31 protein-coding genes, 1 pseudogene and 1 riboswitch are annotated in these 42645 nt (G+C 59.7%); of the genes and pseudogenes, 22 read left to right on the forward strand and 10 right to left on the reverse strand.

The genetic code is table 11. The annotated features are described in order from the left end of the window. The coding region (locus HYZ49_16870; GenBank protein MBI3243957.1) for an Ig-like domain repeat protein at nucleotides 1-1389 on the reverse strand (1389 nt) is incomplete at its 3' end. A 73-nt stretch (nucleotides 1390-1462) separates the two neighbouring features. Then, nucleotides 1463-1571, reverse strand: a riboswitch (cyclic di-GMP riboswitch). A 402-nt stretch (nucleotides 1572-1973) separates the two neighbouring features. Here HYZ49_16870 and sppA point away from each other — a divergent pair. From sppA to HYZ49_16890, 4 genes are all read left to right on the forward strand, one after another. Further along, on the forward strand, nucleotides 1974-3767 hold the full coding sequence (sppA, locus tag HYZ49_16875; protein MBI3243958.1) for a signal peptide peptidase SppA: 1794 nt from the start codon (nucleotides 1974-1976) through the stop codon (nucleotides 3765-3767). 70 nt (nucleotides 3768-3837) lie between these two features. Next, nucleotides 3838-4326 (forward strand): low molecular weight phosphotyrosine protein phosphatase, encoded by a 489-nt coding sequence (locus HYZ49_16880; protein MBI3243959.1) that lies wholly within the window; start codon nucleotides 3838-3840, stop codon nucleotides 4324-4326. Nucleotides 4327-4389: 63 nt separating this feature from the next. Next, nucleotides 4390-5628, forward strand: coding sequence for an MFS transporter (locus tag HYZ49_16885; GenBank protein MBI3243960.1), 1239 nt, complete (start codon nucleotides 4390-4392; stop codon nucleotides 5626-5628). A gap of 140 nt (nucleotides 5629-5768) precedes the next feature. After that, nucleotides 5769-7427 carry a SulP family inorganic anion transporter gene (locus HYZ49_16890; GenBank protein MBI3243961.1) on the forward strand — a complete coding sequence of 553 codons (1659 nt, stop codon included), beginning with the start codon at nucleotides 5769-5771 and terminating at the stop codon, nucleotides 7425-7427. Between the two features lie 8 nt (nucleotides 7428-7435). On the opposite strand, the gene HYZ49_16895 is transcribed toward HYZ49_16890, so the two are convergent. Further along, nucleotides 7436-8572 carry a BtaA family protein gene (locus tag HYZ49_16895; GenBank protein MBI3243962.1) on the reverse strand — a complete coding sequence of 379 codons (1137 nt, stop codon included), beginning with the start codon at nucleotides 8570-8572 and terminating at the stop codon, nucleotides 7436-7438. A 6-nt stretch (nucleotides 8573-8578) separates the two neighbouring features. On the opposite strand from HYZ49_16895, the gene HYZ49_16900 reads away from it, so the two are divergent. Then, nucleotides 8579-9169, forward strand: a complete 591-nt coding sequence (locus tag HYZ49_16900) for a hypothetical protein (protein ID MBI3243963.1) — start codon at nucleotides 8579-8581, stop codon at nucleotides 9167-9169. On the opposite strand, the gene HYZ49_16905 is transcribed toward HYZ49_16900, so the two are convergent. From HYZ49_16905 to HYZ49_16930, 6 genes and pseudogenes are all read right to left on the reverse strand, one after another. Beyond that, a complete protein-coding gene (locus HYZ49_16905) occupies nucleotides 9151-10479 on the reverse strand; it encodes a phenylacetate--CoA ligase family protein (GenBank protein MBI3243964.1) in 1329 nt (442 codons plus the stop codon). The genes HYZ49_16900 and HYZ49_16905 overlap by 19 nt on opposite strands. Before the next feature lie 2 nt (nucleotides 10480-10481). Further along, complete coding sequence (locus tag HYZ49_16910; protein MBI3243965.1) at nucleotides 10482-11405, reverse strand: phosphatidate cytidylyltransferase; 924 nt, start codon at nucleotides 11403-11405, stop codon at nucleotides 10482-10484. After that, a complete protein-coding gene (locus HYZ49_16915; GenBank protein MBI3243966.1) occupies nucleotides 11383-11988 on the reverse strand; it encodes a CDP-alcohol phosphatidyltransferase family protein in 606 nt (201 codons plus the stop codon). Before HYZ49_16915 ends, HYZ49_16910 begins: the two co-directional genes overlap by 23 nt. Nucleotides 11989-12366: 378 nt before the next feature. Next, nucleotides 12367-12947 (reverse strand): annotated as a pseudogene (locus tag HYZ49_16920) (cyclase family protein). A 103-nt stretch (nucleotides 12948-13050) separates the two neighbouring features. Then, a complete protein-coding gene (locus HYZ49_16925) occupies nucleotides 13051-13851 on the reverse strand; it encodes a GxxExxY protein (GenBank protein ID MBI3243967.1) in 801 nt (266 codons plus the stop codon). A gap of 213 nt (nucleotides 13852-14064) precedes the next feature. Then, the gene (locus tag HYZ49_16930) at nucleotides 14065-16914 is read right to left on the reverse strand and encodes a hypothetical protein (protein ID MBI3243968.1); all 2850 of its coding nucleotides are present in this window, start codon (nucleotides 16912-16914) and stop codon (nucleotides 14065-14067) included. A gap of 240 nt (nucleotides 16915-17154) precedes the next feature. Here HYZ49_16930 and HYZ49_16935 point away from each other — a divergent pair, with 240 nt between their 5' ends. The 8 genes from HYZ49_16935 to HYZ49_16970 all read left to right on the forward strand — a co-directional run bounded on the left by HYZ49_16935 (nucleotide 17155) and on the right by HYZ49_16970 (nucleotide 26984). Beyond that, nucleotides 17155-18006 (forward strand): fructosamine kinase family protein, encoded by an 852-nt coding sequence (locus tag HYZ49_16935; GenBank protein MBI3243969.1) that lies wholly within the window; start codon nucleotides 17155-17157, stop codon nucleotides 18004-18006. Nucleotides 18007-18100: 94 nt separating this feature from the next. After that, entirely contained in the window at nucleotides 18101-18415 is a 315-nt protein-coding gene (locus HYZ49_16940) for a translation initiation factor (protein ID MBI3243970.1), read from the forward strand. 213 nt (nucleotides 18416-18628) lie between these two features. Then, nucleotides 18629-21538, forward strand: coding sequence for a cation-translocating P-type ATPase (locus HYZ49_16945; protein ID MBI3243971.1), 2910 nt, complete (start codon nucleotides 18629-18631; stop codon nucleotides 21536-21538). 157 nt (nucleotides 21539-21695) lie between these two features. Further along, the gene (locus tag HYZ49_16950) at nucleotides 21696-22247 is read left to right on the forward strand and encodes a sigma-70 family RNA polymerase sigma factor (protein ID MBI3243972.1); all 552 of its coding nucleotides are present in this window, start codon (nucleotides 21696-21698) and stop codon (nucleotides 22245-22247) included. Further along, complete coding sequence (locus HYZ49_16955; protein ID MBI3243973.1) at nucleotides 22247-24514, forward strand: FecR domain-containing protein; 2268 nt, start codon at nucleotides 22247-22249, stop codon at nucleotides 24512-24514. The genes HYZ49_16950 and HYZ49_16955 overlap by 1 nt, the downstream gene beginning before the upstream one ends. 87 nt (nucleotides 24515-24601) lie before the next feature. Beyond that, nucleotides 24602-26227: an AarF/ABC1/UbiB kinase family protein gene (locus HYZ49_16960; GenBank protein MBI3243974.1), complete on the forward strand. Its 1626-nt coding sequence runs from the start codon at nucleotides 24602-24604 to the stop codon at nucleotides 26225-26227. Between the two features lie 174 nt (nucleotides 26228-26401). Continuing rightward, complete coding sequence (locus HYZ49_16965) at nucleotides 26402-26701, forward strand: helix-turn-helix domain-containing protein (protein MBI3243975.1); 300 nt, start codon at nucleotides 26402-26404, stop codon at nucleotides 26699-26701. Nucleotides 26702-26801: 100 nt separating this feature from the next. Next, a complete protein-coding gene (locus HYZ49_16970) occupies nucleotides 26802-26984 on the forward strand; it encodes a hypothetical protein (GenBank protein ID MBI3243976.1) in 183 nt (60 codons plus the stop codon). Here HYZ49_16970 and HYZ49_16975 read toward each other — a convergent pair. Then, a complete protein-coding gene (locus HYZ49_16975) occupies nucleotides 26981-28180 on the reverse strand; it encodes an SH3 domain-containing protein (protein ID MBI3243977.1) in 1200 nt (399 codons plus the stop codon). The genes HYZ49_16970 and HYZ49_16975 overlap by 4 nt on opposite strands. A gap of 210 nt (nucleotides 28181-28390) precedes the next feature. Between HYZ49_16975 and rplS the strand changes: the two genes are divergently transcribed. The 6 genes from rplS (at nucleotide 28391) to HYZ49_17005 (ending at nucleotide 36124) form a co-directional block, all read left to right on the forward strand. After that, complete coding sequence (gene rplS / locus HYZ49_16980; GenBank protein MBI3243978.1) at nucleotides 28391-28747, forward strand: 50S ribosomal protein L19; 357 nt, start codon at nucleotides 28391-28393, stop codon at nucleotides 28745-28747. 84 nt (nucleotides 28748-28831) lie between these two features. Further along, nucleotides 28832-29551 (forward strand): gamma-glutamyl-gamma-aminobutyrate hydrolase family protein, encoded by a 720-nt coding sequence (locus HYZ49_16985; protein MBI3243979.1) that lies wholly within the window; start codon nucleotides 28832-28834, stop codon nucleotides 29549-29551. 4 nt (nucleotides 29552-29555) lie between these two features. Next, nucleotides 29556-30371 (forward strand): glutamate racemase, encoded by an 816-nt coding sequence (gene murI, locus HYZ49_16990; protein ID MBI3243980.1) that lies wholly within the window; start codon nucleotides 29556-29558, stop codon nucleotides 30369-30371. A gap of 205 nt (nucleotides 30372-30576) precedes the next feature. Beyond that, nucleotides 30577-31023 (forward strand): polymer-forming cytoskeletal protein, encoded by a 447-nt coding sequence (locus HYZ49_16995; GenBank protein MBI3243981.1) that lies wholly within the window; start codon nucleotides 30577-30579, stop codon nucleotides 31021-31023. Between the two features lie 259 nt (nucleotides 31024-31282). Next, a complete protein-coding gene (locus HYZ49_17000; protein MBI3243982.1) occupies nucleotides 31283-34096 on the forward strand; it encodes a FecR domain-containing protein in 2814 nt (937 codons plus the stop codon). 171 nt (nucleotides 34097-34267) lie between these two features. Then, entirely contained in the window at nucleotides 34268-36124 is a 1857-nt protein-coding gene (locus HYZ49_17005) for a FecR domain-containing protein (protein ID MBI3243983.1), read from the forward strand. Between the two features lie 155 nt (nucleotides 36125-36279). Here HYZ49_17005 and HYZ49_17010 read toward each other — a convergent pair whose 3' ends face one another. Continuing rightward, nucleotides 36280-37632: a hypothetical protein gene (locus HYZ49_17010; protein MBI3243984.1), complete on the reverse strand. Its 1353-nt coding sequence runs from the start codon at nucleotides 37630-37632 to the stop codon at nucleotides 36280-36282. 152 nt (nucleotides 37633-37784) lie between these two features. Here HYZ49_17010 and HYZ49_17015 point away from each other — a divergent pair, with 152 nt between their 5' ends. The 3 genes from HYZ49_17015 (at nucleotide 37785) to HYZ49_17025 (ending at nucleotide 42257) form a co-directional block, all read left to right on the forward strand. Beyond that, the gene (locus HYZ49_17015) at nucleotides 37785-39326 is read left to right on the forward strand and encodes an AAA family ATPase (protein MBI3243985.1); all 1542 of its coding nucleotides are present in this window, start codon (nucleotides 37785-37787) and stop codon (nucleotides 39324-39326) included. 95 nt (nucleotides 39327-39421) lie between these two features. Beyond that, nucleotides 39422-40474 (forward strand): hypothetical protein, encoded by a 1053-nt coding sequence (locus tag HYZ49_17020; protein ID MBI3243986.1) that lies wholly within the window; start codon nucleotides 39422-39424, stop codon nucleotides 40472-40474. A gap of 28 nt (nucleotides 40475-40502) precedes the next feature. Further along, nucleotides 40503-42257 carry a hypothetical protein gene (locus tag HYZ49_17025; protein ID MBI3243987.1) on the forward strand — a complete coding sequence of 585 codons (1755 nt, stop codon included), beginning with the start codon at nucleotides 40503-40505 and terminating at the stop codon, nucleotides 42255-42257. Nucleotides 42258-42645: the final 388 nt, after the last annotated feature.

Genomic DNA, 42645 nt, shown 5'->3' on the forward strand with positions numbered 1-42645 from the left:
ACCGCCCAGAACCACGTTCGAGAATTGCGTCGCCGTTGTCGCCAAAGTGTAATTGATGGCGTCACCACCAACCACTTGGCCTACCACCGTTGCGGTCAGCGTCGGGTTCAGGTCGCCGTAGGTCTTGCTCTTGTTGTTGGCGGTGACAGTGGCGTTTGCTTTGTTCACCGTCTGTGTCACACTACCGTTACTCGAATTGAAACCGGCGGCTCCACCATAACAAGCAGTAATGGTATGGGATGGAACAGTTAGTGTTGACGTCGAGAACGCCGCTTGTCCGCTGCCATTAAGCGCGGTTGGCCCGGCGAGTGTGGTCGTGGGTGCTGCACACGTGCCACCTTCGATGAAAGTTACACTGCCGCTTGTCACAGCAGTAGTACCAACTTTCACTGAGGCTGTAAACGTCACGTTATTTCCGTAAGTTGACGGATTTGACGAAGAAGCAACCGTTGTAGTCGTGTTTGCGTTGCTGTTGAATGTGACGGTCAGACTTCCATTCGCGCCAAATATGCCACTGCATGGATTTGTCGTACCCGTGCAAGTCGAAGAACCGAGATTGCTAGGAGCGCTCCAGCCCCCGAATGTCGATCCGCCGCTGGCGCTTGCATTGAATGTCACAGTCGCACCGTTATCCGAGGTTGTAATATTATTGGACCCCCCGCACGAGCTCGTAACAGTCACCGGACCTGGAACGGCTGTGCCGGTGCCGCCGCATGCAACCGGTACATTAATGGTCCCCGAGCTTACGGAGAGCGTCACTGAACCTGTGCCGGTGCCCGCGAAGGGTAGCTTCCAGCTACGGGCATCCGTAAAGTCCGTCGTTGCAGCACCCGAAACCACACCGTAAGCGTATACATGATATTGAGCCACAAACCAATCTGGCAATTGGAATTGATAAGTGAATCCACCGTTATCATCTGCCAGCACATCTACAGAGAGTCTCCAGCTATCACCGAGAACATCGTTGACGATGAGATGCACTGACTCGCCGGGCTGCCAGTTGCCGCTGGTAAGAATGACGGTTTCGCCTGCAAAGTAATCATCTTTATCGCTTTGAATGAAAGGGGGAGGAGGAGGGGTGATTTCGACGGTCGGCGTAGGCTCAAGGGTCGGCGCGTCGGTAGCCGCCGCCGTCTCCGTCACGACGGGCGCATCGGTCGGCGCCTCCGTCGCAGGGGGTGCGTCGGTCGGCGCCGCCTCGGTTGGCGCATCAGTCGAAACCGGCGCATCCACCGGCGTGGTCACCTCAGGTGGCGTGTCGGTATCGGGCGTCTGGGCAAACGTTGGGCCCCCGGCCAGGCCGGCCAACAGCAGGGCCGCGGCCACCAGGGCCGTCAGGCCGACTGAGTATATTCGCGTCCAGACATTGAGTCGTCGGGTCTTTTTCATGGTGATTTATCTCCCTCTTTAACAGATGATTACAGCGCAGGAGCGTTGTATGTAACAAAAAAACCGGCGCGCATTATTACGGCCGGTTTCGCTATTAGCTCCCTGAAGGCTTAGCCAATCCTATTTTAGCGGACTGGTCAGCGACCAAATTAGGCCCTCAGATCAATGCCTCCATGCGACGAGATGCATCGATCAATTAAGGAAGGCCGTGCCAGCTACCTCAAAGAGGCGCCTGAAGGCTAGGTCTTGGTCGTCCTCTCGATGATCGAGTGAATGTCTATTTATTTGATGAGCGCTTTAGAGTCTCCCCGCGAGTCTCTGGAAGAATTAGGCGTTTTCAACCTATGTTCAATTCGTGAACCGTCAAAATAAGAACGAGCCCGATTGTGCAAATTCGCAACTGCAGGATGTAATAGTACTTTTTCGAGAATGTATCAGTACATTTTTGAAAGGGGTTGACTTTGATTAAGTGGAGAACGCCCCACCTAATAAACCGTTAGCGTTTCTGAATGGGTACGGCTATGTCAAAGGCGCGTCATAGGAAATAACTCCTATAACAGGTGCTCTCTGGTAAACTTACCCACATGAATTTCGACGCCTTCAAAACCTCCACTGTTGATTTGTGGGATAACACCCGCGTTACCCTCCACAACCTGCGCGTCCGCCTGCGCCCGGCCTCGGTGGACTACGTGATCCTCGGCCTCGGCGGCTCACTGCCCGAATACATTCCGTCGCCGCCCAAGTGGCACAAGTGGATTCCGGTTGATCTCGGCTTGACGCCAGGCGGCCCGTCGCTCACCGGCCTGCGCTACATCTTCGATCAGATCGTCGAAGACCCGCGCCCGCTCGGCGTGCTCGTCCAGAATTACGGGCTGGACGTTGGCTGGGCCACGGCCCAAAGTGTGCGCGACCTCTTCAGCCGCTTCCGCGCGCGGGGCAAGAAGGTCGTGTTCTACTCGCCCTCCTTCGACATCCTCGACTACTACGTTGCCACCGCCGCCGACGCCATCATCATTCCCCCGCCCGGGCTGTGGGCCGTGATCGGCTTGCGGAGCGAACTGACCTTCATCAAAGACACGCTCAACACTTACGGCATTCGGGCCGAAGTGGTCAACGTCTCGCCCTACAAAACCGCCTGGGACACTTACGCCCGATCCGACATCTCGCCCGAACACCGCGACATGCTCACCTGGCTCATGGATGGCCGGTACGAAGCTGTGGTCGAAGCCATTGCCTCCGCCCGCAAGCTCGACCCGGCCCGCGTGCGAGAGCTGATCGACTCCGGGCCGCTCAACGCGCAGGCCGCCCGCGAGGCCGGGCTGGTGGATGCGGTTTTATACGAAGATGGCTTGGCCGAATATCTGGCGACGCCGGCGCAAAAAGTTGCTAAAGCAAAACCAAAGTGGCAACCGCCGTTTGCCAAAAAAACAGAGTCCGGCCCCCCACCCAAGCCGACGGCTAAACTCCAGCGCTGGGGCGCAGTGCGAGCCTCCCTTCGCCGTCCCATCCGTTGGCGCTCGGGCAAATACGTCGGCATCATCCCGCTCGAGGGCACGATTGTTTTGGGGCGCAGTCAATCCCTTCCGATCCAATTGCCCTTCCCCATCCCTTTCTTTAGCAATCAACTGGCCGGGTCGGAAACCATCGTCCAGCACTTTCGCGACGCCGAGAAGGACAATGAGATTGCGGCCATTGTGCTCTACGTGAACTCACGCGGCGGCTCGGCTCTGGCCTCTGATTTGATCTGGCACGAAGTGGAGCGGGTGCGGCGCAAGAAGCCGGTGGTGGTGTACATGGGCGACTACGCCGCCTCGGGCGGCTACTTCGTGTCGGCGGGCGCACAGTGGATCATGGCTCAGCCACTGACCACCACCGGCTCCATCGGCGTGATTTCATTAAAGGTGGTGACTGCCGGCCTGTACGAAATGTTCAAAGCCAATCGCGTGATTCTGCAACGCGGCGCGCGAGCCAGCATGTTCGCCGACGACGCGCCCTTCTCGCCGGAAGATCGGGCGTCAGCTCAGGCGCAAATTGATCACTACTACGCCGACTTCAAAAATGTGGTGATGAACGGGCGCAAGATGGATGAGCCGACTCTGGAAGAAGTGGCCGGTGGCCGGGTGTGGCTGGGGCGGCAGGCGCTGGGCCACAAATTGGTGGATGCATTGGGCGATTTGAATGATGCGGTTGAAAAGGCAAAGGAGTTGGCGAAACTGCCGGCCAACCGCTTTACGCCCAACGCCTGGTACAGCGGCAGTGGCGGCAACCTGCTCCCGCCGCCTTTTCCCTCGCAGGTTGCCAGCTTCATAGCCGCCATCCAAACTGCCTTGCGCGAAACAGCGTGGATGATTGACCCGGTTGAGATCAAGATAAGATGACGACAGACGATGGACGAAAGCAGTCGTTGCCCGTCGTCTGTCGTCGTTCGTCCATCGTCGTCACTCAAGCATGACTACTAAAATCCTCTTCGTTTGCATGGGCAACATCTGCCGCAGTCCGGTGGCCGAAGGCGTGTTCAATCATCTTGTGGCGCAGGCAGGCCGCGCTGGCGAGTTCCAAGTGGACTCTGCCGGAACCGGCGACTGGCACGCCGGCCAACTGCCCGACCCGCGTTCGCGAGCCGTCGCTCACAAACACGGCCTGGCCCTGAGCCACCGCGCCCGCCAGATCGAACACGCCGACTTCAGCCGCTTCGATCTCATCATCGTCATGGATCGAGACAATCTCTCTGACCTGCGCTCGTTCTCGTCGCTCACGCCTGAGCAACGCGCCAAAGTCAAACTCCTGCGCGAGTTCGACCCGCAAGCCAACGGGAATCTTGAAGTGCCCGACCCGTACTACGGCGGCCCCGAAGGCTTCGAGCGCATGTATGAGATGATCGAGCGCTCGGCGCGTGAGTTGTTAAAATCCGTCCCGCCTGAAAACAGTAATCAGTGAACAGCGGCCAGTGATCAGTGCCACTATCCACTGTTCACTGCCCACTGTTCACTACTCACTGCCTTGCCCCGCTTCCCCGCCCTGGCCTCGCGTGACTTTCGCATCTTCTGGGTCGGCCAGTTCATCTCGCTCATCGGCACCTGGATGCAGAGCACGGTTCAACCGTATCTGGCTTACCGCCTCACCGGCCAGCCCATTTATCTGGGGCTGGTAGGGTTTGCCGCCACCCTGCCCACGCTCCTCTTCACTTTGCCCGGCGGCGTCTTTGTCGAGCGGATGGACAAACGCAAAGTCGTCATCATCATGCAAGCGGTGATGATGGTGCAGGCCTTCGTGATGGCCTACCTGGCTCTGAGCGGCGTGATCAACATCTGGCACATCATCGCCCTGGCCTTTGTCCTGGGTTCGGCCAACTCTATCGAAATCACCGCCCGCCAAGCCATGCTAATCGAGTTGGTAGGCAAGGAGGCGCTTCCTAACGCCATCGCCTTGCAGTCCACCATCTTCAACACGGCCCGCGTGCTGGGGCCGGCCTTTGCCGCGCCCTTCCTTCTGATTCTTGGCAATCAAGGCGAAGGCTGGGCGTTCTTCGCCAACGGCGTGAGTTACCTGTTCGTCATCGTCGGCCTGCTCATCGTGCGCACTCGCCCACAAGCCAAACCCGCCTCCGGTCGAAGCGCCCTGGGCGAATTCATGGATGGCCAGCGCTTCATCAGGGAAGCGCCAGTTGTGTTAGCGTTGATTCTCATGGCAACCGTGCTCGGCTTCTTCGCTTTTCCGTTCAGTCAGCAAATTCCGGTCATCGCCCGGGTGACGCTCGCCCAAGCTGCCGACACTCAAGCGGCAGTCGCGGCGCGGAATAGCGCCCTGGTCACCGCCCAGGGAGTCGGCGCGTTGATCGCCGCTGTTGCCCTCACTGCCTTCAGCGCCATGCACCATCGCGGGCGTTTGCTCACCATTGCCCAAACAGTTTTCGGCGTCGCCTTCCTCAGCCTGGCCCTGACGAAAACTCTGCCGCTCGCTTTGTTCTTCATGGTATTCGTCGGCTGGGGAACCGTCACCCAACTGGCGACGACCAACACCTTGATCCAACTCAGCGTGCCGGATCATTTGCGCGGGCGCGTCATCAGCACCTATCTCTGGTCACTGCAAGGCGTCGCCCCGTTCGGCAGTTTGTTCATCGGCTGGATGGTGCAGGCCTGGGGCGTGCAGGCGGCGCTGTTGGTGAGCGGCTCGGTGAGCTTGCTCTCTGTTGTCGCCTTGAATCTTTACACGCCAACGCTGAGGCGGGTTGAGACTTAGCTTGATAAAAATCACCAGCCGCATATAATTCGCTTCCAGCCAACTCAAACTTTAATTGAAATGCAACAAGCCCGCCTGGCCTCGTTGACCGACGACGGACTCAGGCATGTTTGCGTTAAACCACAGGAGAAAAAAGCCCCATGCCTCGCCGTAGTTTGCCCCGCCTCTTGAAAGACGAATTCACCGGTTACACCGCCGACAAGTTTCGACAGGACACCCTCGCCGGTCTCACCGTCGCCGCCGTGGCCCTGCCGTTGGCCCTGGCCTTCGGCGTGGCCTCCGGGGCCACCGCCGCCGCCGGGCTGGTGACGGCCATCCTGGCCGGTCTCGTCATCGGCGGCCTGTCGGGCGCGCCTTATCAAATCTCCGGGCCGACCGGAGCGATGAGCGCGGTGCTGATCGTGCTGGCGCAGAAATATGGCCTGAGCGGAATTTGGATCGCGGGTGTTCTTTCTGGTATCTTGTTATTAGTAATTGGTCTATTGCGATTGGGCCGCTTCATCGCCTTCATTCCTGCGCCCGTCATCAGCGGCTTCACCTCCGGCATCGCTCTCATCATCGCCATCGGCCAGCTTGACAACCTGCTCGGCGCGCAAACGCCAAAAGCCGAGTCGGCGGCGCTCAAATTTATCGGCTACTTCAAGGGTGGCTACGTGCCCGACTGGCACACGCTGGTGCTTGGCGGCATCGTCATCGCCGCCATGATTCTGTGGCCCAAGAAGTGGAACGCGCGCTTCCCGGCCTCCCTGCTCGGCATCATCCTGGCCACTGGCTTCAACGCCGTGTTCAACTGGCCGGTGAAGATCATCGGCGACATTCCGCAAACATTACTACTCAGCGACCACCTCACGTTTGCCGCCATCCCGTGGACGAATTTACGAGACTTCATCGCACCCACGTTGACCATCACCGCTCTCGGCGCTGTTGAGAGTTTGCTCTGCGGGGCAGTCGCCAGCAACATGACCGGCATTCGCTTGCAGGCTAATCAGGAATTGATCGCCCAGGGCGTAGGCAACATCCTCATCCCCTTTTTTGGCGGCGTCCCGGCCACAGCGGCCATTGCCCGCACCAGTGTCGGCATCAAGTCCGGCGGGCAGACGCGCCTGGTCAGCATTATTCATGCCCTCGCCATCCTGGCTTCAATGTTCATCCTGGCCCCGGTCATGTCGCGCGTTCCGCTGGCGGCGCTGGCCGGGGTGTTGATCGTGACCGCCTGGCGGATGAACGAGTGGGAGTCGATCCACTACATCTTCAAGCACCGGCTCAAGACGGCGATGATCACCTTTAGCATCACCATGCTGGCGACGATTACGCTTGACCTGACGCAGGCGATCCTCATCGGCGCGTTTCTGTCGGGCGCGGTGTTCTTGAACCAGAGCGCCAGCATTGATATTGAGGTGCAGGAAGTGGACGTGGAAAAACTGCGCGGGCGCGGCATTGAGAACGCCGGCAAATGCCGCCACGTGCGCGTGGCCTACCTCACCGGCCCGCTGTTCTTCGCCGCCACCGGCAACTTCAACGAAGCTTTTGCGAAACTCAACGAAACCCACGCTCTGATTCTTTCGATGCGCGGCGTGCCGCTGGTGGATACCTCAGGCTTGCAAGTGATGCTCGCCCTGCATGAGCGCCTCACGCACAGTGGAGGCACTTTGATGCTGGCCGGAGTCCACGACGACGTGCGGCGCATGTTGGAGCGCGGCGGATTGGTTGAGGCGATTGGCGAGCAAAACTTCTTCTGGAGCGCCGACCAGGCGATTGTGGAAGCCGAGCGGCGCGGATGCGCGCATTGTGAAAAATGACGTTGCGATCAACTTCTCCGGCAAAGCAAGTGCACGCCGGCGTACACGCCCGTTCGTTCCCGCGCCACCCAATTCGGGTCAGAGATGTTTTGCCAGCGACTCAAAATAGAGTCGGGCAAACGATAGCCGGGATCAATGGAACGGAACAGAACCCTGGCCTCCGGGGCGGCGGCCTCTTGCAAAACATCCCACCACCTAATCGTCTCCTCTGCTGACAACCAGTCCGGCGCGTCGAGCAAATTGAAACGGGTGACGGACGACGGCGGAACGTCACTAAGGAAAATTTCAGCCCGCCCGACGCGGGTCTCGATTCGAGTCACGGCCTCTTTTAATCGGGCGAAGTTCTCAGGCCGCAAGTAAGGCGGCGGTACAAGATAGCGGCCCAGCAAAACTTGTTGCCAGAGGAAGTTATCGCGGGCCGGAGAGGTGCTCATGGCCCGCCGAATCCCCGCCGCCAGAAAACTAGCGAACTGCCGGCCACGCACCCGCCGCGCTTGATGCGGATGAGCGCCAAACATGAGAAGGATCGGCAACTGCTCGGCGAACGGTTTGGCGAGCGGATTCCACCAGCGCGAGTGAACACGCTTGAAGTAGAAGTCGGCCTGCTCGGCCAGCGACTGGCACTCAAAGACTCGCGCCAGCGCGCGCGAGCCGCACACCACCCTCAAGTAAGTTCGCAGAAGCCACAGCGTCCGCCCGAACACGCCGGCCCGGTATAGCCCGGCGCGCACCAACCCAAGATTCGCGTCCCAGAAGCGGCGCGTCTCATCATCAACGTGAGAGCGCAAAAGTTGATGATAGATGCCGTGAGCGCGCGGCGCAGGCGCGAGCGAGAAGAGATGCCAGAAGTCGGCGTAACTCAACTGTTGGGCCGCCGCGATCTTCAAGTTGAGCAGATAAATCTGGGCCGGGTTGAGGTCAACGGCGTAAATCTTCTTCGGCCCGGCGAGGGCGCAGGCCAGCACATTGTCGCCCGCCGAGGCAATGGCAAATATCACGTCATCACCACCGAGAGCCAGCGCCTGTTTGTCCACGTCCGGGTCTTCCCAGGTCTGGTTGAACACCAGCCCGGAGCCGAACACGAGACGTTCAAGCAAGCCCTGTGTCAAAACCGGCTTGCTCGTCGCAGGTGTTTGGGATAGCATGGAGCTATGACCACCTCATCACTCTACACTCGCCTCGAACGGCACAGCGCCTCAACACTTTCAATCGTCATCGCCTTTCTCTGGGGATTGGCCGAGGCGACTCTCTTCTTCCTCGTCCCGGACATTTATCTCGGCCTCGTGGCCTTGTTCAACTGGCGGCGCGGGCTGTGGGGGACTGCCGCCACCGTGGCCGGGGCCATCGTCGGTGGCGGGGTCATGTACGCGCTGGCGGCCAGCAACGGCCCGGCCATGCTTCAACTGCTCGACCGAGTCCCGCTCATCAACGCCGGCATGATAAGCAACGTCGGCGAACAGATGCGAAGCAATGGACTGCTCGCAATGATCAGCGGCCCCTTGCAGGGCATCCCGTATAAAGTTTATGCCGTGCAGGCTGGAGCGGGACGCTTGCCTCTCATTTCGTTTCTGCTCCTCACCATCCCGGCGCGGCTGGAACGAATCCTGCCGGTCGCCGTCGCGGGCGCAGTCGTCGGCGTCGTCTTCAAAAAGTTCGTTCGGCGTTACACCGCACTCGTCGTCGGCGCGTACGGTTTAATGTGGCTGGGCGTTTACGTGCTGTACTACTTCCGGTTTCGCTGAGTGACGTGCGACACAATGGGATGATGCTTGCCCCCGCCCGACCGTTTGATCTCCGGCACGACCGTCACCCGGACGTTGATCGGCTCCCCGACCAGTTCCAGGAATCTCATTCTCACCGCCTCTGACATGGGTTGCATGTAACCCGCCCCCGGCACGATCTCGATCCGCACCTCGTCAACCGCTTCCTGAATCATGGTGAAGGCGGCGATGTCGGCTCCGACTTCGAGCAGGAAGCTGTACGAAGCATCCAACAGCCAGCCGGACGTGAGCACCCGCCCACTGGGCAGGATGAACTGATCGAGCTTGCGCCCGCCGAGGTCGCGAATGGCGCGAAAGGTTCGGCCACACGAGCAAGCCGAGTCGTCGAGAACCGCAAAGTCTCCCTGCCGGTAACGAATGAACGGCATGGCATAGTTGTGGAGATAGGTGCCGACCACTTCCCCCTTCTGGCCGACGGCCAAAACCTGATCCGAGTCGGGCGAGAGGATCTCCAGATAGGCCACATCCTCAAAGATGTGATAAGTCTTGTCCCGGCACTGGGCGGCAACGTGAGTCAACTCTTCGGTCGAGTATTCGTCGTAAACGCCGCAGTTGAAGAGGGCGGCCAGATCGTCGCGCTCCTGCTGGGTGGAAAGTTCAGAGGAAACCGAAATGGCCTTGAGGCGAAGTTGACGGCATCCTTCCGGGCCAAGCTCGTTGGCGATGGCGCGCAGGTGGCTGGGATAGCAAGCCATCAGGTGCGGGCGCAGGTCGCGCAGGCGAGAGAGAATTTGCGGCGTGGGTGTCAGAGTCGGGATGAGCGTCATTGGATACAGGCCGAAGAGCGAGCGCGCCGGATACTCTGAGGTGTAGATGTAGACGAGGTGATGCCAGGGCAGGTACGAGCCGTAAAGCTCGAAGAGGCGGTTCATGGCCAGGCCTTGAATGCCAAGCCGGTCGGCTTGATGCACCACGTTGAGCACCTGGCCGGTGGAGCCGGAACTTTTGGAAACCAGACAGCGGCTCAGGTCGAGGCCGCGCGCCAGCGCCCCGTTTGGATAGGCGGCCAACACGTCGTTCTTGCTCACCGTTGGGAAGTGCTTGAGGTCATCAAGTGTTTGCAAATCGCCTGGCTTCACGCCTGCCCGATCATATTTCTCGTGATACAAAGCGACGTTGTGATAAGCAAAGTCTACGAGGCGCCGCAGTTGCCGGAGTTGATAGGCCCGAATGGACTCGCGACTCTGGTAGGGCCGTTGGCGAAACGGGAGGAAGTTCCACGCGATGTTGAGGGTGTTGGCGATCATTTCGCAGGGGGTAAACGAGCGCATGGTTACGGCTTTCCGTATTCCAGAACCAGGTGAGTGAAGTAGTAGACGAGCGGGATGACGACGACCATGCTGTTGGCCCGGTCGAGCAGGCCGCCGTGGCCGGGGAGAAAGTCGCCCCAGTCTTTGCTTCCAGCCACCCGTTTGATAAGCGAGCTGATCAGGTCGCCCCAGGCCGCGCCGAGGCCGATGATGAAGGCCAGCGCAATCTTGTGCGCCAGGACGAATTCAGGCGGCAGGGCAAAGTTGAACAGGGCCACCGCCACGCCCGCGCCGATGAAGTCGCCGAGCAGGCCTTCCCAGGCTTTGCGCGGATTCACTTCGGGCGAGATGATGCGCCGGCCAATGAGCTTGCCGACGGTGTATTGCATCACGTCGCTGAGGGCCACGCCCACGCCGACCAGTATGACCAGCCCCACGCCGCCCGCTTGCTTGAGCAGGATCAGGTGGCCGATGGACCACACCAAATACAAGTAGCCGCGCCCGGCGTACGAAAGCTGAAGGTAGAGGTCGGCCACGTCGCGGGTGAGGATCGGGACGAGGGTGAGGAGCAGGATCGAGGCGGCGGGGAGGGCGAAGTAGAGCGTCGGGAAGAACTGGGCGATGAGGAAGGTGGCGGGAATGAGGGTATAAAGGTAAATGGCGTAAGGCCGCTCCACGCCGACCACGCGCACGTATTCAACGGTCACTCGATAGAAAAAGAACAACAGGATGGCGGCGGCGGCCAGCCCGCCGACGAAGGTGGCGACGAGGAACAGCGGGGCGATGATCATCCAGCCGATGAAGCGTTTGCCCAGTTCGCCGGTCAGCCCGGCTTTCAGGTCCTTGCGGGCGAAGAACAGCACCAGCCCGAAGCCGAAGACGAGCAACACTCCGACAATCTTCAACGATGGAACGAAGAGCGGGTCAGCGAGAGGATTGCGCCACATAGATGATCCGTAAACGTTGGACGACGGTGATGGCCGCCGCCAGCGAGGCAAACGCCAGGTACCAGTTGTAGCCGGCCAGGTTGCCGCTGAAGAGAGGGTAGAGGGTGAAGAGGGCGAGTGAGATCATCCGGTCGCCTTTGCCGAAGAGGCCGCCATACACCCGCGCCCCACCCAGCGCCTTGCCGAGAATGCCGAGGTAGGAGACGCACAGGATGAGGGCCAGAGCCAGAGCCGCCCAGCGCGAGTCGGCGTAACCGCCGAAGGCCAGGCCCAGAAAGATGGCGCTGTCGGCGAGGCGGTCGCTAAATTCATTCTTCACCTCACCCCAGGCGTCGGCCAGGCCGATCTCGCGAGCCACGAGTCCATCCATCAAATTGAATAGCAGTCGCAACAACAGGCAGGGCGGCGCGAGCCACAGCCAGAGCGTGGACGACCCGGCGCGCAAGAATGCAAAGGCCGCCACGAGCGAGAGGCCGAGCGCGCCGTAAGTGAAAACGTCCGGGTGGACGCGGTTGCGGACGCAGAAGGCGACGACGGGCCGAAGCGCCTTTTGCCAGTTGGATTTGGTGGAGTAGATGCCCATTCTGCCTTCCAGTCTATGAGGCGGGTTTCAAACATTTAACGTAACTGCTCAGGCTAGTTTTTTAGGACGCAGATGAACGCGGATAAACGCAGATTTTCGTTGATATCTTTTTGGTGGTTTTATCTGCGCGCGAAGCGTCTGCGAAATCCGCGTCCTGATTTTTTGCCCTGAGCAGTGTGACTACTCAGGCATCCTGATTTATCCGCAGATTACACAGATTTTCACAGAAAAAATCTGCGGTAATCTGCGAAATCTGCGGATTTCTTGAGTGATTTGCAAAGGTGCTTGAGCAGTGACTGAGCAGTTACCATTTAACGACAAAAGGGTTGTCAATCACAGAGGCAAAGGTGTCAAAAACTGTCATCTTCATTGAGCAGGTCAGGCTTGGCCGGCCCAGGCCACGGCCCGCACCGGCGATCCATCCAGCCCGGCCAGCCTCAACGGCAAAACGAAAACTGATACGTCCTCCCCGGCTCAAGCTGATCCAGCCGGGCCAGGTTCTCGACGATGAGCACGTCACTGCCCAGCAAAATTTCGTGGGCGTGCGTCGTGCCTCGCGTCGTCGAGTCCACGTTCAGGGCATCAATCCCCACCAGCGTGACACCCGCCTCAACCAGATAACGCGCCGCCTCAGGCGAGAGAAACGGGTGGCGCAAGTAGCGTTCCGTCTTCCAGAAACGATCCCAGCCGGCGCGAATGATGACCGCCCCGCCCTTCACGCCGCTAAAAGCTTCCGGGCCGATCTGTTCGTCGTCGCCCTGGGTCACGAGGACGACGCCTGACACAAGAAACCGCGTTAGCGGATACTCGTCAATCGGCTTGCCGCCCGGCACAAAGTGGGAGGCGGCATCTACGTGTGTCCCTGTGTGCGTGCCAATGTGCAGTTCTGTCACGCGCCAGGGCGGCGTCATCTCGGCTGGCACGAGTCGCGGCGCCGGGTCGCCGGGGTAAAAGGTCATGTCGTTTTCTAGGGGGTGGGTGAGGTCGTAGAGGGTTGGCACGGTAAAGAACGCGGATGGGTGGACGCGAAGCGAACGGATCGACTCTCGCCAGTCAGCAGCATCAGGTTTTTAGAATGATTGGCTGGAGAGCGAGGCTGTGAAAGTTGGCCAGGATGCCGAGCGGGATTTGCTCTACCCGTTGCCAATCTTTGAGGTTGTTGAACCTGATCATGTCAACATTCGTCACAGCCACCGGGAACACCAGCGCTTCATCGCCGATTCGAAGATGAGCAAACTTGATGTCGGCGACAGGCTCGCCCCGATAGACAACTTTCATTTCCTTCTGCGGGCGAACGGGCAACCCCTGCAGTTTTAGTTCGTGGCAACAAGCATTCGCATAAATGCGGTGGATGAAGCCTGCCCCCAGAGTGGTGTGAACCGAATACAATCCGCCCACCACTTCGCGGATGAGTTCCGGCGCGACCAGGCCGGGCGGCGCTTCGGATACAGCTTGCTCAATCACCCCGGCTGACGTTTCGACCGGGCGCGGCTCAAAGTAAATCCGTTCAAATTCCGGCTGTAGCCCGCCGAAATTGAACAGCAACGCGACTCGTTTGTCGAAGGCTTTGAGGTAAGAGAACGTCTGAGCCTTATGCAAACGGGTCAGGCTTGGAGCTACTTTGATTTCGACAATGACCTCTCCTGCCGTAAACAAGTCTAGCCGCTGAAGGCCAACAAGCTGGCCTTTATAAAAGACCTGATACTCATCCTGCCGATTGCACACAACCCCTTCCCGCCGAATGTCATGCATCATCGCCTTCTCGTAGACGAACTCGGGATACGTGTGACTCGTGCCGTTATAAACGTCGTAGTAAACGCCGATGATTTTCCCGGTGAGTTCTTTGTAGAGAAGGTCGGCCATGATAACTCCGATTGGTGGAATTTAACGGATCGGCCTCGCAGAGAAGAAATCCGTTCGCTTCGCGTCCACGCATCCGTCGTTCTTGCCCTAAAACACGGATTGGCGGAATTTAACGGATCGCGTCCGGCAGGCAGGAATCCGTTCGCTTCGCGTCCACGCATCCGCCGTTCTTTCCTTAGAACACGGATCAGTAGAATTTAACGGATCGATCCGTTAAATTCCACGCATCCGTCGTTCTTCCATCTCCCGCCTCAACTCCTCCAGCCGCGGATGCTGCGGCTCCAGTTCGGTTGCACGGGCCAGGCCGGCCTCGGCGGCGGCGAAGTTGCCCACGTCAATGTTGGCGCTGGCATAGTTGCGATGCCACATTGCTTTGTTTGGCTGTAACTTGATGGCTTCACCAAAGGCGGCGAGGGCCTCGATGTGTTTCTCTTGTTCACTCAAAACGTTTCCCAACATATTCCAACAACTGGCAACCTCAGCCCGCAGTTGCTCAGCTTCAAATGGAAGCTGACTCGCGTCAGGGTGGTCAAGCAGGCTTTGCCCGGCCAGCGCCGCCGCCTGCCATGCTTCGGCGGACTTCGCTTCTTCGGCGCGTTGACGCGCCTCAACAAACGTCCCCAGCGCGCGGCGCAAATCTTCCGGCAAAGCGGCGAATGCCCGACTTTGCGCCAACACACCAGCCAACCACTCCGGCGGTTCGCCGGCATTCAACTCAGCCCACAATTCTGAGAACAGTTCGCCCGCCTCTTCGCTGACTCGACGCAGAGTAGTAGTTGCCGCTTGAGAATACGGGGCATGCCCGATCTGATCAAAAAGCGACAAGGCAATATGAGCACAACGCAACGCTTCCACCAACCGCCCCCGCCGGTCTTCCCCCGGCAAACTCGCCAACTCGCTCAACAGCGTGGCGCGATTGTTCTGCGTCATCGCATAGTCCAGCGGCGCGGTGTCCGGGCGATAGTGCTTCAACGCTTCGTCGTAGGCCGCCAAACTTTCCACCAACCGCCCCCGCCGGTCTTCCCCCGGCAAACTCGCCAACTCGCTCAACCGATTGGCGCGATTGTTCTGCGTCATGGCGCGATTGTTCTGCGTCATCGCATAGGCCAGCGGCGCGGTGTCCGGGCGGCGATACTTCAAGGCGTCGTCGTAAGCGGCTAAGGCTTCCAACAAGCGCCTCACGCGGCCCTCGTTAGGCAAGGTTGCTAAGCGGCTGAGGGCATTGCCCAGGGTGACCAGCGCGGCGGCTTTCGCCGCAGGCGCGTCCTCCGCTGTTTGAGTCGCGGCCACCAGGCGGGTCGCCCAGTCGTAGCTGTCTCGAATGAAACCCCAGGCCGCTTGCAGGTTGGCGGCGTTCCCGGCCAGCGCCTGCGCCAGGCCCGCCTGATGAACGATTGCCCACTCGAAGGCATGGCGCAGTTGGACGTAATCGGGGAGCATGAGGTAGAAAATCTGGCGGTCGTCGGCGTCGCCCATCAACGCATTGTGAACGGTTGCGTGGCGCTCACGGGCAGCATCTTCTTCACTGGCCCGGCGCAGGAGGGCGAGGGCGTAGGCGCGGAGGAGGCTGTGTTGTTGGAAGCGGGCCTCACCCCCCGTCCGCTGGCGCGTCTCCTGACCGCCCCTTCGACTGCGCTCCGCTTCGCTCAGGGTGCGGTCAGGAGAGGGGAGAGACTCAATGCGAGTGAGGAGGCCGCGCTCGACGAGGACGGCCAGTTGGCCTTCGGCTTCTTCGAGGGGGCAGTCCCACAACCCGGCGGCGGCCTCAACGCGGAAACTGGCGTCGGGGGCAAACGCGCCCAGCTTGCGGAAGCGCTCGCGGGCAACGTCGGTCAGATCATCGTAGCTGAACTTCAAGGCAACTTCGACGGCGCTCACCTGCACTTCATCGCCGGGCAGGGTCAGTTCGCCAAAGCCACTGCCCTCGCGCACCTGCCGCGTCATCGCCTCCACCGCTTTGGGCCAGCCAGCCCGGCCCAGCCGGTCCAAACTACGCCCGGCAATGTCGAGGGCCATGGCGTGGCGGCCCAGGGCCTTCGCCAGTTCAGTCAACAACTCATCATCGGCATCCGTTGCCTGGTGAGCGCGGGCGCGCAACAGTTTGAGCGCGTCGTCTATGTTCAGCACGTCGAGTGGATAGACTTCGCCGCGCAGGTCGCGGGCCAGCCGTTCACTGCGGGTGGTGATGAGCACGCAGGCGTCGTTGGGCAGGGCGGCCAGCAACGGGGCAACCGCCTTCAAGTCCCAAACGTCATCCAGCACAACCAGCAGTGAGCCGTGCCCGGCCAGCAGGGCCCGCACGGCGTCGGGCGTGAAGTGCTTGCCCTCGGGCAGTGGCCGGTTGCCAAAGGCGTGTCCGCCCCAGCGATCCAGAATCGGCGCGCTCAGGTCCGGATCGCGAAAGCCCGCGCCCAGCCGCTCGAACAGGACGCCGCCCGCAAACTGCGACTCAAGCCCCGCCGCCAGATGCTCGGCCAGCAGAGTCTTGCCCACGCCCGGCGTGCCTTGCACGGCGGCGGCCAGGCCGGTAATAGCCGCTTTTGCGCCAGGGGCTAGCAGATTGCTCACGGCTTTACGTTCTTCGTCGCGGCCCACCAGCCGGGCGGTGGGGCGCGGCGCGGTCGGGGGCAACCAGTCGCGCGGGCCAAGCTGGGCCAGGCTGGCGGCGTCAATGAGGAGCGATTTGATCTCCCGAAGCTCGCGGGTTGCTGAGGAGCTCTCACCTTGAACGACTACTTGATCGGCATGTTCAATGCGCGTGCCGCCGATTTGTTGAGCCTGAACTTTCGCTGCTACTACATTCGTCTGGCCCTCTTGCTCCAAATTTCCTTCAATGTTCAACGTCGGTTGCGGAGTCGGATTCTTCTCCTTCTTGCCCGTCAGCAGGTCGTAAGCATCCTTGAAACCACTAAAGAACATGAGCACGCCCAACAGGGCAGCCACTGATAACTGCAATACGCCGTTAGATGTGTTGCGCCACTCTGGAAAGACAAGCCAACTGACACTGGCGACGATCAACACCAGCACACCGATGGCACTCAGAACGACAAGATAACGGCGCATGAGCACGTCCCTCTTAACCCGAATATTTGGCGGCAAGTTTGACCAGAGTTTTGGGACAGGTCGGGCATGAAGGGATTGTATGCTAAGTGCCAGCAAAAGGAAACTGAACCGTTAGCGTTACTGCTCGAGCCGGGCAGGCGGGCGTGGGTAAGAACAACGGATAGGTAGAATTTAACGGATCGATCCGTTAAATTCCGCCCATCCGTGTTCTCCCCTTTTCGCGTATGATCACCCTCACCCATGAACCTCCCTCCCTCCGTCCTCGACTTCTGCCATCACAACGGCTACGGCGGGATCCGCCGCGCGGCGCCGGTCGGCGGCGGGTGCGTGAGCAATGCAACCCGGCTCGATACTGACGGCGGCCCGCTCTTTCTCAAGGTCAACGACACAACCCCGTCCGACATGTTCGAGCGCGAAGCCGAAGGGCTGGTTGCCCTCGCCGCTCCGAACGCGATTCGCGTCCCCAAAGTTTTGGGCGTTGGCCCGAACTTCATCTTACAAGAGTTTGTGGAGCCCGGCCCGCGCCGCGCCAATTTTTGGGAAACGCTCGGTCTGCAAATGGCCGCCCTGCACAACCACACTTCGCCCCGCTTCGGCTTCCCGCACGACAACTACATCGGCCCGACGACGCAAATCAACACCTGGGAAGACGACGGCCACACCTTCTTCGCCGAACACCGCCTGCGCTTTCAAGCAGACCTCGCCCGCCGCAACCGCTACCGCAATTCAACTGATCTTCGCCAAATGGATTCGCTCGTCTCTCTTCTCTCCTCTCTCATCCCTCCCCAGCCCGCCAGCCTCCTCCACGGCGACCTCTGGAGCGGCAACCTGCACACCGGGCCGAACGGCGAGCCGGTGCTGATTGACCCTGCCGCTCACTACGGTTGGGCCGAGGCCGACCTGGCGATGATGACCCTCTTCGGCTCGCCGCCCGTTTCATTTTTCAAAGCTTACGAGTCAGCCCGGCCCCTCGAACCCGGCTACCGCGACCGATTTGACCTGTATAATCTCTACCACCTGCTCAATCATCTCAACCTGTTCGGCGAAAGTTATCTTGGCCCCGTGCAAACGATAATCAGGCGTTACGGTTGAAAAGATTCACCGCAAAGACTCAAAGGACGCAAAGATTTCCTTCATTTCCTTTAATTTCCTTAGCGTGCTTCGCGCCTTCGCGGTTCAATTTCCCATGCCTATCGTCTACTCCACCGACCCCGATCCTGAACCCAAACCCAAGCCTGCCGTCAAAGAGTCGCCGACCAAAGGGCAAGTGGCCCGCATCTGGCGTGACAGCAAACGCCGCAAAGGCAAGACCGTCACCGTCGTCGGCAACCTTCATCACGACCCGGCCACGTTCGAGAAGCTCTGCACCGACCTCAAGAAGCACTGCGGCGCGGGCGGCACGGTGAGAGACGGCGAGATCGAAATCCAGGGCGACCACCGCGAGAAGATCGCCGCCCGGTTGCAGGCGTTGGGTTATAAGACAAAATTCGTCGGCGGCTAACATCTGACAAGATGAAAGGGTGAAGGGATGACAAGGTGACTTGTAAGGGACGCTTCACCTTGTCACCCTGTCATCTTGTCACCCCGTCATCTTGTCACCCTGTCATCTTGTCACCCTGTCACCTTGTCACCCTGTCATCTTGTCACCCTGTCACCTTGTCACTCTTTCTCCCCTTCTATATAATGCCCGCATCTTTTCAACTCGGAGCCGCGCATGGTAGAAAACAACGTAAACGCCGAAGGACAAGCCTGGCACGCCGAAACCGTACAGGATGTGCTTGAGAAGCTGGCTACTCAACGTGAACACGGCCTTTCATCTGAAGAAGCAAAGAAGCGGCTCGAACAATACGGCCACAACGAACTCCGCGAAAAGCCCCCCACCCCGTTCTGGAAACTCGTCCTCGATCAACTCAAAGAATTTGTCGTCATCCTGCTCATCGTCGCCAGCATTGTCTCGTTTCTCCTCGGCGACGAAATTGAAGCGGCGGCCATCATCGCCATCGTCGTCCTCAACGCCGTCATCGGCGTCGTCCAGGAGTCGCGGGCCGAGGCCTCGCTGGCCGCCCTCAAAAAGCTGGCCGCGCCCGACGCCCGCGTCATCCGCGACGGCTCACGGATCAACGTCCCCACCCGCGAACTGGTGCCCGGTGACGTGGTGCTGTTGGAAGCCGGCAACTTCATCCCCGCCGATGTCCGGCTGGTAGAAAGCGTCAACCTGCGAGTGGAAGAGGCGGCCCTCACCGGCGAGTCGGTGCCGGTGGAGAAACGGGCCACCCTGACTCTTGAGCGCGAGATACCGCTAGGCGATCGCAAGAACACAGCCTTCATGGGCACCATCGTCTCCTACGGGCGCGGCACCGGGGTGGTAGTCGCCACCGGCCTCAACACCCAGATCGGCCTCATCGCCCAAATGCTGTCGGCGGTTGAGGAGGAAGAGACGCCCCTGCAGTTGCGGCTGGACGAACTGGGCAAGCAGTTGAGCATCGGCTCGCTCATCATCGTCGCCATCGTCTTCATCGTCGCTTTAGTGAATCAAACCGAACTGGGCCAACTCTTTCAAGCGCCACTGGCTTACTTCGACGCCTTCAAAGAACGAATCACCGAAGTCTTCATCATCGCCGTCAGCCTGGCGATTGCGGCGGTGCCCGAAGGGCTGCCGGCCGTGGTCACCATCACCCTGGCTCTGGGCATGCGCGAGATGGTCAAGCGCCACGCCCTCATCCGCCGCCTGTCGTCGGTGGAGACGCTTGGCTCGGCCTCGGTGATCTGCTCCGACAAGACCGGCACGCTCACCCAAAACGAGATGACGGCAGTGCAGTTGTGGTGCGACGATCAGTCGTTTGAGATCACCGGCGACGGCTACAAGCCGCAGGGCAACTTCATCCACGAAGGCGACCATCTCAACTTCTCCGATCATCCGGCCATCACCACGTTGCTTTGGGCGGGTTTGCTTGCCAGTGACGCGATTTTAGAGGCGTCGGGCGAAAACGAGCGCCAGCCCACCTATCGCATGGTCGGTGACCCCACCGAGGGGGCGCTGGTGGTGGCGGCGGCCAAAGCCGGAATCTGGCGCAAGGAAGTAGAAGCTGTCTTCCCGCGCATCGCCGAGAATCCGTTCGACTCGGCGCGCAAGATCATGAGCACCTTCCACAACGTCAAAGAGGCCATGCCGGAAGTCAGCCCGTTCAACGAACCGGCGGGAACCCCTGAGTTTGTGGTGTGCGCCAAAGGCGCGCCGGACGTGATTCTGAAAACGTGCAGTCACTATCAAAAACTCAACGACGAGGCCGCGCCGATCACGCCGGAGTTTCTCGAAAAGGTGCTGGCCGCCAACGCCGAGCTTTCGAGTCAGGCATTGCGGGTGCTGGCCGTCGCTTACCGCATCTCCGATCACCACCCCGATCCGATGACGCCCGAAACCGTCGAACACGACCTGACCTTCGTCGGCCTGATCGGCATGATTGACCCGGCCCGGCCCGAAGTGAAGCCGGCCATTCAACACGCGCGCGAGGCCGGCATTCGCACGGTGATGATCACCGGCGACTTTGTGGACACGGCGCGAGCCATTGCCAACAACATTGGCCTCTTGCGGAAGGATGGCAAAGTGTTGCCCGGCGCGGCGCTCGACAAGATGAGCGACGCCGAAGTGTTGCAGGCCGTGAAGGAAACAGATGTGTTCGCCCGCGTATCGCCGCAACACAAGGTGATGATTGTGGACGCCGTGCGCCGGACGGGCGCGGTGGCGGCCATGACCGGCGACGGGGTGAACGATGCCCCCGCCCTCAAGAAGTCGGACATCGGCGTGGCCATGGGCATCACCGGCACCGACGTTGCTAAAGAAGCCGCCGACATGGTCCTCACCGACGACAACTACGCCAGCATCGTGGCCGCCGTCGAGCAGGGGCGCATCATCTACGCCAACATCCGCAAGTTTGTGTTCTTCCTGCTCTCGTCCAACGTGGCCGAGATCATGATCATCTTCTTAGCCACTTTGGCCGGCCTGCCCACGCCGCTCACTGCCATTCAACTGTTGTGGCTCAACCTGATCACCGACGGCGCGCCCGCCCTGGCGCTGGCCATGGAAAAGGGCGACCCGGACGTGATGCAATATCCGCCCCGCCCCAAGAACGAGTCCATTGTGAATCGTTCGATGCAATTGGGCATCGTCATTCAAACCATCACCCAGACCGGCGCGGTGCTGGGGGCGTTTGCTCTCGGCTTGTTGTGGCATCTCAAAGCCGGCGACGCCATGCCGGCAGGCGCGAACCCCATCTTGTTCCTCATCCAGCACGACTGGACGAGCATTGACGTGCAGACCGCCGAGACGATGGCCTTTGTGACGCTCTCGCTGTGTGAGTTGTTCCGCGCTTACACCGTTCGCTCCGAGCGCGTCTCGTTGTTCCGCTTGGGCGTGTTCTCAAATCCGTACATGCAGTACGCCGTCGGCCTGTCGCTTGCCCTGTTGCTCCTCGTCGTCAACGTGCCGTTCCTGCAACCGATCTTCAACACCCACTTCCTGAGCCTGGCCGAGTGGGCCGTCGTCGTCGGCCTGGCCCTCATCCCGGCAGTTTCGGAAGAGATGACGAAGGCGTATTTGAGGTGGAGTGAGGCCAAAGCAAAGTAAATCGCCAATCTTCCCATCGCTTTCAAAGCCCGTTTCCTGCCAAAATAACAGGAAGCGGGTTTTTGTTTGCGCCATCGTCCAATGACTTTGAATCCTTTCCCCACCCTCTCCGTTAATACTTACAGAATGAGCGGTCATGCCCGACGGAGACGCACCCATGCCTGATCCCTCTGGCTCTGGCCTGATTACACTTGCCCAGCGAGGTGACGTGGACGCGATTGGCACACTGTACGACCAGCATCATCAAGCTCTGTTCAGGTACATCTGGCTCAGAGTGGGAGAGCACGCTCTCGCCGAAGACCTGACCGGCGATGTTTTCGTGCGGATGCTGGCCGCCCTGCCGCGTTACCGTCCCACGCAAGCCACGTTCCGGGCCTGGCTCTACCGCATTGCCCGCAACTTGCTGATTGATCACTATCGCAAAGAAGGCAACCGGGCTTCGTCGCCGCTCCAGCAGGCCGAGAACAAAAGCGCCGAAGATGACACGCCGCTGACGCTCTTCGAGCAAAAGCTGACCGTCGAGCGTCTACGCCACGCTCTTTCCACTTTGGAGCAATCTCAGCGTGAAGTGGTAACGCTGAGATTCTTGAGCGGCCTGTCTTTGCAGGAAACGGCGGTCGTGCTCGGCAAAACCGAAGCCGCCATCAAAGCTCTGCAACATCGCGGCCTGGCGGCGTTACGCTCGGCCTTAATCCAGGAACACATCTGATGGACGAGTTACACGATCTCTTTCAAGAACGATTGGCCCGACTCGAACAGGGCGAGCCGCTGGAGGCCTGCCTGGCCGGCCTGCCGGAAGAAGAAGCCTCTTTATTGAAAATGGCCGCCCAACTTTCGACAGTGAACTACCCAGAGCAGGCCAGTGACAGCGCCCTCGCCCAACGCACAAAGCTGTTGCAGGCGGCGCGGGTGGCAAAGGAGAAAAACGCGATGACAACCAAACCTCGTTGGGTTTTGCCGGCGGCGCTTAGCGGCGTTGCGGCGTTTGCCTTTATTTGCGTGATCGCTGTGGCCGCAATGGCCGGGTTTGCCTCGTTGAGGCGTTCACCTGCCGCCCCTCGGCAAGTCGTCATCGTCACCCCTTCGCAAAACGGCGGCCCGACTCAAATCATCCCCATTGCAAATCCACAAAGCGGCACGATGGCAAATGTGCGCGGCAACGTAAGAGTTCAAGGCGACGATGGCTCGTGGGCGACAATGAGGAACGGGCAAACCGTCACTGCCGGGAAGCGCATTCGCACCGGCCCGCTGTCGAGCGCAACGCTGGTCTTCTACGACGGGAGCCAGGCGCGGCTGGGGCCAAACACCGAACTCTGGATCGATTCTCTCAACGCCCAGACGAGCGGCCCGCGCATCATTCAACTCACCCAATGGGTCGGCGACACGAAGCACGATGTAGCCCACTCCGCCGACCCGGCCTCTGTCTACGAAGTCCGCACGCCTTCCGGCGTCGGCACGGCCAAAGGCACATCATTCCAGGTGCTGGTCACTGCCCTCTTCGTCCGCTTCGACGTTGACAAGGGAGCAGTGGCTGTCGCCAACCTGAACATCATCGTGGTCGTCGTCGCCGGGCAATCCACCACCATTCCTTCGGGTCAACCGCCGGGCGATCCGGTCTTCCGTGTCAGCGGCGAAGGCGAAGTTCTGCAAACCGGCAGTGTCTGGAACATCGGCGGCCAAACCTTTCTCACCGACGGCAACACCGTCATCGTCGGCAACCCGCAAGTGGGCGACCGCGTCGCCGTCGAAGGCCGCCTTCTGCCAAATGGCAGTCGCCTCGCCGACCTCATCACCCTCCTGCATCGCGCCTCGAAAAACACTTTCTCGTTTAGCGGCGTCGTAGAGTCCATCGGCGGCGACTCGTGGACGATCTCTGGCCGGGAAGTTCGGGTTGATGAGCTGACGACTATTGAGGACGGGATCGTGGTCGGGGACGCCGTCGAGGTCAGGGGCGGCATTGCTCAGGACGGAACCTTCTGGGCCGGCGAAATTCGCAAACGAGCCGAGGCCGAACAGCCGTTTGAATTTACTGGCGTGATTGACGCCATCGCCGACTCGGGCTGGACGATCTCCGGCGTCACTATCAAGGTGGACGGCAACACCGAAATTGATGAGGGACTCGAAACCGGCGACGTGGTCAAAGTCGAGGGCCACATTCAGGCCGACGGTTCGTGGCTGGCAGAATCAATCACGCTTGCCGATGAGGACGAGCACAAGTTTGAGATCACCGGGCCGGTGGAGAGCATGGATCCGTGGAAGGTGGCCGGAGTGGAATTCGAGACGGCGGCCTGGACAGAGATTGACGAAAACATCAAGGTTGGTGACCGGGTGAAAGTGGAGGGCCGGATTCAGGAAGATGGAACTTGGGTAGCCGATGAAATCAAACTGATTGAAGCCAGCCAGGCCTTGCGATTTGAGTTTGTAGGTAAAGTGACCAGCACCGACCCGTGGGTGATCGGCGGCGTCACGCTCGCCACCGACGAGAACACCGAGATTGCGAATGATATTGAGGTCGGCGATTTTGTGAGGGTCAAGGGACATATTCTGCCCGATGGCGCTCTGCTGGCCGATGACATCAGCCCGCTTGAAGACCCTGCTGACTGCTTTGACACGGTCGTCGTCGTCAGCAATGTCACCGCCGAGAAAATTATCCTGCTCAACGGGCAAACCATCAAGCTAAAGGACATTGACCTCGAAGGCGATGTCAAAGTCGCCAGCATAATAATCGTCCATGCCTGCGTCGGCAAAGACGGCAAGATCGTCATCGTGAGCGTCATCGTCATCTTCCAACTGGATAAGCTTCCTGATGTGATTGTGATTCGACCGCCGGATGATCCTCGCGACAACAACAATAACAACAACGACAACAATGGCGGCAACAACGACAACAATAATTGTCAGGATGGTGATGATCACGATCATGGCAAGGGAAACGACTGCCACAAGCACGGAGGCGATGATGGCGATGATGACTAAGCCTCGCTAACGATTCTGCCTGAAGCCGCCGCTTTTTAGAAAAAAACGGCGGCTTTTTTATTGCCTCAACAGTGATATGATTCCCGCGTGCTCCTCAACCGCCGCTACCTTAGCATCGTCCTCTTTTTTGGCCGCATCGTCCTCAATTTCATCTTTTGGGAAATCATCCTTCGCCGACTCGGCTTTCGCGCGCTCGCCAACCGAACCGCCCAGGCCCGCTACACCGCCGCCGCCCGCCGCTTCCGGGCCGTTGCCATTCGCATGGGCGGCGTGCTCATCAAAGTCGGCCAGTTCCTCTCGTCCCGTGTGGACGTTCTGCCCGACTACATCACCGAAGAACTGAGCGGCCTGCAAGACGAAGTTCCCGCCGAAACTTTCTCGCGCATCAGGACCGTCGCCGAAGCTGAACTGAAAGGGACATTAACCGAAAAGTTTGCCTCATTCGACGAAACGCCGCTGGCCGCCGCCTCGCTGGGGCAGGCTCACCGGGCCACACTCTCCAGCGGCGAAAAAGTCGTGATCAAAATTCAACGGCCCAACATTGAGCATGTTGTCGAGATCGATCTCGCCGCCCTGCGTACCGTCGTCAGTTGGCTTAAGCATTATCGGCCCATCAGTAAACGCGCCAACGTCGAGGCCCTGCTGGCCGAATTCAGCGCCACCCTGCGCGACGAACTCAATTACGTGGCCGAAGCGCAAAACGCCGTCCGCTTCGCCGACATGTTCAACGGCAACCCCGGCGTGCGCATCCCCAAACTCTATCCCGGCCATTCAACGCTCCGCGTCCTGGCCCTCGAAGACGTCTACTTCATCAAAATCACCGACTACGCCGCCATCACCGCCGCCGGCATTAATCGCGCCGACGTGGCCGAGCGCCTCTTCCAAACTTACCTCTATCAAATCTTCAACGTCGGCTTCTTCCACGCCGACCCTCACCCCGGCAACTTATTCGTCGAACCGGCCAATGGTGAGCACGATTGGCGACTCATCTTTGTAGACTTTGGCATGGTGGGCCAGATCACGCCCGCCATCCGCGCCGCCTTGCGTGAAGCCGCCGTGGCCGTTGGAACCCGCGACCCGGCCCGGCTCGTCCACTCCTTCGTGGCCGCCAACGCCCTCCTGCCCGGCGCCGACGTTGACCGCATCATCGAAGCCGAGACGGCCGTCTTTGATCGTTTCTGGGGCAAGTCCATGAAAGAATTGCGGCAGACGGATCCGCGTGAGATGAGAAAGTTCATGCGCCAGTTTCGCGATTTGATGTTTGAGCTTCCGTTTCAAGTGCCGGAGAATCTGATCTATCTCGGTCGCACCGTCGCCATCCTGTCGGGCATGTGCACCGGCCTCAACCCCGACTTCAACCTGTTCCTCAGCATCACCCCGTTTGCCCAAACATTGCTGGCCGAAGAGACAGGCGACGGCGGCCTGGATTTTTGGCTCAACGAAATTCTGGAGTGGGGCCGAAAACTGGTTGCCCTGCCAGCCCGGCTGGACTCAGCTCTGACTCGAATCGAGCGCGGCGAAATCACCGTCATCAGCCGCCCCTCGCCCGAACAAAAACTGCAAGCCGACCGGCTCAGCGCCGCCCTTAACCGCCTGACGGGCGGATTAGTGTTCACCGCTTTACTGGCCGTAGGCGCAATGCTTTATCTCAACGAGCAACCGGCTCTAGGAGCGTTTCCATGCCCTTGCACATTTCCTCTCGCGCCGCTTTGAGATGCTCGCGTGTCTCTTCAGGGATAAAATCGTGCAGATGTTTGTGTTCAGTCTTTTCTTCAGCCATAGGTCACCTCCATTGAGACAAGTATAGCGCCAAAGAACAGGCCGCGTCAATCATGGTTTTGCCAATTGGTGTAAAATCAGGCTAACAAACTGAGACGACAACTAACTATGCCACCCAAGCCTAAAAAAACCGCCAGCATCAAATATCCCACCCGCCGCGCGCGCCGGTCAAAAACTTACGAGTGGGACGCCGAAAAAGTCAAGGCTTTGCGCGAGTTTCTGGGCCTGACACAAGCCCGATTCGCCGAAGAGCTGGGCATCCTCCAGCAAACCGTGAGCCAGTGGGAGTGCGGCTATCACTATCCCAAAGGCGCATCAGTAAAAGTGCTGAATATCGTGGCCGAGAAGGCCAGGTTCGATTATGGCGAAGAGCCGCCCACCGAGAAGACGGCGAAAACCGGGTCTTGACTCTCGATACGAATTCATGTAAACTATGGGCACGTGTCGGGGAGTTCACCTCCCCGAAAAAATTATCAACATTACATGAATTTGAATACAGGAGGCAATCATGGGCACTTATGGGCTGGACGGCGTTTTGCTGGCATGGAAGAGCGGAGCCATCACCACCGAGCAGGCGGTTGGGCAAATCCTGCAACTGCTGAAGGGGTTGGAGGAACGTCTGGTTGAGTTGGAGCGGCTGGCGAAACCGACGCCTCAAACTACAAAGAAGGACGCGCCAAAGAAGAATTAAGGCAAAGTGTCCACCTGCCAGGCCGGGTGAATTTCATTCCAGCCATGCACCGTGTCGGTGACGTAAGCGCCGGTGACGGCCACCCGGTCGCCAATGGTGGGTGTGGCAACGCTGTCTTGATCGGCGGGGATGATTTCTATTTGCAGGTAGCCGCGCAGGCGTGTCCGGTTCACATCGTTGAGCGTCCAGGTGTAAGCCGAGTCGAGGCGCAAGCGGAAGGTGACGTCGCCATCGTCGGCGGTTGTGATTTCGGCGACAACGCCGGTGACGGTAAGGCAGGTTCGGAGCACTTGAAGGCGATCTGGATCGTGGACTCCGGCCAACACGTTGCCCTGACGGCAGAAGGCGTTGCTGGCTGGCGTGGTGGCTGTGGGTGTTGGCGTGAGCGATGAAGACGGTTTGGTGGGTGAAAGCGTTGGCGGCGAAGAAATGATAGGCGCTGTGCCGGACAGTTTGAGAACTGCCGAACTCGCCCAGCCTTCCTGGCCGTTGCTTCGCCGGGTGTTGATCCAGGCCCCAGAACGGCCCACGACCACGAGCGTTTCGCCGAACGGTATTTCAGCCAATACATCGAACTCAAAGCCTGGGCCGGCCCGCAGGTTAACAAAGGCAGAGTTGACAACAGCAAACGAGCCGCTTGAGGAGGAAGGGGATGAGGGTTGGGCCGTCGCCGCCGGTTGAGGCGCAGAGGCGGTCACCCCGACCGGTCGCGTGTAAGTCTTGTTCACCCAGCCTGTCATACCGTTCGTCCGTTGCACGTTGATCCAGAGTCCGGAGCGAGCAATGACGTTTAGCGTTTCTCCTTCAGGGATTTCGGCAATGGATGAATATTTGAGGCCGGGGCCGGAACGAAGGTTGAGCTTGCCGGTGTCTACGATGACGGTTTTATATTGAACGATGGCCGAGTTGGGCAAGGTGGAGCCGACGTAGAAACCGTTGACCCACCCACTCTGCCCGCCGGCGCGTTTGACGTTGAGCCACAGGCCGTCTTTGATGATGACGGCGAGAGGCTCGCCGGGATACAGTTCGGCAATGGATGTGAAGTTGAGGCCGGGGCCGGCGCGCAGGTTGAGGGTTCGGTCGCCGACGTAGACGATGTTGCCGTTGGCGTTGACGGGGAGCGCCAGAGTCAGAAGAATAAGAATCAGAAGGAAGAGGCTGGTGAATTTAGAGCGGGCGTTGTCAGGCTTGAGCATGAACTGATTCTGCTTCAAAAGAAAAATCGGCCATAAAACAGGAGCATTTCAGAATAGGCTCAAGTTGTCTGGCGACTGCAAGTTGAGCCGCAAAATGCGCGAAAAGCGCCAAACCCTAGACGGTCGGCGGTCGCTATGGTAAAATTTCGTTCCGCCGCCCGAAATTTGGGCGGCAAAACTTTGTCTGTTGAAAGCGCAAGGAAATCCATCATGGCTGACTTAATCAAAGCCGTCGAAGGCAAACCCAACTCACACATTCCGGAATTAAATTCCGGCGACTCGGTCAGCGTTCACGTTCGCATCAAGGAAGGCGACAAGGAACGCATTCAGGAATTCAAAGGCACCATCATCCGCCTGCGCAAGAGCGGCAACAACGCCAACTTCACCGTCCGCCGCACAGCTTCGCACGGCATCGGCGTGGAGCGCACCTTCCTGCTCCGCTCGCCGCGCATCGAAAAAGTGGAAGTCACCCGCCACGCTTCGGTCCGCCGCGCCCAGCTTTACTACCTGCGAAACCTGACCGGCAAGAAAGCTCGCCTGCGCGAAAAACGCGAAGCCAAAGCCTGATCCAACCAGTATGCAAATGACAGTAGGCAGAAAGCAGTAGAGTTATCCTGCTTTCTGCTTTTTGCTTTCTGCCTACCAACGTTTATGCCTCGACCTTTAATTGGCATCACCACTCACCGCCGCGACTCCGACGAAGGCAAGAAAGATATGTTCGCCATCATGGCCGCCTATGTTGATTCGGTTCGCAACAACGGCGGCGCGCCCGTGCTTCTGCCGCTTGGCCAGACCGAGCCGGAGTTGCGCGACTTATTCGAGCGGCTCGACGGCATCATCCTTTCGGGCGGCGGCGATATTGACCCGGAACGGTTGAGCGTTCCGACCCACGAAACCGTTTATGGCATTGATCAGGATCGTGATCGAGTGGAATACAACCTGGTGCGGTGGGCGGTGAAGGAAGAAAAGCCGTTTCTGGGAATTTGCCGGGGCGCTCAGGTGATGAATGCCGCGCTCGGGGGAAGTTTGGTCATTGACATTGCCAGCCACATTGAAGGGGCGGCCAAACACAACTACTTCCCCGGCTACCCCCGAAACAAAATTGTCCACCCTGTTTCCATCGGCGAAGAAACACGGCTGGCCGAAATTCTGGGTAAGCCTATCGTCCAGGTCAACAGCCTGCATCATCAGGCAGTGGCGAGCGCCGCCCCTAGCCTGGAAGTGGTGGCCAGCGCCCCTGACGGCGTCATCGAAGGCATTGAAGTGCCGGGGCATCGTTTCGCGCTCGGCGTGCAGTGGCACCCAGAATGGTTGCAGGATCAGCCGGAGATGCGCGGCTTGTTTCAGGCGTTGGTGAAAGCCGCCAGTTAACCCCATGAGCGACTCTCGGCCCATCGGCATCTTCGACTCGGGGCTGGGCGGGCTTTCCATTCTCAAAGAAGTCCGGCGGCAATTGCCACGCGAGTCCATCCTCTACTTTGCCGATCAGGGCCGCCTGCCCTACGGCCCCCGCCCCGTCTCGGAAATCCGCCAGTTCTCAGATCAAATTACTCGCTTCCTGCTTGAGCGTGGGGCAAAAGTGATTGTTGTGGCCTGCAATACGGCCTCGGCCGCCGCGCTGGCCCACTTGCGGCAAACATTTCCTCACGCGCCGTTTGTGGGCATGGAACCGGCTGTCAAGCCGGCCGCCGAGCAAACCAAAAGCCGCGTCGTTGGCGTGATCGCCACCCAGGCCACTTGTCAGAGCGAATTGTTTGCCAGCGTGGTTGACCGCTTTGCTCAGGGCGTGGCCGTTCTCACCAAAGCCTGCCCCGGCCTGGTGATGCAAGTGGAGGCCGGAGAGTTTGAATCGCCGCGCACGCACAAACTTTTGCACGAGTATCTTGATCCGTTGATTGCGGACGGCATCGACTCGCTGGTGCTGGCCTGCACCCATTACTCGTTTCTCATCCCGGCCATCCAGCACATCGTCGGCCCAACCGTCGCCATCGTCGATCCGGCTCCGGCTGTTGCCCGGCAGGTGGGGCGCATCCTTGATCAGCGTCAGTTATTAAATACCGAGTCTCACTCAAGCATTCTCGCCGCTTTTACCAGCGGCGCTCCGTCGAATCAATTGGCGGCGCTCATGCTCGGCGAGCAAATTGATTTTGAGGCTGTGGCCGCCGAAACATTGCCAAACCCGATATTCTGAAACGTTATGTTCAACAACCGCATTGCAATGTACTGTGACACCAAAACTGCAATGTTTCTTATTTTGGCTTGAAACTAAGGATTGCACCCATTTTATAGAACATACGCTCGAATAAGAAGGGCAAGCGACGGTTGACAGACAAATGCCGGGTGACTAAACTCTTGGACACAACTTGGACAATCGTCCCAAACTTGAGGAGAAGCACATGTTTCGACGTCCCGGGGGAAAAGACTCTTCACAATCGGACTCTTCGCTAATTCCAGCTTTTTCCAATAGCCACAAGATTCAAACTGTTATTGGCCCTGGCTCGACTCTCAACGGCACTATCGTGGCCGAGGGCGGTGCGCGCATTGACGGCTCATTCGACGGCAATCTTTCGGTCAAAGGGCCGCTGGTGATCGGCGAAGGCGCTCGAGTGGTGGCCGACATTTCTGCCGAGAGCGTTTCGGTGGCCGGCTCGGTCAAAGGCAATATCACTGCCAAACGTGTAGACATCATGCGCACGGGCCGAATCTACGGCGACTTGATCACCGGCGCATTCACGACTGAAGAAGGCGGCTTCCTGCGCGGGCAAGTGCGTATGACGGACGGCACAACGCCCGAAGAAGAAACGCCTATCTTTGGCGCCCGCCCCCTGGCTACCGCATCTTAGCCAGGTTTTCTCTCCCGCTTTTCAAAACGTGTCTGCAACCGCAGGCACGTTTTTTATTTGTGGGCCGTTGACACAAAGTCTTATCCGGGTCAAAGAGTGCTTGCCGCAACCTTGCAAACCGCAATCTTGTCGGCGCTTCGGGTGTAGCATGAAGGTGGCACCTCTTGCCAGGCCTCCGGCGAGTTGCCCTATTTTTCAATCTATCCTATACTTTCGGCCATCACCACACTTTTTGTGGAATCTTGTTCGGAGAGTTTCAATGTCTTACACCGACGAAATTCAAACGCCTGAGGAAGCCCAGCGACAGCGCCAAACTTTGATTATTGTCGCCATCATCGTAGCAATCGTGCTGATTGGCGGCTGTGCTGGCATCTTCTTTCTGCTTGGCAATCGGCCAGCGCCCACCCAAGGGCAGACGATAGTGGCCGTCACCAGCCTGCCTACGTTGACGCCGTCGCTCACACCCATTCCGTCCGACACTCTCGAACCGACGCCTGGAGATGGCATCGGCGGCGGCGGTGACGGGGCCACTGAAACCCCCTCCGCCACCAACACCGACGTTCCCTCCATCCGCTTTGCCACTCTATCCGAAATTCGTGGCTCGGTTCTGATCAAAACTCCGGCCAACAGCGACTGGGTCACCGTCACCAGCGAATTAACCATCCCTGAAGGCACGACCATCCTCACCAGCGAAGGCAGTAGCGTCAAGCTGACCACAACCGAAGGCACAACCATCCGGGTCAGTTCGCAGACTCAAATTGTTCTGGCCGAACTGCGCGGCACCACCCTTGATCCGCTCACCAAACTGAAGATTGACTTTGGCAAAGTGTGGGCGATTGTGGGCAACGACCTGGGGTTGGGGAAGTTTGAAGTGGAGACGCCGATTGGCCTGGCCTCTCTGCTGGAAGGCTCGTCGTTCATGGGGGTTGAGCATAACTCCACCCAGATTCTGGACATTATCACCTGTCTCGACGGCAAATGCCGTTACGCCAACAGTGTCGGCGTCATTGACCTGGCTACCCTCCAACAGGTGATCTCCGACGGCGGCGGCGTGCCCGGCCCGGTAGACCCGATGGACCCCAACCAGGTGGATAGCTGGTCGCCGACCCGCGTGCCGGAAGTGGTCACTTTGACTCCGACCATTACCCCGACTTTCACGCCCTCGGTGACGCGCACGCCCACCAACACTCGCACGCCGGTTAACACGCCAAACTTCACGGCCACGCAAGGCGCGGCCGGCACCAACAGCGCGCAAACTTCCACTGCCGCCAGCAACCAACTAACCCAAACCGTTTCCGCTATCAACCTGACGGCCACAGCCGGGGCCGGTTCGACGAGCGGGGCAAAAACGGCAACAGCGGCTGTCGCCACGGCGAATCAAAATGCCACCAATATTTCTGGAACGGCTAATGCTAATGCTACTAATCAGTTCTTTACGGCCACAGCTTTTGCAGTAAATATAAGACTGACTAACGAGGCCGCCACTGCACGCGCCGCCGCCAGCCAGTTCGCCCTCCAAACGGCTTTTGCCCAGCAAACCGAAACCGCCTTCGCCAGCGCCAATCCCTCAAACACGCCAATTTCCACGCCAACAAAGACCGCCACTCCCTTGCCTGCTTTCTCATTTAGCACCGCGACCTACTCGGCGGGCGAGAGCGCAGGCAAGGTAACGATCACTATTAATCTCAACGCCACACTTTCCACCTTTGTCTCAGTGCAACTAGACACGGCTATCACCGGTAGCAGCTCGCTCGACGCCACCTCTGGTGCGGACTTCACGCCCATTGTCAGCCAGATCATCACCTTCAATCCCAACCAGACAAGCAGAAACATCGACATCACCCTCATTGACGACGGCCTCACCGAGTCGAACGAGACGTTCCAAGTTCTTCTTACAAACCCTGGTCCTCAAACTGCCCTCGGCACTCCGTCCGGCGCCAACGTCACCATCAACGACAGCCCGCCGCCAGTACTCGCCTTCTCCACTCCTGCCTACACCGCGCCAGAAGGCAACGCCGGAACGACCAATGCGGCCATCATCGTCAATCTGAGCCGCGCTTACGCCAACACCACCACAGTGACAGTAGACTACAGCTCATTTGCGGGCGGCACAGCCACTGGCGGCGGGGCCTGCGGCGGTGGTGTGGATTACGTGACGCCGGCCGGAACCCTGACCTTTGTGCCCGGAGTCCTCACCCAAACCTTCAATCTGGCTGTCTGCGGCGACACACTCAACGAACAGGACGAGACCGTCTTCCTCCAACTCACTAACGAGACCAACACTGCAGCAGGTGGTGTGGATACTGCTACGCTCACGATCACCAATGACGACCTGCAGCCCACTGTCAACATCACGCCCGGCACCGTTGCCGTGGTTGAACCGGGCGGCCTGGGGGCAACGTCCATTCTGACCTTTGATGTCACTCTGTCTACCGCCTCCGGCCAAACGATTACGGTGGATTACGCTACCGTTGAAGGCTCTGGCGACGGCTTTGCCAAAGACGGCGCTGACTATGTCGGCAAGACGACCACCACTCTCACTTTCCCGCCAAACACTGTCGGCCCACAGACCATTTCCATCACCATCAAGGGCGATGTGCTGAACGAAATGAACGAAAGCTTCGACCTGGTGCTCTCAAATGCAATCAAGGCCACTCTGCTGGCCACGCCCAATGACCGGTCAACCGCCACCATCACCGACGACGGCGACCCGGCGCCGGTGGCCAGCTTCAGCCTCTCACCCTACACCAAATCCGAAGGCAACAGCGGCACTTCAACAGCGACGATCTCCGTCAACCTTTCGCGCCAGTCCGGGCAGACTATTATCCTGGGTTACTCGACGACACCGGGTGGCAGTTGCGGCGCGAACGTGGCCTCCGCCGGAAGCGATTACGTGACGGCCAACGGCCAACTTACTTACAACCCGGGTGATCTGTCCGCGAGCTTCGCTATCACTATTAATGGTGACGCAGTCGTGGAACCAGACGAGTGTTTGACCTTGAACCTGAGCGCGGTGGCCGGAACCGTCACCATCACCGGGCCGTCGGAACTGTGGATCATGAACGACGATTGAGATAAGCCAGTGACTATTCAAACGTTCGGGCGGCAGTACAACTGCGGGCGAACCTGAAGCAACCACCGAGACGGCAGTTTCCCAGAGTCGTCTCTTGTGCTAGACTAGACGCCGGGCCTTTGCGGAATCAAACGCAAAAGCCCGGCGTCCCCGATTAATCAAGGGTTTCGTATGGCCAACAAAGACGACGACTTCCTGTCCAAACTGCGCGGCTCGGGCGACGAACCTGAGCCGGAAGAAGAAGGCCCGAAGCGTGGCTCCTTCGATCCCTTCAATTTAGATCCGCGTTTGATGATCGGCGTGGCCATCGCGGCCATGACGCTGGTGATGCTCGTCGGGTGTGGCGTCATTTATTTCGTCGCCGTCCGCAACCAGACTCCGCAACCGACTCAGGCGACGTTGATCGTGGATGTCACCAGCCTGCCGACGGCGACCCCGTCGGCGACCCCGCCTCTCACCGAGACGCCGTCTCCCACCGTCACCCTCGTTCCCACCGAAACCGCCACCGAACCGCCGCCGGTTCGTTATGCCTCGCTCTCAGAAATCAAGGGCAATGTTCAGGTCAAAGCGCCGGGCGCCGAGTCGTGGTCTCAAGTCCAGACCGATCTCACCATCGGCCCCGGAACCACCGTGCTCACCAGCGAAAACAGTTCGGTGAAGATCACGTTGAGCGAGGGCGGCATCGTCCGCCTGAGTTCGCAGACGCAATTGACGCTCGCCGACTTGAGCGGCCAGGCGAATGCGCCGGTCACCAAATTGGCGCTCGATTTCGGCAAGCTGTGGGCGATGATTTCAAACCTGGGCAGTGGCACGTTTGAAGTGCAAATGCCGATCGGCGTGGGCGCAGTGCGCGGCTCATTCATGAGCGCCGAGCATAACTCGACGAACAAGCTGGAGATCGTCACCTGTCTCGAAGGCCGTTGCAGTTATCGCAACGCCAACGGTTCGCAAGACCTGACGACCGGCCAGCAAACCGAGTCGCAAAATGGAAATGCGCCCAGCCCGGCCCACCCGATTGATACCATCCAACTGGCCGACTGGTCGCTGACCAAGATTCCGGAAGTGATCACCCTGACGCCGACGATCACGCCGACGTTCACCCGCACCGCCACTTTCACGCGCACGGCCACGTTCACTCCGTCCAACACCCGCACGCCCGGCCCGACCTTCACGCCTTCCAAGACGGCAACCCGGACGGCGACGGCGACCGCCACCGGCACAGCCACTGCAACTGCCACTGCTACCCAAACATTCACGCCGTCCAGCACGGCCACGCGCACGAATACACCGACGGCTTCCAGCACGCCGACTCGCACCGCCACCGGCACGGCGACAAACACAGCTACAGCCACTGCCACAGCAACGAATACGCCTACAGCCACGCCCACCGCTACTGCCACACCGCTCGTTGTCAGCTTTGATGTGACTGGCATTGCGAATCCGACCTTTGCCGGCGCGCCCCACAGTGTCACCGTCACCGCCAAAGATGTGTCGGGCGCCCCCCTCACCACCTATGCTGGAACTATCCACTTTACTTCCACTGACTCGCAAGCCATCCTGCCGCTCGATTACATCTTTGTCGCGGCAGACAACGGCGTTCACACGTTTACCGGCATCGAATTGAGGACGCCCGGCCTGGCCCACGAGGTGAAGGTTAACGACACACTTTATGTCGCTATCACCGGCGCTCAGACCGGCATCGTCGTCAACCCCGGCCCGGCGGTGAGGCTTGAGATCACCGGATTGCCCATCTCGACGAATCGCAACATTCCCAACAGTTTCACCGTCACTGCTAAAGACACGTTTGGTAATACGGATGTGAATTACACCGGCACGGTTCGCTTCACGACGACTGATCTCGACCCGGGCGTAGTGCTCCCACCTGATTACACGTTCATCGCCAGCGATGCCGGCGTCCATCTCTTCACGCCCGGCGTCACCTTCCAAACGTCAGGCTTACAAACCATCACCGCCACCGACACCGTCACTCCGGCTGTTAACGGCAGTAAACAAGTGAACGTAGTGTAGGGGCGGGTTACCCCGCCTCTACTACAAATAAAATCGGGTGATCGCCTGTAAGGGCAATTCATGAATTGCCCCTACCAATTGACGATTCGTGAATTGCCCCTACCAATTGACGATTCGTGAATTGCCCCTACCAATTGACGATTCGTGAATCGCCCCTACCGATTCATCACCCCGCGCAACGTCTCGCACGCCGGGCAACCGTTGCCGGGGCGGATGATGGCGTAACCGCCCTGCGGGTCTTGGCCCCACGCTGTAAAATCAATATTGAAGACGATCATCAGGCGCACCTTGCCGCTCTGGCGCGAGAGGCTGGCGGCCTCGGCCAGCCATAGCGCCTGCTCGTCGGCAGAGGTGTCGGTTGCCCAGGCAAAGCCGGGCGCGGCCTCGGCCAGCGGCGGGCTGTAGCCGTCGCCGCTCAGGTAACCCAACTCGGTGAAACACAATTTGCGTTTGCCGCCGCCGGCGTTGTAGTAAGTGTCCACCATCGTTTGATAATAACGGGTGTAGTGGTTGGGGTTGCCGCGCGGGTCGCCGCTCGTCTGCGTGGGCGAGAGCACGCCTTCGTTGTAATGAATGCCGAGGCAGTCAACGTAGTTCAGAGCGCCCGCGTTCACCAGGCCTTGAATGTAGAAGCCGTCGTCACAGCCCGCGCCCGAACAGCCGCCGAAGAATCCCGTAGGGGCCGGCGCGCCGGAGATCACCAGCGTGGCCGGGTTGCGGGTTTTGATGGCGTTGTACGCGCCCTTGAGCAATTCGGTGTAAGTGGCCGGGTTGATCTCCCCCGCGGGCCACTCGCGATCAATATTCATCTCGTTCCACACTTCAATCGCATCTGCGCCGAGCGCCGCCACTTCGCCCACATAAGTGGCAAACTCGGCGTAGTTCGCCCCGCCCCGCAAAGTTTCGGGGTCGCCCAGAACGGTGAGCAGAATTTTGAATCCTTTGCCGTGCGCGTCGTTGATGTAGCCGGCGGCTTCGGCGGGGTTTGAGCCCGGCCCCCACCGTTGCTGGCGCTTGACCCACGTCATGCCAGCCTGTTTCATTTGATCCGGGTAGTTGAAGCTGGACACTTGCCCGCCCAGTTCAAAGTCGCCTGCGAGAACCGGCGGCGCCTGGGCGGCGGTGTTGGTGGAGCGGACGATTGTGGGTGGCGGCGGAGGCGGTTGGGTGGCCGTCACGGCGACTGTGGGCAGGGGCGGCGTGTTCGTGCTGGTGGGCGGGATGACGGGTGTGACCGTCGGTGTCGGGGTCGGCGTTTCTGTAGGCGTGAATGTGCTGGTGGGGGTGAAGGTGGCAGTGTGCATCGAGGTAGATGTTGGGGTGAGTGTGGGCGCGGCAGTGACCAGAAGCGGCGGCAAGACACGAGCGGCCACAGCAGTGGGCGGCGGAAACGGGTTGAGGCGCGACCGAGGGTTGGCGACGACGACGGCGGCCCAAACGACGAAGACCAGAGTCAGGCTGGCGATGAGGCCGGTGAGGAGGTTGTAGAGGCGGGAGCGATCAGGCATGGCGGCTGATTATAGTGGCCTTATGCCTGGACGCAAATTTGGACGCAGATTCACGCGGATGAGCGCAGATAAAACACAAATCCGCTAAATCTGTTCAATCCGTTGACCCAGATGCGTAAAACCTCACTCTATACTACAATACCCGCCCAATGATGACCGAAGATAAAGAACAGGCGCTGGAACTGCTCATCCGGGCCAAGTATCCCATCATCTACATCGTCTCTGCCGAAGAGCGGCGAGTGGAGGAACTTTTGCGGAGCGTGGCCGCCCGGCGGCACAAGCAGTTGTTCGGCTGGACGCTCACCGAAGGTGTGGCCGACATCTCCACCCTCAAGCCCATCGTCGTGGACGGCGGCGCGCGCGAGCCTTTGCAGGTGCTGGACGTGATCGCCAGTTCGCGCGAGTCGGCCATCTTCGTCCTCAAAGACTTTCACCCCTTTCTCGACAACGCCCGCCTGCCGCTCGAAAACGCCGTCGTCGTCCGCAAACTACGTGACCTGATCGGCCACCTCAAGGAGAGTCCCAAGACCCTCGTCCTGCTCTCGCCGGTGCTGGCCTACCCGCCCGAACTGGAGAAGGACATCACCGTCCTTGACTACTCACTGCCCGCCGCCGACGAACTGGCCGGCGCGCTGGATCGTGTTCTGCGTTCGGCGCGATTCCTGGGCGAGCAGGGGCTGGAGTTGGACGAAGAACAGCGAGCGCAGATCGTTCGCGCCGCGCAGGGCCTCACCTGCACCGAAGCCGAAAACGTCTTCGCCAAGTCGCTCGTCATGCACCGGCGGCTCGACCTGGACGTGATCATCGCCGAGAAACAGCACCTCATCCAAAAATCCAAAGTCATGGAGTTCTTCGCCGCGCCGGAAGATTTTGAAGACGTGGGCGGCATGAGCGATCTCAAAGAGTGGCTTCGCAAGCGCGGCAACGCCTTCAGCGAACGGGCGCGGCGCTTTGGCCTGCCCGAGCCGCGCGGCCTGCTCCTGCTCGGCGTGTCGGGCAGTGGCAAGAGCCTCATCGCCAAAGCCATCGCCAACCAGTGGCACCTGCCGCTCCTGCGGCTCGACATGGGCCGCGTCTTCGGCGAACTGGTGGGCGCTTCGGAACACAATATGCGTCAGGCGTTGCGACTGGCCGAGAATGTTTCGCCGGCAGTGGTTTGGTTGGACGAAATTGATAAGGGGTTGGCCGGCACGGCTTCGTCGGGCCGCTCGGACGCCGGAACCGCCGCCCGCGTGTTTGGCACATTCCTTACCTGGATGCAGGAGAAGAAGTCGCCCGTGTTCACCGTGGCCACCGCCAACGACATCTCGGCTCTGCCGCCGGAGACTCTGCGGCGCGGGCGCTTCGACGAAATCTTTTTTGTGGACTTGCCGACTCTGCCTGAGCGCCAAGAGATTTGGGCCATTCATTTTCGCAAGCGCAACCGCCAGCCTGAGAACTTCGATCTACGCCAACTGGCCGCCGAGAGCGACGGCTTCAGCGGAGCCGAGATCGAGCAGGTCATCATCGCCGCCATGTACGACGCTTTCGACGAAGGCCATGATCTTGAAATGGGCGGCCTGCTGAATAACATCAGCCAGACCGTGCCGCTCTCGCAAACCATGCGCGACCAAGTGGAAGCCTTACGCAGCTGGGGCCGCCGCCACGCCCGGCCTGCCGGTGGCGCTGTCACTGCCGCCGTGCCTGAACGGTAAGAGAATTGAACCGCAAAGGCGCAAAGAACGCGAAGAAATTAGAAAACAACTTTGCGCCCTTCGCGTCTTCGCGGTGAATTTGTTGACGTGTAACTATGAGACTCTTCTTCCGCCGCCTGTGGGCGCGCATTGTTTTTCAATATCAGACTCGCCGCGACGTGGTCGAGCGCGGCGTGTCGGCTGTTGGGCTGGCTGCCCTGTCGCAAGTTCTCTATCAGGCCCGGCCCGCCTACCCTTCCGACTGGTTGCCTTTTATCCTCATCGCCCTCTTCTGCGCCGCGCTCTACAACACAACGCTTGGCTACTTTTTAGCCGTGGCCCTGGCCATGTGGCCGCTGTGGACTCTCTCGCCCTACCTGGCCAGCCTCTTTCTCGCCGTCGCCGTCCTGGCCCAGTCGCCCATTCTGCGCCGCCTGCCCTGGACTCTGCTGATCACCGCCACGCCCATGCTGGCCTGGAATCTCATCTCCGGCATTGGCCCGCTGATGGCCGGGATGACGCTGGGGCCGGGCGGCGGCTTCTGGGTGGGCGCGCTGTCGGCCCTGTGGCTCAAAGTGGCGGGCGGCATGGCCGGCCATTCCACCGGCCTGCTGGCCCTGCATCAACAGCCCATCTTCTTCAACGCTATCAGCGCCCGCTACACCGGCCAGAACTCGCTCGACACCCTAAAGCTCATCGTCGAGCCGTTCAACACCGGGCGTTCCAGCCTGTTGCTTTTAGATGTGCTTCAAGTATTATTGTGGGGGCTGGCCGGGGCGCTCGTCGGCTGGCTCAGGCGACAATTGTGGGCCGAGCGCCGCCCGTGGTTGAACCTGATCGTCTCCCTGCTCGCCGGCGCGCTCCTCATCTGGTTCAGCATCTTCGCTCTCCCCATCTGGTTACAATTGGGGCCGCTCGCGCTTTTGTGGAGTGACCCCTGGTTGTCATTAGGGATTCTGGCGGCGGCGCTAATCGCCGGAGCGACGTATGCGGCGCGCTACATTTTGAATCGACCGGCGCGACGATCCAAAATGCGAATCCTGCCGGTGAAGTTTCAGCCGTCATCGGTTGGGGGAGCGGAGTCCGATCCCGCCTCTCAAACAGTGACGGCCAACCCGTCAATCTCAAACGACAAAGACGACGACGTCATCATGCTCGAACTCGACTGATCACTATTCACTGTTCACTCTTCACTGAATGTCCGACCTGTACACCCGCCCCGAATCGGGCCGAAGCCGCCAGCGTCGGCGGCCACGAACAACTCTCAGCCTGCCCCCGGCACTCTACGTCGTCGCCGCTGTGGGCGTGTTGGCGTTGCTGTTCGTCATGTTCCCTCTCGACTGGCTGCGCAAACCCAAGCTCACGCTCACAACCGATCAGACTCTCTTCTCGCCCAACCGTGACGGCACGCTCGACGAGATCGCCATCTTCTACAATTTGTCCGAGAAGGCGACGGTGAGCGCCGAGGTGTTGAACGGGGCCGGGCAGACCGTGCGCACCCTGATGAAAGAACTGCCGCAGACGGCCGGTCAACATTCGGCGGCCTGGGACGGGCGCGACCAGGGCGGCAACACCGTGGCCGACGGCAACTACACAATCAAAGTGGCGGCGGCTGGCACGCTACAAAGTGTGGATCAAACAACGTCGGTGGCGGTGGACAACACGCCGCCCTCGCTCGTCATTGCCAACTTCCCGCCCACGCAAACCACGCGCACTTCTACATTCCAAATTGAAGGCTCCACATCCTCGGATGCGACGGTGTTCGTCAACAACGATCCGGCGCCGGTGCTGGTGGACGCCACCGGCACGTTCCGCGTCACCCGCCAACTCGTCGAAGGCTCGAACATCGTCTCCGTGCGCGCCTCGGACTCGGCCGGCAACACCAATCAGGTTGAGTCGGACGTGGTTCTGCGAACCGCGCCGCCGGGCATTGTGCTGGCCGCGCCCGCCGCCGACACCTGGTTCAACACCAACATTGTGGCCGTGAACGGCCAGGTTCCCGCCGACGTGGCTGTAACGGTGAACGGCAAACCGGCAGAGGTGGATGCCAGCGGCAACTTCTCACTCGACCTGCTTCTGCAAGAAGGCGACAACGTCATTCGCGTGGTCGCCACCGACCCGGTGGGCAACGCGGCCACCGAGGAGCGCGTGATTCACGTCCGCACGCAAGGCCCGACGATCACCGTTGCCAACGTGCCCGACGGCCTGATTGTAGACACGCCCACCCTGCGCGTGAGCGGCAAGGTGGAGCCGGGGTCGGTGTTGTCGCTCAACGGCGGTAGTATCCCAACCGACAATCAAGGCGCGTTCAGCACCGTCCTCACTTTGCAGGAAGGCAACAACCTGCTCACCCTCAACGCCACCGACCGCGCCGGAAACACAACCTCGCTTCAGCGCGTGGTGGTGTTCGAAGCCGCCCCGCCCCCGACGGTGCTCCCGGGCCTGCCGGAAATTCCGTTGGCCGATTGGGCGCTCCCGGCTGGCATTGCCGGCGCGGCGGCGCTGGCGATTGCCGGTTGGTTCCTGGTCGGCGCGTTCCGGCGGCCCATTCGGCTGGGCCTGGCGGTGGATCGTCCCACCTTCTACCCCAACCATCCCGACGACGCCAGCCTGCTCACCATCCGCCTTGACGTGTCGCGCAACGCCCGCGTTGCCATCTACGTCAACGACGAGATGGGGCGGCCCGTGACCACGCTGGTGGAGAACCGCCGCTACAGCGCCGGAATCCACACCCGGCTGTGGGATGGCCGCAACAGCTTCCGCCACCTTCTCCCCGCCGGCCTCTACCAAATAGAGGCCACCGCCCACTCCACATTAAGTTCGGTGAGCAGTGCCGTGTGGGTGACGATGGACACCACGCCGGTCACGCTCGGCGTACCTGCCGCCCGCCCCGAAACCGAAACCCGCCGCCGCTATTTTGACGATGACGAGCATGTGGCGGATGCGGGGTGAGAGGCTCCAACGGCAAATTTATGCTTGCCATTCCTCACACTTAGAAGTAAAGTTGCTTTGCGTCTGGGATGAGTCGCCACGCGTCTCATCTTAGGGCTTATAGCCCTAAACCCAGTCGCTTTTTTATTTAGACTTGGTTTTCAAACGCGCAGACCGCAAGGGCACTATCGTTGTTGGTGTTAGACACTTCACAAGTTCATCCTGTGCCTGCAAGATATGCAACGCACATAGAAAGGTGCCTTGATATCATTAGACATTATTGGAAATAATTTTTAAGTTGATAGGAGAAGGATCGCAGATAGCGAAAGTCAGTACGAAGGTTGTGCAAAGCGCAAGCGACTTGCATCACCAAATCGGAGAATCCTTTCGCGGTATTGCGAAACACGTC

Source organism: Chloroflexota bacterium (assembly GCA_016197225.1).
Taxonomy (GTDB): Bacteria; Chloroflexota; Anaerolineae; order Anaerolineales; family VGOW01; genus VGOW01.

Excerpts from the sequence above, each read along its gene's own strand:
- HYZ49_16905 (MBI3243964.1), bottom strand. The coding sequence starts at position 10,479 with ATGCGCTCGTTTACCCCCTGCGAAATGATCGCCAACACCCTCAACATC.
- HYZ49_17015 (MBI3243985.1), top strand. The coding sequence starts at position 37,785 with ATGACCGAAGATAAAGAACAGGCGCTGGAACTGCTCATCCGGGCCAAG.
- HYZ49_17005 (MBI3243983.1), top strand. The coding sequence starts at position 34,268 with ATGGCCAACAAAGACGACGACTTCCTGTCCAAACTGCGCGGCTCGGGC.
- HYZ49_16945 (MBI3243971.1), top strand. The coding sequence starts at position 18,629 with ATGGTAGAAAACAACGTAAACGCCGAAGGACAAGCCTGGCACGCCGAA.
- HYZ49_16935 (MBI3243969.1), top strand. The coding sequence starts at position 17,155 with ATGAACCTCCCTCCCTCCGTCCTCGACTTCTGCCATCACAACGGCTAC.
- HYZ49_16950 (MBI3243972.1), top strand. The coding sequence starts at position 21,696 with ATGCCTGATCCCTCTGGCTCTGGCCTGATTACACTTGCCCAGCGAGGT.
- HYZ49_16915 (MBI3243966.1), bottom strand. The coding sequence starts at position 11,988 with ATGGGCATCTACTCCACCAAATCCAACTGGCAAAAGGCGCTTCGGCCC.
- HYZ49_16895 (MBI3243962.1), bottom strand. The coding sequence starts at position 8,572 with ATGCTATCCCAAACACCTGCGACGAGCAAGCCGGTTTTGACACAGGGC.
- HYZ49_16910 (MBI3243965.1), bottom strand. The coding sequence starts at position 11,405 with ATGTGGCGCAATCCTCTCGCTGACCCGCTCTTCGTTCCATCGTTGAAG.
- HYZ49_16965 (MBI3243975.1), top strand. The coding sequence starts at position 26,402 with ATGCCACCCAAGCCTAAAAAAACCGCCAGCATCAAATATCCCACCCGC.
- HYZ49_16880 (MBI3243959.1), top strand. The coding sequence starts at position 3,838 with ATGACTACTAAAATCCTCTTCGTTTGCATGGGCAACATCTGCCGCAGT.
- HYZ49_16925 (MBI3243967.1), bottom strand. The coding sequence starts at position 13,851 with ATGGCCGACCTTCTCTACAAAGAACTCACCGGGAAAATCATCGGCGTT.
- HYZ49_16930 (MBI3243968.1), bottom strand. The coding sequence starts at position 16,914 with ATGCGCCGTTATCTTGTCGTTCTGAGTGCCATCGGTGTGCTGGTGTTG.
- rplS (MBI3243978.1), top strand. The coding sequence starts at position 28,391 with ATGGCTGACTTAATCAAAGCCGTCGAAGGCAAACCCAACTCACACATT.
- HYZ49_17010 (MBI3243984.1), bottom strand. The coding sequence starts at position 37,632 with ATGCCTGATCGCTCCCGCCTCTACAACCTCCTCACCGGCCTCATCGCC.
- sppA (MBI3243958.1), top strand. The coding sequence starts at position 1,974 with ATGAATTTCGACGCCTTCAAAACCTCCACTGTTGATTTGTGGGATAAC.
- HYZ49_16995 (MBI3243981.1), top strand. The coding sequence starts at position 30,577 with ATGTTTCGACGTCCCGGGGGAAAAGACTCTTCACAATCGGACTCTTCG.
- HYZ49_17025 (MBI3243987.1), top strand. The coding sequence starts at position 40,503 with ATGTCCGACCTGTACACCCGCCCCGAATCGGGCCGAAGCCGCCAGCGT.
- HYZ49_16955 (MBI3243973.1), top strand. The coding sequence starts at position 22,247 with ATGGACGAGTTACACGATCTCTTTCAAGAACGATTGGCCCGACTCGAA.
- murI (MBI3243980.1), top strand. The coding sequence starts at position 29,556 with ATGAGCGACTCTCGGCCCATCGGCATCTTCGACTCGGGGCTGGGCGGG.
- HYZ49_16900 (MBI3243963.1), top strand. The coding sequence starts at position 8,579 with ATGACCACCTCATCACTCTACACTCGCCTCGAACGGCACAGCGCCTCA.
- HYZ49_17000 (MBI3243982.1), top strand. The coding sequence starts at position 31,283 with ATGTCTTACACCGACGAAATTCAAACGCCTGAGGAAGCCCAGCGACAG.
- HYZ49_16940 (MBI3243970.1), top strand. The coding sequence starts at position 18,101 with ATGCCTATCGTCTACTCCACCGACCCCGATCCTGAACCCAAACCCAAG.
- HYZ49_16985 (MBI3243979.1), top strand. The coding sequence starts at position 28,832 with ATGCCTCGACCTTTAATTGGCATCACCACTCACCGCCGCGACTCCGAC.
- HYZ49_16970 (MBI3243976.1), top strand. The coding sequence starts at position 26,802 with ATGGGCACTTATGGGCTGGACGGCGTTTTGCTGGCATGGAAGAGCGGA.
- HYZ49_16975 (MBI3243977.1), bottom strand. The coding sequence starts at position 28,180 with ATGCTCAAGCCTGACAACGCCCGCTCTAAATTCACCAGCCTCTTCCTT.
- HYZ49_16890 (MBI3243961.1), top strand. The coding sequence starts at position 5,769 with ATGCCTCGCCGTAGTTTGCCCCGCCTCTTGAAAGACGAATTCACCGGT.
- HYZ49_17020 (MBI3243986.1), top strand. The coding sequence starts at position 39,422 with ATGAGACTCTTCTTCCGCCGCCTGTGGGCGCGCATTGTTTTTCAATAT.